Annotated in this window: 40 protein-coding genes (1 of these 40 running past the window's edge); 26 read left to right on the forward strand and 14 right to left on the reverse strand. The window is 71.4% G+C overall.

The annotated features are described in order from the left end of the window. Positions 1-319, reverse strand: a 319-nt coding sequence (locus AXK61_RS03840; RefSeq protein WP_156485554.1) for a helix-turn-helix domain-containing protein, incomplete at its 3' end; no start/stop codon positions are given. 471 nt (positions 320-790) lie between these two features. On the opposite strand from AXK61_RS03840, the gene AXK61_RS03845 reads away from it, so the two are divergent. The 9 genes from AXK61_RS03845 (at position 791) to AXK61_RS24785 (ending at position 22,569) form a co-directional block, all read left to right on the forward strand. Further along, the gene (locus AXK61_RS03845) at positions 791-6,283 is read left to right on the forward strand and encodes a type I polyketide synthase (RefSeq protein WP_068743918.1); all 5,493 of its coding nucleotides are present in this window, start codon (positions 791-793) and stop codon (positions 6,281-6,283) included. Next, positions 6,276-10,721 (forward strand): non-ribosomal peptide synthetase family protein, encoded by a 4,446-nt coding sequence (locus tag AXK61_RS03850; RefSeq protein ID WP_068571558.1) that lies wholly within the window; start codon positions 6,276-6,278, stop codon positions 10,719-10,721. The genes AXK61_RS03845 and AXK61_RS03850 overlap by 8 nt, the downstream gene beginning before the upstream one ends. Then, on the forward strand, positions 10,718-12,085 hold the full coding sequence (locus AXK61_RS03855) for an ABC transporter ATP-binding protein (RefSeq protein WP_231855420.1): 1,368 nt from the start codon (positions 10,718-10,720) through the stop codon (positions 12,083-12,085). Before AXK61_RS03850 ends, AXK61_RS03855 begins: the two co-directional genes overlap by 4 nt. Next, positions 12,082-12,954 carry an ABC transporter permease gene (locus tag AXK61_RS03860; RefSeq protein WP_068571560.1) on the forward strand — a complete coding sequence of 291 codons (873 nt, stop codon included), beginning with the start codon at positions 12,082-12,084 and terminating at the stop codon, positions 12,952-12,954. The genes AXK61_RS03855 and AXK61_RS03860 overlap by 4 nt, the downstream gene beginning before the upstream one ends. A gap of 103 nt (positions 12,955-13,057) precedes the next feature. Next, positions 13,058-17,035 (forward strand): bifunctional nitrate reductase/sulfite reductase flavoprotein subunit alpha, encoded by a 3,978-nt coding sequence (locus AXK61_RS03865; protein ID WP_068743920.1) that lies wholly within the window; start codon positions 13,058-13,060, stop codon positions 17,033-17,035. Beyond that, positions 17,022-18,707, forward strand: coding sequence for an NTP transferase domain-containing protein (locus AXK61_RS03870; RefSeq protein WP_068571562.1), 1,686 nt, complete (start codon positions 17,022-17,024; stop codon positions 18,705-18,707). The genes AXK61_RS03865 and AXK61_RS03870 overlap by 14 nt, the downstream gene beginning before the upstream one ends. Before the next feature lie 140 nt (positions 18,708-18,847). Then, positions 18,848-21,382, forward strand: coding sequence for a nitrite reductase large subunit NirB (gene nirB / locus AXK61_RS03875; RefSeq protein ID WP_068571563.1), 2,535 nt, complete (start codon positions 18,848-18,850; stop codon positions 21,380-21,382). Then, positions 21,379-21,786 (forward strand): nitrite reductase small subunit NirD, encoded by a 408-nt coding sequence (nirD, locus tag AXK61_RS03880; protein WP_068571564.1) that lies wholly within the window; start codon positions 21,379-21,381, stop codon positions 21,784-21,786. Before nirB ends, nirD begins: the two co-directional genes overlap by 4 nt. Before the next feature lie 48 nt (positions 21,787-21,834). After that, positions 21,835-22,569 (forward strand): protein kinase family protein, encoded by a 735-nt coding sequence (locus AXK61_RS24785; protein WP_068571565.1) that lies wholly within the window; start codon positions 21,835-21,837, stop codon positions 22,567-22,569. A gap of 36 nt (positions 22,570-22,605) precedes the next feature. On the opposite strand, the gene AXK61_RS03890 is transcribed toward AXK61_RS24785, so the two are convergent. Genes AXK61_RS03890 through AXK61_RS03900 form a run of 3 tightly spaced genes read right to left on the reverse strand, consistent with a single transcriptional unit; the run spans position 22,606 to position 25,896 of the window. After that, on the reverse strand, positions 22,606-23,331 hold the full coding sequence (locus tag AXK61_RS03890) for a sirohydrochlorin chelatase (protein WP_068571566.1): 726 nt from the start codon (positions 23,329-23,331) through the stop codon (positions 22,606-22,608). Between the two features lies 1 nt (position 23,332). Beyond that, a complete protein-coding gene (locus AXK61_RS03895) occupies positions 23,333-24,457 on the reverse strand; it encodes a uroporphyrinogen-III synthase (RefSeq protein WP_139057935.1) in 1,125 nt (374 codons plus the stop codon). Between the two features lie 26 nt (positions 24,458-24,483). Further along, positions 24,484-25,896, reverse strand: coding sequence for a nitrate/nitrite transporter (locus AXK61_RS03900; RefSeq protein WP_068571568.1), 1,413 nt, complete (start codon positions 25,894-25,896; stop codon positions 24,484-24,486). Positions 25,897-26,045: 149 nt separating this feature from the next. Here AXK61_RS03900 and AXK61_RS03905 point away from each other — a divergent pair, with 149 nt between their 5' ends. Then, a complete protein-coding gene (locus AXK61_RS03905; RefSeq protein WP_068743923.1) occupies positions 26,046-27,251 on the forward strand; it encodes a cation:proton antiporter domain-containing protein in 1,206 nt (401 codons plus the stop codon). Positions 27,252-27,323: 72 nt separating this feature from the next. Here AXK61_RS03905 and AXK61_RS03910 read toward each other — a convergent pair whose 3' ends face one another. Both AXK61_RS03910 and car read right to left on the reverse strand, forming a co-directional pair. Beyond that, on the reverse strand, positions 27,324-27,890 hold the full coding sequence (locus AXK61_RS03910; RefSeq protein ID WP_068743926.1) for a single-stranded DNA-binding protein: 567 nt from the start codon (positions 27,888-27,890) through the stop codon (positions 27,324-27,326). 142 nt (positions 27,891-28,032) lie between these two features. After that, positions 28,033-31,356 (reverse strand): carboxylic acid reductase, encoded by a 3,324-nt coding sequence (gene car / locus AXK61_RS03915; RefSeq protein ID WP_068743928.1) that lies wholly within the window; start codon positions 31,354-31,356, stop codon positions 28,033-28,035. 233 nt (positions 31,357-31,589) lie between these two features. Here car and AXK61_RS03920 point away from each other — a divergent pair, with 233 nt between their 5' ends. The 4 genes from AXK61_RS03920 to AXK61_RS03935 are packed head-to-tail and all read left to right on the forward strand — an operon-like array spanning position 31,590 to position 36,109. Further along, positions 31,590-32,708, forward strand: coding sequence for an LLM class flavin-dependent oxidoreductase (locus tag AXK61_RS03920; protein WP_068743998.1), 1,119 nt, complete (start codon positions 31,590-31,592; stop codon positions 32,706-32,708). A gap of 28 nt (positions 32,709-32,736) precedes the next feature. Next, positions 32,737-33,846 carry a dimethylsulfone monooxygenase SfnG gene (gene sfnG / locus AXK61_RS03925; RefSeq protein WP_068571622.1) on the forward strand — a complete coding sequence of 370 codons (1,110 nt, stop codon included), beginning with the start codon at positions 32,737-32,739 and terminating at the stop codon, positions 33,844-33,846. Next, positions 33,843-35,030: an SfnB family sulfur acquisition oxidoreductase gene (locus AXK61_RS03930; RefSeq protein ID WP_068571623.1), complete on the forward strand. Its 1,188-nt coding sequence runs from the start codon at positions 33,843-33,845 to the stop codon at positions 35,028-35,030. Before sfnG ends, AXK61_RS03930 begins: the two co-directional genes overlap by 4 nt. Before the next feature lie 44 nt (positions 35,031-35,074). After that, a complete protein-coding gene (locus AXK61_RS03935) occupies positions 35,075-36,109 on the forward strand; it encodes an Atu2307/SP_0267 family LLM class monooxygenase (protein WP_414929982.1) in 1,035 nt (344 codons plus the stop codon). Between the two features lie 36 nt (positions 36,110-36,145). Here AXK61_RS03935 and AXK61_RS03940 read toward each other — a convergent pair whose 3' ends face one another. The 3 genes from AXK61_RS03940 to AXK61_RS03950 form a co-directional block, all read right to left on the reverse strand. After that, entirely contained in the window at positions 36,146-36,811 is a 666-nt protein-coding gene (locus AXK61_RS03940) for an SPFH domain-containing protein (RefSeq protein WP_068571711.1), read from the reverse strand. 396 nt (positions 36,812-37,207) lie between these two features. Beyond that, a complete protein-coding gene (locus AXK61_RS03945) occupies positions 37,208-38,365 on the reverse strand; it encodes a DUF7373 family lipoprotein (RefSeq protein ID WP_139057947.1) in 1,158 nt (385 codons plus the stop codon). Then, a complete protein-coding gene (locus tag AXK61_RS03950) occupies positions 38,365-39,543 on the reverse strand; it encodes a DUF7373 family lipoprotein (RefSeq protein WP_139057948.1) in 1,179 nt (392 codons plus the stop codon). The genes AXK61_RS03945 and AXK61_RS03950 overlap by 1 nt, the downstream gene beginning before the upstream one ends. Positions 39,544-39,689: 146 nt before the next feature. Here AXK61_RS03950 and AXK61_RS03955 point away from each other — a divergent pair, with 146 nt between their 5' ends. The 3 genes from AXK61_RS03955 (at position 39,690) to AXK61_RS03965 (ending at position 44,384) form a co-directional block, all read left to right on the forward strand. Next, positions 39,690-42,146 (forward strand): alpha/beta fold hydrolase, encoded by a 2,457-nt coding sequence (locus AXK61_RS03955; protein ID WP_231855421.1) that lies wholly within the window; start codon positions 39,690-39,692, stop codon positions 42,144-42,146. Next, complete coding sequence (locus AXK61_RS03960) at positions 42,143-43,033, forward strand: ABC transporter permease (RefSeq protein WP_068571627.1); 891 nt, start codon at positions 42,143-42,145, stop codon at positions 43,031-43,033. Before AXK61_RS03955 ends, AXK61_RS03960 begins: the two co-directional genes overlap by 4 nt. 259 nt (positions 43,034-43,292) lie before the next feature. Beyond that, positions 43,293-44,384 carry a Fic family protein gene (locus AXK61_RS03965; protein WP_231855422.1) on the forward strand — a complete coding sequence of 364 codons (1,092 nt, stop codon included), beginning with the start codon at positions 43,293-43,295 and terminating at the stop codon, positions 44,382-44,384. A gap of 52 nt (positions 44,385-44,436) precedes the next feature. On the opposite strand, the gene AXK61_RS03970 is transcribed toward AXK61_RS03965, so the two are convergent. Both AXK61_RS03970 and AXK61_RS03975 read right to left on the reverse strand, forming a co-directional pair. Continuing rightward, positions 44,437-45,858, reverse strand: coding sequence for an aldehyde dehydrogenase family protein (locus tag AXK61_RS03970; RefSeq protein WP_068743932.1), 1,422 nt, complete (start codon positions 45,856-45,858; stop codon positions 44,437-44,439). Between the two features lie 49 nt (positions 45,859-45,907). Then, entirely contained in the window at positions 45,908-47,425 is a 1,518-nt protein-coding gene (locus AXK61_RS03975) for a GMC family oxidoreductase (RefSeq protein WP_068743934.1), read from the reverse strand. A gap of 179 nt (positions 47,426-47,604) precedes the next feature. On the opposite strand from AXK61_RS03975, the gene AXK61_RS03980 reads away from it, so the two are divergent. Next, positions 47,605-48,630 (forward strand): AraC-like ligand-binding domain-containing protein, encoded by a 1,026-nt coding sequence (locus tag AXK61_RS03980; protein WP_068743936.1) that lies wholly within the window; start codon positions 47,605-47,607, stop codon positions 48,628-48,630. Positions 48,631-48,633: 3 nt separating this feature from the next. Here AXK61_RS03980 and paaI read toward each other — a convergent pair whose 3' ends face one another. The 3 genes from paaI to AXK61_RS03995 all read right to left on the reverse strand — a co-directional run bounded on the left by paaI (position 48,634) and on the right by AXK61_RS03995 (position 51,800). After that, positions 48,634-49,050 carry a hydroxyphenylacetyl-CoA thioesterase PaaI gene (paaI, locus tag AXK61_RS03985; protein ID WP_068571632.1) on the reverse strand — a complete coding sequence of 139 codons (417 nt, stop codon included), beginning with the start codon at positions 49,048-49,050 and terminating at the stop codon, positions 48,634-48,636. Next, on the reverse strand, positions 49,047-51,089 hold the full coding sequence (paaZ, locus tag AXK61_RS03990; protein ID WP_231855423.1) for a phenylacetic acid degradation bifunctional protein PaaZ: 2,043 nt from the start codon (positions 51,087-51,089) through the stop codon (positions 49,047-49,049). Before paaZ ends, paaI begins: the two co-directional genes overlap by 4 nt. Before the next feature lie 99 nt (positions 51,090-51,188). Then, positions 51,189-51,800, reverse strand: coding sequence for a TetR/AcrR family transcriptional regulator (locus AXK61_RS03995; protein ID WP_068743940.1), 612 nt, complete (start codon positions 51,798-51,800; stop codon positions 51,189-51,191). A gap of 100 nt (positions 51,801-51,900) precedes the next feature. On the opposite strand from AXK61_RS03995, the gene AXK61_RS04000 reads away from it, so the two are divergent. The 8 genes from AXK61_RS04000 to paaE all read left to right on the forward strand — a co-directional run. Next, positions 51,901-52,659, forward strand: a complete 759-nt coding sequence (locus AXK61_RS04000; RefSeq protein WP_414929983.1) for an enoyl-CoA hydratase/isomerase family protein — start codon at positions 51,901-51,903, stop codon at positions 52,657-52,659. Then, positions 52,656-53,507, forward strand: a complete 852-nt coding sequence (locus AXK61_RS04005) for a 3-hydroxyacyl-CoA dehydrogenase family protein (protein ID WP_068743941.1) — start codon at positions 52,656-52,658, stop codon at positions 53,505-53,507. Before AXK61_RS04000 ends, AXK61_RS04005 begins: the two co-directional genes overlap by 4 nt. A gap of 32 nt (positions 53,508-53,539) precedes the next feature. Beyond that, positions 53,540-54,322, forward strand: a complete 783-nt coding sequence (locus AXK61_RS04010) for an enoyl-CoA hydratase-related protein (RefSeq protein ID WP_068571636.1) — start codon at positions 53,540-53,542, stop codon at positions 54,320-54,322. A 24-nt stretch (positions 54,323-54,346) separates the two neighbouring features. Next, positions 54,347-55,306 carry a 1,2-phenylacetyl-CoA epoxidase subunit PaaA gene (gene paaA, locus AXK61_RS04015; protein ID WP_068571637.1) on the forward strand — a complete coding sequence of 320 codons (960 nt, stop codon included), beginning with the start codon at positions 54,347-54,349 and terminating at the stop codon, positions 55,304-55,306. Between the two features lie 2 nt (positions 55,307-55,308). After that, entirely contained in the window at positions 55,309-55,605 is a 297-nt protein-coding gene (gene paaB / locus AXK61_RS04020) for a 1,2-phenylacetyl-CoA epoxidase subunit PaaB (RefSeq protein ID WP_068571638.1), read from the forward strand. 114 nt (positions 55,606-55,719) lie between these two features. Beyond that, complete coding sequence (gene paaC, locus AXK61_RS04025; RefSeq protein WP_068571639.1) at positions 55,720-56,637, forward strand: 1,2-phenylacetyl-CoA epoxidase subunit PaaC; 918 nt, start codon at positions 55,720-55,722, stop codon at positions 56,635-56,637. A 2-nt stretch (positions 56,638-56,639) separates the two neighbouring features. Further along, a complete protein-coding gene (gene paaD, locus AXK61_RS04030) occupies positions 56,640-57,149 on the forward strand; it encodes a 1,2-phenylacetyl-CoA epoxidase subunit PaaD (RefSeq protein WP_414929985.1) in 510 nt (169 codons plus the stop codon). Then, positions 57,146-57,671: the beginning of a 1,2-phenylacetyl-CoA epoxidase subunit PaaE gene (gene paaE / locus AXK61_RS04035; RefSeq protein ID WP_082789208.1), read on the forward strand. Its footprint extends 566 nt past the window's final position; 526 of the gene's 1,092 nt are visible here — the first part of the coding sequence; its start codon is at positions 57,146-57,148; the stop codon falls past the right edge of the window. Before paaD ends, paaE begins: the two co-directional genes overlap by 4 nt.

Raw genomic sequence — 57,671 nt, forward strand, 5'->3', positions numbered from 1 at the left:
GCGGGCACACCGGGCGCAGGCCACGGTCCCGGATCTGCCGGGTCAGCGACGAATACGACTGCTTGAACCGCATCTCGACGAGTTCGTCGAACAGGGTCTGCGCCCACAGATGCGGGTCCTCGAGCAAGCGGCTGGTGACGTACTCGGCGAACGGCTCGAACGGGTCCTCGTCCCGGTGGCGGACACCCGGCTCGGTGACCCCGTTGAGATAGTTGCGGACGGTCTTACGGTCCCGTCCCAGATGACGGGCGATCGCTGAGATCGTCCACCCCTGCTTGCGCAGAGCATGTGCTTCCACGGTCTCTCCTTGTGTGAGCATGAACGAGCGGGGCCTCCCTCGAAGGGCTGGTGCGTGGTCAGAGACCACCAGCATCACGGGGAGGCCCCGCCCATTACTTGGCGGGTGCACACAAGTGGGGAGATTCAGTTAGCAGAACTGGGGAGAATCAACGAGCGCAGTCACCCACAGAGGAACGATCAACGATGATCCGCGATAGCCGGCGCGTGACACGGAAAAGGTCACCGACGTGCGAGTTTACCGTCCGCCGTAGGCGCGAGCCTGCCGTCTGATCGGATGACGACATGCAGCTGGTGAGTACCGCCGCGCTCTGCGGGACTATGATTTGCCAACGGACCAGCGGTAATCGTTTTGTAGTCGAGCGGAACTCTGAACGGATGTTTCCGCCAAGCGTGAAACAGGCGCAGCTTAAGGACCGACATCCAGGATGAGGATCAGGCTCACGGTGATGAAGCTGCCGGCGCCGACGAGGGGAATGCGAGGAGTGCAGAAGTGACACACGGGGAAGGCCGCAGCAGCGGCGACCAGGGGCAGTGGCGGCGTGAGCCCATCGCGGTCGTCGGCATCGGATGCCGGCTTCCGGGCGGCGTCCGCTCCGCAACCGACTTCTGGAACCTGCTCGACGAGGGCCGAGACGCGATCGTCGACATCCCCGAGGACCGTTGGAGCCGGGAGCGGTACTACGAGCCCGAGCGAACGCCGGGGAAGAGCCGGGTGCAGCGCGGCGGCTTCCTCACCGATCCGATCGACGAGTTCGACGCCGCATTCTTCGGCATCTCCCCCATCGAGGCTAACTCGATGGACCCGCAGCAGCGACTGCTGCTGGAGGTGGCGTGGGAGTCAATCGAGGACGCCGGGCTGCGCGCAGAGGACCTCGAGGGGTCCACGACCAGTGTCTTCACCGGCGGGTTCACTCTCGACTACGGCCAGATGCAGTTCTCACCCAACCCCGCCGAAGCCCCCACTGTCGCCGCACACACCGCGACCGGTGTGGTGATGACGATGCTGTCGAACCGCATCTCGCACGCCTTCGACCTCCTCGGCCCCAGCATGTCAGTCGACACGGCGTGCTCCTCGTCCCTGGTCGCGATCCATCTCGCGTGCCAGTCGATTTGGAACGGCGAGAGCGAGCTGGCGCTCGCGGGCGGCGTGAACCTCATGCTGAGCCCGAACTTCACCGTCGCCGCTTCGACCGGCGGCTTCCTCTCGCCCACCAGCACGTCGCGCGCCTTCGACGCGGCGGCCAATGGCTACGTCCGCGGAGAGGGCGCAGCTCTGGTCGTGCTCAAGCCGCTCGCGCGGGCGCTCGCCGACGGCGACCACGTCTACGCGACCGTGCTCGGCACCGGCGTGAGCCAGGACGGCCGCACCAACGGCATCACGGTGCCCAACGGTGAGAGCCAGCGGCTCGCCATCGAATCAGCCCTGGCCTCGGCGCATGTCTCCCCCGCGAGCATCGACTATGTCGAGGCGCACGGCACCGGCACGCCCGTGGGCGATCCGATCGAGGCGAACGCGCTCGGCGTGGCCTACCGTGGCGAGCGGGCGGCGGACCGCCCCCTGCTCATCGGCTCCGCCAAGACCAACCTCGGCCACCTCGAGGCCGCCGCCGGCGTCGTCGGGTTCATCAAGTCTGTCCTCGCGCTGGCGCATCGGCACGTGCCGCGTCACCTGAACCTGGAGAACCTCAACTCGGAGATCGACCTCGATGATCTCCGGCTGCGGATCACGACGTCGCCCGCCGACCTGCCCGTCGACGGCCCGATCCGCGCCGGAGTGAACTCGTTCGGATTCGGCGGCACCAACGCGCATGTGATCCTGGAGTCGGCGCCCGCGCCCACCGATCCCGAGGCCAGCCCGACCACACCGGACGGCAGCCGGCGCGACGGCATCGCCGCCATCCTCCCCCTCGCCGCCCGCGGCGACGCAGCGCTCGCCGCGCTGGCCGGCCGGTACAGCGACCTCGTGGCCGCGGAGGACGGGACGACCGCCCTGGTGCGCGCCCTCGCCCACCGGCGCAGCGCGCACCGTCAGGCGCGGCTGGCCGTGGTCACGGGCTCCGTCGCCGAGACCGTGGAAGCTCTCGCGGCGGCGGCCGCGGACATGCCGCACGAGCGGGTGCACACCGGTACTGCGCTCGACGATGCCCGGCCCCTCGCCTTCGTCTACACCGGCATGGGGCCACAGTGGTGGGGTATGGCTCGAGGCCTCCTGCAGCACAACAGCGTCTTCCGCGCCGCGGTGCAGGAGTGCAACGCAGCGATCACGCCGCGCATCGGCTTCTCGCTCGTAGCCGAGCTACTCGCAGACCAACAGTCTTCCCGGATGCACGAGTCCGTGGTGGCGCAGATCACCAACTTCGCCGTCCAGTACGGGCTGACTCGGTTGTGGGAGTCGTTCGGCGTGCGTCCCGACCTCATCGTCGGACACAGTGCAGGTGAGGTCGCGGCAGCACTCGCCGCGGGCGCACTGTCGTTCGACGACGCGATCACGGTGATCGTCCACCGCTCGCGGCTCCAGCACCTCGCGAGCGGCGAAGGCCGCCTGCTCGCCGTCGCGCTGAGCGAGGCCGAGGCCGGCAAGATCCCCGAGGTCGCCGACGGCACCGTCGAACTCGCCGCGATCAATAGCCCCGATTCCGTCGCCCTGGTCGGTTCAGTGTCGGCGCTCGAGGCGATCGCTGCCCGGCTCGAGGCCTACGACGTCTTCGCCCGTCTGGTTCCCGGCGACGTCCCGTACCACAGCCGCGGCATGGACCCGCTCGAAGCGGAGGTCCGCTCCTCGCTCGAGTCCCTCGCTCCGGGGTGCCCGCGCACCCCTCTCTACTCGACGGTGACCGGTGCCCGCGTCGCCGAGGACGGCTCGCAGCCGCACGACGCCGAGTACTGGTGGCGCAACATCCGTCGCCCGGTGCTGTTCGGCGCCGCCGCCGACGCCATGCTGGCCGATGGCGCTGTGACCTTCGTCGAGATCGGCCCGACCGCCGTTCTGGGACGGTCTATCGGCGAGACCGCCGCCGCGCGCGCCGCCACCGCGGCGTCCGTGACGTCCCTCCGCCGGGACGGCGACGACGCCCAGTCCTTCGCCGCGGCGCTCGCACAACTCTGGGTCCGCGGCATCGACGTCGACTGGACGCCGCTCGCACCGCGCTCGGCGGCCCGAGCGCTGCCCGGATACCCGTGGCAGCGCGCGCGATACTGGTCAGAGGGCGAATCGGGACGCCGGGACCGCCTCGCGAAGACCGTCGAGCCGTATCTCGGCAACCGCACGGAAGGTGCTCTGCCCGCATGGCGACGCCTCCTCGACGGAACCGCACCGCGCTCCCTCGCCGACCACGTCGTGCACGGCGCCACGCTCTTCCCGGGTGCGGGCTTCATCGAGATCGCCGCCGAGGTCGCGCGCGACGAGTACGACGCGACGTCCTGCACCCTGGTCGATGTGACCTTCGAGGCGGCACTACTGCACCGTGGGGGCACGTACCTCGTGGACACCAGTCTGGACGCCGCTACCGGCCGAATCACGATCCACGGCCGGCTCCCCGAGGCGAGCCGGTGGGTACGGCACGCGAGCGCCACGCTGCAGCCGGCCCCTTCCGTCGGTACCCGGATCGACGTCGGCGTCGACCCCGCACTCGACGCAGTGGACCAGGTCGAGCTGTATCGGGCATTCGATCGCGCCGGCTTCTCGTACGGTCCTTCCTTCCAGCTGCTGCACGACGTCCGGATCGGCGACGGGGCCGCCACCGCCCGGATCCGCGAAGTCGCGGAGGAGCCCGTGGCCGACCGCGCACCGATCCTCGAACCGAGCGTGCTCGACGCCGCCTTCCAGCTGCTCCTTCCACTGGCCTTGCGGCGCGACGAGACCGCGAGGCTGCTCCCTGTGGGCGCCGACCGCGTGGTGATCCACGAGCGGCCGCAGGGCCCGCTGATCGTGCGCGCCACCGCACATCCCGATGCCGGCGACCCCACCCGGATCGCCGGCGACGTCACCATCGCCACCGAGGACGGGCGCGTCGTCGTCGAGGTCGAGGGTTTCACCGTCCTGGTCCAGAGCGACGCGACCGCACCGCAGCGTGTCGGCACCGACTGGGTCTACGAGCAGACCTGGGAACCCCAGCCGGCGGACGACGGGGAGCGCCGGGCCGCGACCGGTACGTGGCTCCTTCTCGCCGACGACACCGGCACGGCAGCACGGCTGGCGGAGCGACTCACCGCCGCCGGCGGAACGCCGGTCCTCGTGCCGGCGGGTTCCGTCTCCGACGGAGCCGTTCCGCCCGGCGATCGGACCGCCCTGTCCGACCTCCTGGATCGCACGGTGCCCGGCGAAGGGCTGCGCGGCATCGTCCACCTGTGGTCGCTCGACCGCGACCACACGAGCCCCGCAGACTCCCTCAGGTGGACCGCGCACGACGCAGTCCTGTCGATCGTGCACCTCGCGGCGGAGCTCGACCAGCGTGAGATCGCGGCGCCTACCTATGTCGTGACGGCAGGCGCTCAGCCCATCGGCGGCGCGATGTCCGACCGCGGGCTGGTGCAGTCCTCGATCCTCGGCGTCGGGCGTGTGCTCCACCACGAGCTCAAGGGCCTCGAGTCGCGCCTGGTCGACCTCGACCCGGAGGACGTCGACGGCAGCATCGCGCTGTTGGCGGACGAGCTCGCCATCTCCGGCTCCGAGGAGGATCAGGTCGCGTTCCGGGGCGGCGAACGCCTCGTCGCGCGGCTGTACCCCTCGACGCGGTCCGGCGGCAGGATCCCGGCTCGTATGCGCGCCGACGGTGCGTACCTCGTCACGGGCGGCCTCGGCGCGCTCGGACGCCTCGTACTCGTCTCGCTCGCCGAGCGCGGCGCCGGCCACGTCGTAGTCACGAGCCGCTCCGGACTCCCGCCCCGCGAGGAGTGGGACTCCCTGACCGACCCCACGCAGCGGGACGCCGTGCGTACCGTCCGCGCGGCCGAGGCCGCGGGGGCCAGCGTGCACGTCGTCGCCGTGGACGTGACCGACGCGACAGCCCTGGGCGCAGTCCTCGACCTGCTGCTCGAGTCCGGGGTTCCGCCCCTGCGGGGTGTCATCCACTCCGCCGGCGCCGTCGAGGATCAGATCCTCGTGCGCATGACGGAAGAGCAGGTCGATCGGGTGGTCCGGCCCAAGGTTCTCGGGGCGTGGGCGCTGCATGAGGCCACAGCCGGGGCACCGCTCGACTTCTTCGCGCTGTTCTCCTCGATCTCTGCGGTGATCCCGTCGCCCGGGCAGGGAAACTACGCCGCCGGCAATGCCTTCCTGGACTCGCTCGCGCACTACCGGCGTGCTCGGAACCTCCCCGGCCTATCCATCAACTGGGGCCCCTGGGATGCCGGGATGATCGCCAGCCTCGGACTGAGGGAGTTGTACGGCCAGCGCGGAATCGACCTCATCGAGCCCGAGACGGGTATGACGCTCCTGGGCGAGTTGCTCGGCTCGAGCGAGGTGCAGCAGGGCGTCGTCTCCGCCCACTGGCCCACTGTCGTGACCAACTACGCGCTCACACCCGTCCTGGTTGCACACCTCGGCCGCGGCGACGACGACGGCGGCGGCGACGACGGGTCGGTGTTAGACCGCCTGCACGCAGCCACGCCCGCGGAGCGCCCCTCGATCGCAGCCGATGGGGTGCGGCACACCGTCTCCCAGGTGTTGCGCATGGCCGAGGAGCACATCCCGGACGAGGAGCCGCTGGGCCGCCTCGGCGTGGACTCGATGCTCGCCACCGAACTTCGCATCCGCCTGGAGCAGCACTTCGGGACCGCACCGACGATCGCCTTCCTGCTCGACGGTGCCACCACCGTGGCGGGGATCGGCGCCGAGCTGTTGCACGCCCTCGACATGACCTCGCACGACGCCGAGGTCGACGACCTCGCGGCGCTGCTCGCCGACCTGAACGACGACGCCGTCGCGGCCCTCCTTACGGGCGCCGAGACCACTGACCCCACTGCGGAGGCCCCCGTTGACTGACATCGAAACCCGGCTCGCGGCACTGAGCCCCGCCCAGCGCCGCGCCCTCCTCACGAAGCTGGGCAAAGCCCCGTCGGCCGGTGCCGGCCGTTCGATCACGGCCCGGGTGCGCGAAGGCGACGCGACCCCGCTCTCCGCCGTGCAGCAGGACATGTGGTTCCTGGAGCAACTCCACCCGGGAACCACCATGCACGTGATGTCCGGCGTGGCGAGACTGCCGATCGACGTCCCCGTCGACGTCTTCACCGACTGTCTGGCTGAAGTGATCGAACGGCATCCTGTACTGCGCACCCGGTTCGAGGACTCTGGCGGCGAGCCGATCGCCCGGATCATGCCGGCAGAACGGCCCGTCGTGGCCTTCCTCGACGGCGTGGTCGAGGAGCGGATGCACCTCGCCTTCGAAGAAGACGCGCGTCGTCCCTTCGACATCGCGACTGGCCCGCTGCTACGGGCCACCCTCGCTCGCACCGACACGGGCGACACCTGGGTCCAGATAACACTGCACCACATGGTGGGTGACGGGTACTCCACCGGCATACTGTTCGCCGAGCTCGGGCGGCTCGCGACGGGCAGGCTCGTCGGACAGCTGCAGACGCTGCCCGCTGTGCCCTTCCACTACGCGGACGCCGCGCTGTGGGAGGAGGAGCGGATCGCCGCAGGTGCGGATACCGACGACATCGCCTACTGGACCGCTCGTCTCGCGGGCGCTCCCACTGCACTCAACCTGCCGACCGACCGACCGCGGCCCGCCCGCCAGGGTTACCGCGGCCTGCGGACCGGCTTCGAGCTCACCGCTGAGCAGGCCGCGACGGTCCGCACATTCAGCGCCGAGCATGGCGTCACACCCTTCGTCACCGTGCTCACCGCGTACGCGATCGTCCTCGGCCGCTGTGCCGCGCAGGACGGCGTCGTGGTCGGTGTGCCCGTCGCGCAGCGCTCGCAGCCGGGCACGGAGCAGGTCATCGGGCCGTTCCTGAACACGCTCGCGCTGCCCGTCGCCCTCGGCGAGGACGAGACGACCGGTGGGCTCCTCTCGCAGGTCAACGCCACCGTCCGCGAGGGATTCCGGCACCGGGACGCGCGCTTCGACCGCGTGCTGTCCGCACTTGACCTGACGCGCGACCCGTCGCGCCCGCCCCTGTTCCAGGCGATCCTCAACATGCAGGAGGACCGGAGCGACCCACAGATGCAGCTCCGTGATCTCTACAACGGCTGCTCGAAGTTCGATGTGCTGCTGAACATCACGACGACCCCCACCACTATGAGCGGGACACTCGACGTGGCCTCGGATCTGTTCGACCAGGAGTCCGCCGATGCATTGATCGACGGATTCCTCGCCGTGCTCGACGCGCTGGTCGCCGCCGATGCCCGCGCCGACCAGGCGATCTCGACGCTGCCCCTGTCCACCACCCCGCAGGTCATCACAGCACCGCCGGCGCAGGACGTCGGCACCGTCGCCCTCGACGAATTCGTGCTGGCCGCCGGCGCTTCGGCGGATAGGACCGCCATCATCGCCGGAGGCGAGCGGATCACCTACGCCGACCTGACGGCGCGCGTGGATCGCCTCGCCGCCCGGATCCGCGAGCGTGTCGACGCGCCACCGGAGACACCGATCGGGTTACTTCTCCCCCGATCCGCCGAGGTCATCGTCGCCATGCTCGCGACGCTGCGCGCCGGCTACTCGTTCGTTCCACTCGACCCGGCGTACCCGGCGGAGCGGCTCGAGTTCATCTGCGCGGATGCGGGCGTCCCCATGCTCATCACCACCGCCGAGCACCTCGCCGACGTCCCCGGGCTCGATCTACCGTGGTTCGACATCGCCGCTGACCCGGCCGAAGCCCAACCCGCCGCCCCCGCACCGCGCCCCACAGCTGACCCCGCCGAGAGGGTTGCGTACATGCTGTACACGTCCGGCTCGACAGGCCGCCCCAAGGGCGTTCGGGTCTCGCACCGCAACGTCGTCACATTCCTCGCCGCGATGCGTGACGAACCGGGCGCGGCGCCGTCGGACACGCTGCTGGCCGTCACGAGCCCGTCGTTCGACATCGCCGTTCTCGAACTGCTGCTCCCGCTCGTCGCCGGGGCTCGCGTAGTGATCGCCGACACCAGCGAGGCCCGCGACGGCGATCGCCTCGCACGGCTGCTCGACGAACACGGCGTCACGATCATGCAGGCCACGCCCACCACGTGGCACCTCCTACTGGACGCGGGGTGGGCGGGCACGCCCGGTCTCCGCGCGCTCTGCGGCGGCGAGGCCATGCCGGCTGCGCTGGCGGGCAGACTGCTGTCGCGCGTCGGCGAACTGTGGAACATGTACGGCCCTACCGAGACCACCATCTGGTCGACCGTGCATCGGGTCACACCCGAGGACGTCGCTCGGGGCGCCATCCCGATCGGCCAACCGATCGCCGGCACGGGAATCGTCATCACCGATCCCGCGCACGCCGCCGTACCGGCGGGCGTGTTCGGCGAGCTGTGCATCGCGGGCGACGGAGTCACGCTCGGCTATCACGAGCGCCCGGAGCTGACGGCCGACCGCTTCGTCACCCTGCCCGGCACGCCCGGCCTGCGGGCCTACCGGACCGGCGACCTGGTGCGGCGGCTGCGCGACGGACGGATCGAGTTCGGCGGGCGCATCGACACGCAGGTGAAGGTGCGCGGTTTCCGCGTGGAACTGGGCGAGATCGAGAGCGCCCTCGAGACCGCCCTCCCCGGCGTCCGAGCGATCGCCGCAGTTGACACCGACGGGGCCGCGATCACCGCCTACATCGAGGGCACCGCCGACAACCTGGGCGACGTCCACGCATTGTTGGACGGCCTGCGCGAGACGCTCGCGCCGTACATGGTGCCGAGTTCGTTCGTCCTCGTCGATGCCTTCCCGCTCACCCCGAACCGGAAGATCGACCGCAAGGCGCTGGTCTCCGCCGGTGGCGCGCCGCTCGCGCTCACCGCTGCCGGGGGCGCCGAGTTCGTGGCCGCGCGCACCGATCTCGAGCGCGATCTCACCGCGATCTGGACCGATCTGCTGTCGCTCGACACGGCTCCCGGCGTGCGCGACGACTTCTTCCTGCTCGGCGGGCATTCACTGCTGGCGACGAAGCTGGTGTTCCGGGTGCGCGAGAAGCTCGGCATGGTGGTCCCGCTCCCCGTGCTGTTCGCCGGCGAGCTCACCATCGAACGGCTCGCCCTGATCCTGGAGAACGGCGGATCGGTCGCGAACACGCTCGTGCTCGCCGACGAGGTCCGGCTCCCCGACGAGATCCGGCCCACACCGGGGGCCCCGGTGTACAGCGCGGCGGACCCGCGGAACCTGTTCGTCACGGGCGCCACGGGATTCGTCGGCTCGTTCCTGGTCGCGGAACTGCTTGCGACCTCCTCCGCCACCCTGCACTGCCTCGTGCGGGCGGCCACCGCCGAGGAGGGCATCGAGCGGATCCGGGCGGCCATGGAGGGCTACGGCATCTGGGACGAGTCCTTCGCCGGCCGGATCGTCGCCGTCCCAGGCGATCTGACGCGCGAGCGCCTGGGCCTCAGCGACGCGACGTGGGTCTGGCTGGCGGGTACGGTCGATGGCATCATGCACTGCGGAGCAGACGTCAACTTCCTGCGGCCCTACCAGACTCTGAAGTCCGCCAACGTCGACGGGACCGTCCAGGTCCTGGCACTGGCGTGTGACGGCCCGGTCAAGCCCGTGCACTTCGTGTCGACGACCTACGTCTTCTCGCGCTTCTCCTACCCGCAGGACACGGTCTTCTCCGAGGAGGACCGCACCCCGATCCAGAACCCCGAGTTCACCTTCGGCTACACCCAATCGAAGTGGGTCGGCGAGCAGGTGGTCTTCGAGGCGCGCTCACGCGGAATTCCGACCTTCGTCTACCGCACGGGACGCGTCGCCGGGCACAGCGTGACCGGGGCCTGCCAGGACTCCGACTTCCTGTGGCAGACCATCCGTCTCGGCGTCACGATGGGGGCAGCGCCGACGATGGACATGTCCACTGACATCACGCCCGTCGATTACGTGGTGCAGGCGATCGCCCGGCTGTCGCGGCAGCAGTCGCTGTCGGGCCGGACCTTCCACGTGGTCTCGGACGAGACGGTCGCCGTGCCAGATCTCGTGCAGTGGATGGCCGATTACGGCTACGCCGGAGAGGAACTGCCTTTCGCGCAATGGTGCGAGCGGGCCACCGATCTCGCCGAGCGGACCGGCGATGAGACGGCCGCAGCGCTGGCCCCGTTCCTGTCCGCCACACCGCTTGACAAGATGCCCGATGCGACCTTCGACATGTCGAACGTCCACGAGGGACTGGTTGGTACGGACATCGTGTGTCCGCCGATCGACAGCACCCTCCTGCGCCGCTACTTCGACTGGTTCATCGACCGCGGCTACTTTCCTGGGCCGGGTTCCGTCGCCGGAGCTGATCAAGGCGTCGCCTCGTGATCGAGCCCAACCGCCGCGGATCGGTCGAGCGAACCACTACCACGCTCCGGCAGCGCTGGCGTCGCGCCATCGCGATGCAGTCCGGCCTCGCCGCACCGCCCCCGGTGCGCACGCGAGCATCGCGGCCCGCGCTGCCCGCGGCGCGCCCGACGCTGCCGTCGTCACGGCTGACGCCCGTCGCTCGGACCGCGGCTCCCGAGACCGAGCCCACATCGCCAGCCACTCCGGCACCGGCACCCACACCGGCACCGGCACCGGTCCGGCCCCCGGCTGCGGCGGCGCCGCAGCGCGTGTACCCGGCCTCGGAGCAGGGCGCTCCCCCGTTCGGAGCAAACCGCGTATCGCCGCCGCCCGCGCATCGGGCGGGTCCGCCCCTCACGGCACCGTTGGCGCCGGGTCCGGCACTCGTACCGCGGCCGGCACTCGTACCGCGGCCGATGGGCCCGAACCCCGTGGGCACGGCGCCCGTCATCAGCGTCCGCAACCTAGTCAAGAGCTACGGCGACCTCCGGGCCGTCGACGGCGTCTCGTTCGACGTCGCCGGCGCGAGCACCTTCGCCTTCCTCGGAACGAACGGGGCGGGCAAGTCCACGACGATCAGCTGCATCACGACGCTGAAATCCCCGACGTCCGGGGAGATCCGCGTGGCAGGAATGCTGGTGGGCCAGCAGGACATCGAGATCCGACGCGCGATCGGCGTGGTCTTCCAGGAGTCCCTCCTCGACCCGATCCTGACCGTCCGCGAGAACCTCGCCCTGCGCGCCAGGTTCTACGGTGTGGACGGGAAGGCCGCGAAGGACCGGATCACCTCGCTGTCCGCCCTGCTCGACCTGGAGGAGTTCCTGAACCGGCCGTACAAGTCACTCTCGGGCGGACAGAAGCGGCGGGCCGACATCGCCCGCGCACTGATTCACGAACCACGGATCCTGTTCCTCGACGAACCGACAACGGGCCTCGATCCGGACTCCCGCGACCGCGTCTGGTCAACGATCATGGACCTACAGAAGCGCCTGCACCTCACCGTCTTCCTCACCACGCACTACATGGAAGAAGCCGAGCGAGCCGACCGGATCGCGATCATCGATCACGGCCGGATCGTCACCGTGGGTACGCCGACGGAACTGCGCGCCGTGCACGCCAAGGACGAGCTTCGGGTCACTCTGCGGGATCCCCGGCGGTTCGACGAACTGTTCGGCCGGCGCGCCGCACGCAACGGCAACGAACGCCGGATGGCCGTGGAATCGAGCCAGGAGGCCAAGCAGGTGCTACGCCACTTCGACGCCGAGGTCACCGACTTCGAGTTCCGGCACGGAACCATGGACGACGTCTTCTTGAACATCACGCGGAACGGCGGTCGACGATGATCCATCACCTGACCCGCCGCAACGTCGTCGTCTTCTTCCGCGACCCTGCGGCCGTCTTCTTCTCGCTGCTCTCCCCGATCATCCTGTTCGTGCTGTTCTCCGCCTTCCTCGGCGGTGTGCAGACAAGTGCTCTGCAGAAGTCCCTGCCGACCGCCTCGAAGGACGACGTCGACGCCTTCGTGTACTCCTGGGTGATCGCCAACCTGGTCATGATCACCACTGCGACCACGAGCCTGTCGGCGCTCGTGGTGTTCGTCAACGACAGGGTAGGCAACGTCTTCCGCGATTTCCTCGTCTCGCCGATCAGCAGATTCCAGATGATCCTGGGCTACCTCATGGGCGCCTTCCTCGTCTCGACGCTGCTGAGCTCACTGGTGCTGGTCCTCGCCGAGGTCTATCTCGGAGTCGTCTACTCGGCCGCGTTGTCAGCGGGCGCCTTCGCCCAGGCCCTGGCCCAGTTGGTCGGGTTCTGCCTGCTGTTCTCGGCGATCTGGAGCCTCGTCGTCACCTTCATCGGGTCCAATGCCGTGTTCACCTCGGTCGCGACGATCGTCGGTACGGCGGGCGGCTTCCTCGCCGGCGCGTACATCACTGTCGGCGCCCTCCCTGGTGGCGTGGTCACGTTCATGAACCTGCTGCCGCTCAACCAGGCGGCATCGGTGATGCGCGGACCGTTCACCCGCGGACCGCTGGGCGCCGTGGCGAACGGATCCGAGCAGGCGAGGACGACGGTGCAGAACGAGTACGGACTGCTCCCCCACATCGCGAACGTGCAGGTCTCCGAATGGGTGATCTGGCTAGTCTTCGCGGGCCTGTTCGTAGTCTTCGTGGCGCTCGGCGCATGGCGGATCGGCCGCAAGATCGGCTGAACAACCGGCGCGTCGGCTCGCCCCGCACCGCCGCACGGTTCGGGTGACCTCGCTGTAACACGGTCGCCCGCTGCCGGAAACATCCGACCGGCACCGTGGTGACATGGACGTCGAGACTGTGTGCGGGTACTGCGGAGTGGGCTGCGGCCTGACGCTGCAGGTGCGCGACGGTGCGGTGGCGAAGTCCGTCGGCACCCGGCACCATCCGGCGAACCGGGGGCGGCTCTGCACGAAGGGCAGCACGACCGTCGACCTGCTCACGGCGGGCGGGCGGCAGACCCGAGCCGAACTTCGCGAGCATCGCGACGACGAGCGGCGGCCGGTCGCTCTCGACGAGGCGATCGCGGCCACCGGGCGGCGGCTGCGCGAGATCCGGGACGAGCACGGGCCGGACGCCATCGCGCTGTACGTGAGCGGGCAGATGACACTGGAGGCGCAGTACCTGGCGACCAAGCTCGCCAAGGGCTACCTGCGCACCCGGTGGATCGAGTCGAACTCGCGGCTGTGCATGGCCAGCGCGGGAACCGGCTACAAGCAATCGCTCGGCGCGGACGGCCCACCCGGCAGCTACGACGACCTCGACCACGCGGACGTGTTCCTGGTGATGGGCGCCAACATGGCCGACTGTCACCCGATCCTGTTCCTGCGGCTCATGGACCGGGTCAAGGCCGGCGCGAAGCTGATCGTGGTCGATCCGAGGCGGACCGCCACGGCGGCGAAGGCCGACCTGCACCTGCCGATCCGCCCGGGGACGGACCTGGCGCTGCTCAACGGTCTCCTCGCACTGCTGGTCGAACAGGGCCGGATCGACCGGGGCTTCATCGATGCGCACACCGAGGGCTGGGAGGCGATGCCCTCGTTCCTCGAGGACTACCCCCTCGACCGCGTCGCCGAGGTCACCGGTCTCGACCCGGCCGACATCGCCCGGGTCGCCGAGCTGATCGGCGGGGCCGAGAACTGGACCAGCCTGTGGACCATGGGCCTGAACCAGTCGATCCACGGTACCTGGAACACCATCGCTCTCTGCAACCTGCACCTCGCCACCGGCGCGATCTGCCGCACCGGCTCCGGCCCGTTCTCGCTCACGGGGCAGCCGAACGCCATGGGCGGCCGCGAGATGGGATACATGGGCCCCGGCCTGCCCGGCCAGCGGAGCGTCCTCGCCGAGGGCGACCGGGTCTTCGCCGAGCAGACCTGGGGGCTGCCCGCCGGATCGATCCGCACCGAGGTCGGGCAGGGCACCGTCGACATGTACCGGCAGCTGGCCGACGGTTCCGTCAAGGCCGCATGGGTGATCTGCACCAATCCCGTGGCGTCGATGGCCAACCGTTCCACCGTGATCGACGCGTTCAAGACCGCGGAGCTGGTGATCGTGCAGGAGGCGTTCACCGGGAACGACAGCGCGGAGTACGCCGATATCGTTCTGCCCGCGGCACACTGGGCGGAGACCTCGGGCGTGATGATCAACTCGGAGCGCAACCTCACCCGCACGGCGGAGGTGACGGCGCCGCCCGGCGACGCGCTCCCGGACTGGAAGCTCATCTGCCTCGTCGCCGCCGAACTCGGCTACGGGGACGCCTTCGACTTCCCCAACGCGGCAGCCGTGTTCGAGGAGCTCAAGCAGTTCCACAATCCCCGCACGGGGTGGGACCTGCGCGGGGTCGACCACGCGCGGCTCGAGCGCGGCCCGGTGCAGTGGCCCGCCGCGCCCGGCTGCGACGACCGCAACCCGATCCGCTACCTGGACCCCGATCGGGGGCTACGGTTCGCCACCCCGTCGGGCCGGGCACAGTTCCTCCCCCGGCCCTACATGCCCCCGGCCGAGCTGCCGGACGACGAGTACCCGCTGATCCTCACCACCGGTCGCCTGGCGCACCAATGGCACACGATGACCAAGACCGGCAAGGTCGCGAAGCTCAACAAGCTCAACCCCGGCCCGTTTCTGCAGGTGCACCCCTCCGACGCCGAGCGCCTCGGGGTCAGCACCGGTTCGCGGGTGCGGGTGTCGAGTCGCCGCGGCGGCGCGACCCTGCCGGTACAGGTCGAGGACGGCGTCCGCCCGGGCGTCTGCTTCGCTCCCATGCACTACAACGACGCGTTCGGCGAGGAATCGGCCGTGAACGCGATCACCAACGACGCCGTCGACCCGGAGTCCCTGCAACCGGAATTCAAGGTGAGCGCTGTGGCACTGACCCCCGTCCCCTCCGAATCCCCCGGCACCGTGGCCGCCGGGGCCGCCGCCGACTCGTCGGCTTCCCCGATCTCCGCGGCCCTCGGGGCGTACGCGAGCGGGCCCGGCGAGCTCTCCCCGTCCGAGTCCGGCTTCCTCGGCGGCCTGTTGGCGGGCCTGAGCGCCGCACCGCCGAGCGGCGTACCGTCGGTCCCGCCGACCGCACCGCTGGGGCCGATCGCGCGGGCGTGGCTGGAGGGGGTCCTCGCCGGCGTCTACGCGGGGCCCGCGACGTTCCCGGCGCCGCCGTCCGGCGAGGAGGCGACGACCATCGGCGCCTCACGAACGGTCACGCTGGTGTGGGCCTCGCAGACCGGTACCGCCGAGGGGTACGCGGAGGAGTGCGCCGCCGCGCTGACCGCGGCCGGGATGGCGCCCCAGGTCCTCGGGGCGGAGCAGATATCGCCCTCACGACTGACGGGCACGGTCCTGTTCCTGGTGGCCACCACCGGCGACGGCGAGGCGCCCGACAACGGCGTCGCGCTGTGGGATGCGCTGGCGGCGGCCGAACCCGGCGACCTCGGCGACCTCGACTACTCCGTGCTCGGCTTCGGCGATCCCTCGTACGCGGACTTCTGCGGTTTCGCGCGCAAGCTGGACTCGCGACTGCAGCACCTGGGCGCCGATCGGATCGCGCCCAGGGCGTCGTGCGATCCCGACTACGCCGCCGCCGCCGCCGCGTGGCTCGCGACGGTGACCGCCGCGCTCGACCGATCCGCGGACGCCGGCACGACCGAGGCCGCACCCGCGATTCCCGCGGGTTCCGCCTCCGCGCCGTCCTACTCGAGGAACAATCCGCTCCGCACCGTGCTGCGCGAGTCCGCCGCGCTGTCCGGCCGCGGATCGGCGAAGGACGTACGCCGCTTCACCTTCGCGCTGCCGGAGGGAACACTGTCGTACCGTGCGGGTGACGCCCTCGGCGTGTGGCCCGTCAACTCGGGCGCCGTGGTGGAGGAGTTCTGCGCCCGCACGGGTGTCGATCCCGAGACCGACGGCCTCGCCCGGAGGAATCTCACGCAGATCACGCCGGACGTCCTGCGCTTCGTGGCGGACAACTCGCCGCGCGCCGAGGACCTGCGGGCGATCATCGACGAGCCGCGGCACTTCGCGGACTGGGCCTGGGGGCGCCAGCTAGCCGACCTGCTGACGGCGCACCCCGTCGAGGTCGATCCCACGCGCTGGCTGGAGTTGCTACGCCCGTTGACACCTCGCCTGTACTCCATCTCGTCGAGCCCCAGGGAGGATCCCGGGGCGGTGTCTGTGACGGTGTCCGTCGTCGGTTTCGAGCATGCCGGCGTCCGCCGGGCCGGGGTGTGCTCCTCGCATCTGGCGACGCTCGTCCCGGGTGCCGAGGTCGACCTGTTCATCCAGCCGACCCGGGCGTTCCTCCCACCGGAGGATCCCCACGCCGCGGCCGTGATGATCGGGCCCGGCACCGGCATCGCGCCGTTCCGAGGATTCCTCCACGACCGGGCGAAGGCCGGCCACGACGGCGGGAACTGGCTGTTCTTCGGCGAGCAGCACGAGGCCACCGACTTCTACTACCGCGAGGAACTGGCGGACCTGCAGGAGTCCGGCGGCTTGACCCGGCTGGACACCGCGTTCTCCCGCGACTGCGCGGAGAAGGTCTACGTCCAGGACCGCATGCGCGAGCACGCCGCCGAGCTGTGGGACTGGATCCGGCGGGGCGCGTACATCTATGTGTGCGGCGACGCCGCACGGATGGCCCGCGACGTCGACGAGGCACTGCGGGGTATCGTCGCCGAACACGGTCACATGGCGCCGCGCAGTGCGGACGCCTACGTGGCAGCACTCTCGGCCGAACGGAGATACGTGCGTGACGTCTACTGACCACGACGACTCCGCCGCTCGGATCGACGCGGCGATCATCGTGGCCGGCGGCGAGGGACGCCGCCTCGGGCTGGACAAGCCGGAGCAGACGGTCGGCGGACGCCGACTCCTGGACGCCGCTCTCGACGCTGTCGCGGGCGCCGTCGTCGTGGTCGTCGGACCCCCGCGGACCGTCCCACCCGGCGTCGTGGTCACCCGCGAGACCCCTTCCGGCGGCGGCCCGCTCGCGGCCGTGGTCGCCGGGCTCGACGCCCTTCCCGCGGGGGTGCGGACGATCGCGGTGCTCGCCGCGGACCTGCCGGAGGTGGACCGCGGCACCGTCAGTGCGCTGGCCGCGCTCCGGGCACGAACGGATGCCCCGGTCGTCCTCGCCGAGGACCCCACCGGACGCGTCCAGTACCTCCTCGCCGTGTGGGACGCGCAGGCCCTGCGCTCCGCCGTCGCCGGAGTCGGCGACCCCACCGGCCTGCCGCTCCGCGCGATCGTCCGAGCCGACCCGCCACGGTTGCGCTCCGCCGTCACCGATGTCGACACCCCCGAGCACCTGCGCCTCGCGCGCATCTCGCCGACGGCCGTCCGACGGACGCTGCGCCGCACGCTCCCCGTCCTGCCTGCGGTGCCCGGCCCGCTCGTCGACGGCGCGGTCCTCGCGGAGCCCCTCGTGGCCGCCGCCCCGTTCCCGCCCTTCGATCAGTCCGCCATGGACGGTTGGGCCGTCGCGGGCCGGGGGCCCTGGACCGCCGTCGACGGTGCCGTCGTCGCCGGACACGACGCACCCCCGATCCGGCACGGCGACGCGGTCCGCATCGCCACCGGCGCTCGCCTCCCGGCAGGCGCCGAGCGCGTGATCCGCGACGAGCAGGTCATCCGGGACGGTGACGTTCTGGCCTGCGACGCGCCGGCACGCGACGACGTCCGGCGGGCCGGATCCGCCTGGCGGACGGGCGAACTGCTCGCCCCCGCGGGCACCGCGGTCGGCCCGGCGGTGACGGCCCTCGCAACCGCGGGCGGCGTGGCGAGGGCGCTCCTGCGCGGTCCGGTGCGCGTCGCATTGCACACCTCGGGCGACGAGGTCGGCGCTCGTGGCGAGCACGGGCTGCCCGAGACCGCCGCGGGCCCGGTCGCAGCTCTCCTGACCGGCTTCGGCGCGCGAGTGACCCGCGCGCCGCACCTCGCGGACACCCCGGAGGCCTTCGTCGCCGCGCTCCGACAGGGCGGAGCGGACGTCGTGGCGATCATCGGCGCCACGGGCCGCGGCGCGGCCGACCGGCTGCGCGGAGCCCTCGAGGCGGCGGGGGCCGTGCTGCACGTCGATGGCGTCGACGTGCGCCCGGGCGGATCGATCATCGTCGCGACGGTGGCGGGCGGTCCCGTCGTGCTCGGCCTCGGCGGCAACCCCATGGCGGCGCTCCTCGGCGCCGCACTCCTCGGGCGACCGGTGTGCGAGACGCTGACCGGGGCGGCGCCCCGGCCGGAGGACCTCGTCGCGCTCGCCGACCCGAATCCGGATCCGCGATGGCGGATGCTGCCCGCGGAGCCGGACGGCGCCGGCCGCTGGCACGTCCCGGGTTCCGTGGCGACCGGACACCTCGGCGACGCGGTGGACCACCGCGCGATCGTGCTGTTGCCGCCGCTCGCCCGGGTCGGTGACCTGGTCGAACGCCTCGTCTGACACCGCGGGTCCGTCACCTCACCTCCGCGCCGCGCGCGCCGTGAGGATCCCGTGACGGGGCCGCAACGCGCGGGCACCTCGCGGCAACACCGCCTCCCTACCGTTCGTGGCAACGGGTTCCCAATGCAGAGGAGACGGATATGACCGCACCCCGCACCGTCGTCGTCATCGGCCACGGCATGGTCGGCCACAGGTTCGTCGAAGCCCTCCGGGCGCGGGACGACGCGGGCGCCTGGCGCGTGGTCGTGGTCGGCGAGGAGGCGGACGCCGCATACGACCGCGTCGGACTGTCGTCCTACGTGGGGGTGTGGGAGCGCGACCGGCTCGCGCTCGCGGGCAACGACTACGTCGGCGACGACCTGGTCGAGCTCCGCACGGGCGAACGTGTGACCGGCATCGACCGGGCGGCGCGGACGGTCGTCACGGACCGTGGATCGGTGGCCTACGACGCCCTGGTCCTGGCCACGGGGTCCTACGCCTTCGTGCCGCCGGTGCCCGGCCACGACCTCCCCGGTTGCCACGTCTACCGCACCCTGGACGACCTCGACGCGATCCGGGCGGACGCGGACGCCGCGCTCGAGCGCGACCCCGGCGCCGTCGGCGTGGTCGTCGGGGGCGGCCTGCTCGGGCTCGAGGCGGCGAACGCGCTCCTGTCCTTGGGTCTCAAGCCGCATGTCGTGGAAGTCAATCCACGCCTGATGCCGCAGCAGGTCGACACCGGCGGCGGCGAGCACCTGGCACGGATGATCGGAGCCCTCGGCATCGACATCACGCTGAGCTCCGGCACCGTCGACATCAGCCCCGCGGACCACGGCCTGGCGATCACGCTCAAGGACGAGTCGGTCGTCGATGCGGCGGTCGTGGTGTTCGCGGCCGGCGTCCGCCCGCGCGACGAGCTGGCACGCGCCGCGGGTCTCGACCTGGCGGAGCGCGGCGGCGTGCTCACCGACCTCGGCTGCGTCACCTCCGATCCCACGATCCACGCCATCGGTGAGGTGGCCGCGGTCGAGGGGCGCTGCTACGGCCTCGTCGGGCCCGGCTATGCGACCGCCGAGGTGGTCGCCGACCGGCTGCTCGGCGGCGACGCACGGTTCCCGGGTGCCGACATGTCCACCAAGCTCAAGCTGCTCGGGGTCGACGTCGCCTCCTTCGGCGACGCGCACGGCACCACCCCGGGAGCGTTGGACGTGGTGGTCAGCGATCCGATCGGCGGCACCTACGCGAAGCTCGTGCTGTCCGACGACGCCTCGACGCTCCTCGGCGGCGTGCTCGTCGGCGACGCATCACAGTACGGCCTGCTTCGGCCGCTGGTCGGGTCGGCACTGCCCGGCGACCCGGTCTCGCTGATCGCACCCGCGGGTGACGGTGCGCCGGCCATCGGCGTCGGCTCCCTGCCGGACGACGCCCAGATCTGTTCCTGCAACGACGTTTCCAAGGGCGCGCTGTGCGGCGCGATCGCCGCCGGCGCATGCACCGTCGCCGAGCTCAAGGGCTGCACCAATGCCGGCACCTCCTGCGGCTCCTGCGTCCCCCTGCTCTCTCAGCTGCTGGAGTCCGAGGGCGTCACCGTCTCGAAGTCCCTGTGCGAGCACTTCTCCCAGTCGCGCGCCGAGCTGTTCGAGCTGGTCCAGGCGAGTGGGATCCGCACCTTCTCCGGACTCATCGAGCGGTTCGGCACCGGTACCGGCTGCGACCTGTGCAAGCCGACGGTGGCGTCGATCCTCGCCTCCACGAGCTCCGACCACATCCTCGACGGCGAGCAGGCGTCGCTGCAGGACAGCAACGACCACTTCCTCGCCAACATCCAACGCAACGGCACCTACTCGGTGGTGCCCCGCATGCCCGGGGGCGATGTGACCGCCGAGCAGCTCATCGTGATCGGCGAGATCGCCCGCGACTTCGGTCTGTACACCAAGATCACCGGTGGCCAGCGGATCGACATGTTCGGCGCGACGGTCGACCAGCTGCCGTTGATCTGGCGGCGACTCGTCGACGCCGGGATGGAATCGGGCCAGGCGTACGGCAAGTCGCTGCGCACGGTCAAGAGCTGCGTGGGCAGCGACTGGTGCCGGTACGGGCAGCAGGACTCGGTGCAGATGGCCATCGACCTCGAGCTCCGGTACCGCGGGCTGCGGTCCCCGCACAAGATCAAGATGGGCGTCTCGGGCTGCGCCCGCGAGTGCGCCGAGGCACGCGGCAAGGACGTCGGCGTCATCGCCACCGAATCCGGCTGGAACCTCTACGTGGGCGGCAACGGCGGCATGACGCCCAAGCACGCGCAACTGTTGGCCGGCGACCTCGACTCCGAGACACTGATCCGGTACGTCGACCGGTTCCTCATGTACTACATCCGCACCGCCGACCGACTGCAGCGCACCGCTCCGTGGGTCGAGAGCCTCGACGGCGGTATGGACCGCCTGCGAGAGGTCGTGATCGACGACGCGTTGGGCCTGGCCGCGGACTTCGAGGCCACGGTCGCCCGCCACGTCGACGGCTACGGCTGCGAGTGGAAGGGCGTGCTGGACGACCCCGACAAGCTCGCCCGGTTCGTCTCCTTCGTCAACGCCCCCGGCGCCCCCGACCCCACCGTCGACTTCGGCGAGAAGAACGGGCGCAAGGTGCCCGTCCTGCTCGGCGCCAGCCCGTCGATGCCCCTGCGAAAGGACCGCGCATGACCACCACGCCCTTCGACCTGCACCGCTGGACCCGCGACTGGACCGCCGCGTGTGCCGCCGCCCGGCTCGAGCGACTGCGCGGCGTCGCGGTCCTCCTGCCCGACGGCGCCCAGGTCGCCCTGTTCCGCCTGGCCGACGACAGCATCCGCGCGGTCGGGAACGTCGATCCGATCGGGCGGGCCGCGGTGCTCTCGCGCGGCATCGTCGGGGACCGCGGCGGCTTCCCCGTGGTGCAGTCGCCCCTGAAGAAGCAGGCGTTCAGCCTGCTCGACGGCCGCTGCCTGGACGCGCCCGGCGTGTCGATCCCGGTGTACGACACCAGGATCTCGCTGGACGGCACGGTGTTCGTGGCGAACTCCCCCGAGGTGGCGTTCGGCTTCCGCCGCGGCGCCGTCGCGCTGTGATCGCAACACCACTAGTGTCTGCTCCGGACGAGGTGAAGGAGTCAGGCGATGTCGAGTCACGGCGACGCATCGGTTCGGCCGCCCGAACAGGGGCAGCTCACGGCGGGACAGGTCAGGTTCCTGGTCGGCTCGGTCGCGCCTGAGGTGGACGTCCGCGCCGCCGCGGGCCGTCCCTACGGGCGCCTCAGCCCGACGGCACTTCAGGTCGGCACCGACGGGTCGGTGCACCTGGCCGCCTCGCCGAGCGCAGTGGACGCCGACGCCCACGCGGCACCCGAGGTACTCGGCGGCGCGGAGCCCACCGTCCGGTCCGAGGTCTTCTCCCTCGCCAGCACCAGCTACTCCCTCCTCACCGGGCACCCGCCGAACCCGTACGGTTTCGCGACGGTGCGCCGGGCCCGCCCCGATCTCGATCCGCGCGTCGACGGTGTGCTGGCCCAGGCCACGGCACGCGGCCCGGAGTTCCGCTTCCCGACGGTGACCGCCTTCGCGGACGCGCTGGGGGCGGCGCTGGGTGTGCCGGCCGAACCGCTCCGTCCCGTGCCGCCTCCCGGTTCGACGGGTCAGTGGGCGGCGATCCCGGCACCGCTGGCGGCCGGCGGACCTCCGCCGCACCCGGCGTTCGCCGCCCAGTCCGGTCCGATGCCGGCGACCACGCCCCCTTCGCGAACCGGCAGCCGTTTCAGCGGGTTCGAGGTGTCGGAGACGACGCTGTCCATCGCACTGCTGTTCCTCGTCATCCTCGTCGGCGCGGGCTGCCTGTCGCTGTTCCTCATCGTCTAGATCGCACCGATCGACGGCGCGGCACCTCGACCTCGATCAGGGAAGCGTCTCGACTGCGGGCCGAACGGCGGGAATCGCCAGTCCCGCGTGGCTGCGGCGCAGGCACGCGAGCCGGACGACGGACGGGTGCAGGCCCAGCGGCTCCGCGACCACGTCGGCGCCGGAATCCCGCAGCCGCTGCTGGAACAGTCCCTCCGCCAGGAGGTACGACGCGACGGCGACGGACGGCGCACCGTCGGACCGCAGGCGCGAGACGACCTCCTGCACCGCGGGGTAGCCCTCGCTCTGCTGGCTCGGGGCGGCGAAGGCGATGGAGACCCGGGCGCCGACCAGCGCCGAGAGGGCGGCCGCGATGCGCCGGAGTTGCCCCTGCGCGTGCACATCGCGGGTGCCGGCTGCGGCCATCACCACGGCATCTCCTCGCCGCCAACCGGATTCGAGGAGCCTGCCGAGCATCGCGCGCGCCAACTCGGGGGACGGTCCGAGCGCCTCGGTGACGGTGACGGATCGGTGGCCGGACTCGGCGACCTCCCTCGGGAGATCGTGGCGCACGTGGTAGCCGCTCGACAGGAACGCCGGAACCACGACCGTCGGCTCGTCGCCGTGCTGTGCGAGCACCTCGCTCGGCGTCGGCCCCAGGACGTCCACGAAGGCCACCCGGACGGTTTCCCGGAGTCGGTCCGTCATCGCCGCTGCGAGGTCGCCGATCATCGCGACACCGTGCTCGCTGCGGGTGCCGTGCGCCACGAGCAGTGTGCCCATCTCAGCGCTCCTCGACTGCGAGACGGTAGCCGCGCTTGACCACCGTCGCGACGATCTCCTTGTGGCCCAGCCCCGCCCGCAGCCGCGCGACGGCGGCCTCGACGGCGTGCGGGTCGTCGCCACCCAGGGCGGCGAGCAGGTCGTCGCGCGAGACGACCGCGCCGGGCTCCCGGGAGAGCAGCCGCAGCAGCACGATCGACGTGGGCGTGAGCTCGCGGTCGACACCGTCCACGACGGCGCCGCGCGCGCGGATACCGAGCGCATGGCCGGCGACCGCGAGATCCGGCCGGCGTTCGGGGAGGTCCTGCTCCACGAGACGCGCGAGCGCGCCCAGCCGCATCCGCTCCGGCGTGACGGACGCGATGCCGGCACGGTCGAGCGGCGTGGCGGTGACCGGTCCCACGCAGTACGGCACCACGGCGCCGGTCAGCGCTCCGCGCAGGGCCGCGCCGAGACCCAGCTCGGCGGCGCGTTCGAGGACGGAGGCAGCGGCCGGCGCCGAGGTGAAGGTGACGGCGTCGACGGCGCCGGTCGCGATGGCCTCCACCACCCGGTCGAGCCCGGTGAGGTCGTCGGGCTGTTCCCAGCGGTAGACGGGGACCGGAACGATCTCGGCGCCCAGCGCACGCAGGCCCTCGAGCAGGCCCGGGTTCGGGTCCCACTCGTCGGTCGCTCCGTGCAGTTGGACGGCCACGCGCCGGCCGGTGAGGTCCGTGCCGCTGAGGTGACTGAGCACCTCGGCGGAGGATTCCGACGGCGGCGACCACTCCTCGCGCAGCCCGGCCGCCCGGAGGGCGCCCGTGGCCTTGGGACCGCGGGAGATGACCCGCCCTGTTCCGAGGGCCGCGAGCAGCCGCTCCGCGACGCCCCAGCCCTCGGCCGCCTCGAGCCAGCCGCGGAAGCCGATGCCGGTGGTGGCCACGAGCAGGTCCGGGGTGTTCTCGAGCAGCTCCTCGGTCGCGGCGCGGAGCCGCTCGTCGTCGGACAGCGGGACCATGGCGATCGCCGGTGCCGCGATCACGGCTGCGCCGCGCCGCTCGAGCAGGGTTGTCAGCTCGTCGGCGCGGCGCGCGGCCGTCACGGCCACGGTGAATCCGAGGAGGGGGCGTTGCGGCGCCTCTGTCATCGGAGATCCGTCCTTCCACGCTGTGGTCATCTGGTGTCGGCACTGCTGAGAGCGTCGTCGCGATGCGTCTGTGCGATGGTCCCATGCCCGCGCGGCGCGGGCGTACGCACGTACACCGTCCAGGTGACCGCGGCTGCCACCACGTAGAACGCGCCGAACACCCAGAATGCGACGGTGGCCGTGCCGTACGACTGGTACGACGAGCGCAGGACCAGGTTGATGCCCACCCCGCCGAGGCCGCCGATGGCGCCCGCGATGCCGATCACGGCCCCCGACATCGCTCGCGAGTAGTGCGTGCGCGTGGCCTCGTCGCCGTCGATCGAACGCGCCTTCGCTTCGAAGATCGACGGGATCATCTTGTAGACGGACCCGTTGCCCAGGCCGCTGAGCAGGAACAGCGCGATGAAGCCGACGATGTACGCCGCGAGCACCCCACCCGACGGTGCGCCGGAACCCGCCGTGGTCGCCGCGGCGATGAGCACTCCACCCGCGGCGATCATCCCGGCGAAGACGTACAGAGTGACTCGGCCGCCGCCGAGCCGGTCCGCCATCTTGCCGCCGTAGACCCGGGCGATCGACCCGAGCAAGGGCCCCAGGAAGGCGATCTGCGCGGCGTGCAGCGAGGCCTGCGCGGCGGTCTCGCCGCCGGCCTTGAACGTGGCCTGCAGGACCTGCCCGAAGGCGAAGGAGAAGCCGATGAACGAGCCGAAGGTCCCGATGTAGAGCAGCGCGACGATCCACGTGTCGCGATCCCGGGTGGCGGCCCGCATCGCGGCGGTGTCGACGGTCGGGACCTGCAGGTTGTCCATGAACAGCGCCGCCCCGATACCTGCGACGGCCAGCAGCACGAGGTACACCGCACACACCCAGTAGGGCTGGCGGTCGCCGACGGTCGCGATGACCAGCAACCCCACGAGTTGCACGGCCGGCACGCCGATGTTGCCGCCGCCCGCGTTGAGACCGAGCGCCCACCCCTTGAGCCGCTGCGGGAAGAAGGCGTTGATGTTGGTCATCGACGAGGCGAAGTTGCCGCCGCCGAAGCCGGTCAGCGCCGCGCACAGCAGGTAGATCCACAGCGGCTGCCCCGGATTCGCGAGGATCACCATGGTCGCGACCACCGGTACCGCCAGTACGAACGCGCTGAAGATCGTCCAGTTCCGGCCGCCGAAGCGGGCCGTCGCGAGGGTGTACGGAATCCGTAGGCACGATCCGACGAGCGTGGCGGTCGCGCCGATGAGGAACTTGTCGGCGGTGCTCAGGCCGTACACGTCCTGCGGCATGAAGAGGACCATCACGGACCACAGGGACCACACCGAGAACCCCACGTGTTCGGCGATCACCGACCACAGCAGATTCCGCTTGGCGATCCGCTCACCGCCCGACTCCCACTGCTGCCGGTCCTCCGGATCCCACTCGGTGATGGTGCGAGCTCGCGTCATGTCCGACCTCCGGTGCCTCGACGACTTCTGGTCGGATCGACGCTAGGAGGCCCGTGTTGCGGTGCCGATTCGCTCGGTGTCCGCCGGATGAACTCGACCTCACACCGCGCGAGGCGGCGACGTGAGGGACTGGGTGGGATGATCTCGGGGTGATTCCGGCGATCGTGATCGGGGCGGGAGCCTTCGTCGTATGGTGCCTCCTCTCGGGACGCATGGACCGCTGGGGCGTCTCGGCACCGCTGGTGATGGTCCTCGCCGGCGCGGCACTGGGCATCGGCGCCCACGGCGCGATCGCCCAAGCGCTCAACACCGGGGCCGCGCAGCGGGCCGCCGAGATCATCCTGGCCGTGCTGCTGTTCGTGGACGCCACGCATGTTCGGGGTTCCCTGCTCGGCCGCCACCCGCGGCTCGTGGTGCGCTCCCTGCTGATCGGCCTCCCACTGAGCATCCTGCTCGCCGCCGCGGTCGGCTGGCTTCTCCTCCCCCACCTCGGGTGGCCGGTCGTGGTGCTCGTCGCGTGCGTCATCGCGCCGATCGACTTCGCATCGGCACCGTCGTTGCTGCGGGACCGGCACGTGAGCCCGCGCGTACGCGACGTGCTCACGGTGGAGTCCGGCTACACCGACGGCCTGGTGACGCCGGTGTTCCTGTTCGCGCTGTACTGGGCGGGCCCCGCACACGGCGATGACGACCCCGCACCCGCCCTGCTCGCCGCCGCACCGCAGGCGCTGCTCGCGCTGGCCGTGGGCGCCGCGCTGGGAGCGGCGATCTCAGTGGGCGTGACGTACACCGAACGGCGCGGCCTGTCGACGGACAGCGGCCGACGACTCGCGCTCGCGGCGACGCCGCTCGTCACCTACGCCGCCGCCGTCGGCTTGGGCGGGAACGGCTTCGTCGCGGCGTTCGTGTGCGGCATCGTCTACCGCCTGCGGCGCGGGGCCGAGACGGCGGACGACGTGCGTCTCACCGACGACGTGGGCTTCCTGCTCACCGCCGCGATGTGGTTCGTCTTCGGCTCCGTGGCCGTCGTGGGCCTGTTCGACGGGGTGGACCGGCGCGCGATCCTGTTCGTGGTCGCGGCGCTGACCGTGGTGCGCGTGCTGCCCACCGGGGTCGCGATGCTGCGCAGCGGTCTCCCCCGCCGGGAGGTCCTGGCGCTCGGCTGGCTCCGGCCCCGCGGCACCTCCACGATCGTGTTCGCGCTCATCGCGTTCAACACGCTGCCGGACGGACCGGTCGCCGATCTGACGCTGTCGGTCGCGGTGCTCGTGGTGTTGGGCAGCGTCGTGCTGCACACCGTGGGCGCGCCGGTCGCGGTCGCGAACCACGATCGGCGGGTCCGCCTCCGGTCGTGATCGACCGGTCGTGATCGACCCGTCCGTGAACGACCGCGGCCGGCACCGTCGAGCCGGCAGGCACCCGGTCCGTCAGAAGTCCGGCGCGCCGCCCACCGCCGCCGGCTCGCGCTCCCTCTCGACGCGCTCCCCCTCGTCCTGCCCCAGCTCCTCGCCCCCGAAGTCCCCGACCACGACGACCTCACGGTCCGAGCCGTCCCCGCCGATCTCGGCGTCGCGCTCCCCGGCCGCCGCGTCCACGGCCGCCGACGGCGGCGCCATCTCCCGGTACGGTTCGCCCTTGCCGACGTACTGGCTGGCGCACATCCGCAGGTTCAGCCCGATCGCGTCGGCCTTGAGGTCGAGCGAGCTGTGCCGGTTGCCGTCGGTGCCGTTGAAGGTCTCGTGCTTGAGCTCGCCGTGCACGATCACCGGGCGCCCCTTGGCGATCACGGCGCGCGCGTTGCGCGCCAGCGCGCCGAAGGCCTTGACGTTGAGCCACAGCGTCCCGGTCTGCTTCCACTCGCCGTTCTCGTCGAGGTAGCCGTTGTTCGCGGCCATGGTGAAGCTCAGGAAGTCGTGCCGCTGATCACGGACGGACTCCCGGTACGTGAGGTCGTTCGTGACATTGCCTGCTGCGAAAACAAGTACCCCGGGCATGGCGCCCCTCCTCGTCTGCCGTGCGGCCGGCGGTATCCGGCCGTCACCGACGAGTGTCACCCGTGGGCCCCGCCGCGAACGGTGGTCGCGGCGGGGCCTGTGGAGAAAAGAGGTTATGTACGCTTACCTGTGGATAACGCCGTCAGACAGAGCCTTCCGAGGAGAGCCATCCGGCATCCTCGAAGCCGCGAAGGTACCGGTCGACGAGCGCGCGGTCCAGGTGCGGGATGTCGCCCGGGCCCACGTTCTCGGCGTGCACGGCCTCCCGGAACCGGTCTGCCGTGAGCGCGCCGCCGGCGCCCGCCGGGCTGCGGCGCGCGAACGAGTGCAGCAGCGGCAGCACGGAGCGCTGACGGTCCGCGTCGGGCAGCGCCCGCAGGGCGCGCTCGAACCGCTCGAGCCACTCGTCGTAGTCCGCGATCCGCTCGACGGTGCGCTCCTGCGCGATCCAGTCCACGAAGCTGTCAAGACTCACGGCGTCGTCGTTGACGTTGAGCACGTGGAAGGTCCGGAAGCCCTCGCGCGCCGCCGATCCGAGCGTGACGATCGACTCCGCGGTGAAGTCCACGGGTAGGCCGTCGTAGTGCGGGCTGCGCCCGGAACCGTCGGGCTCGTAGAAGGACTGCGGCGCGAGGCCCGTCTCCGCGATGCTCAGCAGCAGGCGGGTGAACTGATCGACGGGGTTGTACTGACCGCGGAACCGGCTGTGCGCCAGGATCATGTCGGACCGGAACACGCGTACCGGTAGCCCCGCGAGGTCGGATGCCTCGCGCAGCAGCACCTCACCCGCCCACTTGCTCACGGCGTAGCCGTTGGCGTAGGCCTCCGCACCGATCCGGCGCTCGGCGCCGAGCACGCGGACATCGTCGTCCTCGACGAGCAGGCGGCCGTCGTCCTGCGGGACCACGGCCACCGTCGAGACGTAGTCCACGGACTTGCGCCGGTCCGTGACGGCGAGGCGGACGATCTCGGCGGTCGCGACCACGTTCGGGCCGAACAACTGGTCGTAGGGCAGCACGTGGTTGACGAGCGCGCCGCAGTGCACGACGTGGTCGACGGTGTGCGTGAGGCGTTCCCACGCGCCGTCGTCGAGGCCCAGCGAGGGGCTGCCGAAGTCGCCCGGCACGACCTCCAAGTGTCCGGCCGCGAGCCGCGCGAACTCCTCGGTCAACGCCGCATCGGCGGTGCCGATCGCGTCGAACACCCGACGGCGGGCGTCGTCGGCGTCGGTGCCCCGCACCAGGGCGACGACGGTGCCGTCGCTGAGCGCCACGCGGCGCAGCCACTCGAGCAGCAGGAACCGTCCGAGGTAGCCGGTCGCGCCGGTGAGCAGGACCGTCTTGGGTTCCCCGTGCGGCCCGGGCTTCGACGGTGCCGCAGCCAGCAGGTCCGCATCGATGAACCGGTCGAGCCGGAGGTCTGCGGCGCGGGCGATCGACGCACCAGTGCCGTGGATCGATGCGGCGGTGGGCGCCTGGACGGCGCCGGCGCGGGCGGCCTCGATGTGCGCGACCACCCCGGCGAGAGTCGCGGTGGGGCCCACGATGGTCTGCACGGGCACGGGCAGGTCGTAGAGCCCCTCGAGCGTGGTGGCGAGCGAGAGCGCCGACAGGGAGTCGCCCCCGAGGTCGACGAAGCGCGTCCCGCCGTCGAGCTCCTCGGGGAGCACGCCGAGGGTGAGAGCTGCGGCCCGCACGACGGTGTCGGCGACCGGGCCGTCGGCGTCGAGTCCGCGTAGTCCGTCCCGGCGACGCTCCTCGGCGGCGGCGTAGAGGTCGGCCAGCCGGTCGCCGTAGCGGGTGGTCAGAGCGGGACGCACCAGTTTGCCGATGCCCGAGCGCAGCCCGTTCTCCGCGGAGAAGGGCTCGCGCTCGATGATCACGTCGCGCGGCAGCTCGTACCCGGCGAGCTCGTTCTCACGAGCGACGGTGGCGAGGGCGTCGAGGACTCGACCTCGGGCCTGCTCGTCGGTCTCGTCGGCGGGACCGGGCGCCGGGACGACGACGGCCAGTAGGTACGAGCGCTCGCTGGTGCCGTGCAGGAAGATCTGGTGCACCGCTGGGTTCGCGGAGTAGGTCGCCTCGAGCTGGGCGATGGGCACGAACTCACCCTGCGCGAGCTTGATCACGTTGCTGCGCCGGTCGACGTACTCGAGCCGGTCGGGTCCGAGTTCGGCCATCACGTCGCCCGTGCGGTAGTACCCGTCCTCATCGAGGACCTGCTTGTCGGAGCGGTAGTAGCCGGGGATCAGCTGGCTGGACTTCACCAGGAGCTCACCCCGCGGATGCGGCAGATCAGTGGTGAGGTAGCCCAACTCGGGCACGTCGATGAGCTTGTAGTCGATCACGGGCGGCCGCGATACGACACCGTCGACGATGACCCCACCGGCCTCGGTGGAGCCGTACCCGATCTGGATGCTCACACCGAGCAGCTGCTCCATGAACGCCTGCAGGTCGGCGGAGAGTGCGGCGCTGCCGCAGACGGCGGCCGCGATGTTTCCGCCGAGCACCTCGTCCCGCAGGTAGGTGCGGGCGGACTCGGCGTCGGTCTCCGCCTCCAGGGCGAGGAACCGTTGGTGCACCAGTTCGCAGACGCGCGGGACGAGGGCGATCGCGGTCGGGCGAGCCTCGGCGAGGTCGTCGAACAGGCTGGACATGTCGGCCGCGGAGGCGAAGTACCCGACGCCGCCGGCCGCGAGGCCCGCGATCAGCCAATTCCGCCCGTACATGTGGCTCATCGGGAGGAAGTGCAGGAGCACGCCGGTGGGGATGTCGTCGTCGATGATGCTCTCGACCTTGAGCCACGCGTGCACCACGAGGTGCTCGGTGTACATCGCCCCCTTCGGCGTGCCGGTGCTCCCGGACGTGTAGATCAGCGTCACGAGCCGGTCGCCGTCGGGCTCAGCGGCGCGGTACGGCTCGGGAACGGGAAGTGCCGCGCCGCGAGAGATCTCGTCGTCGAGAGTCGTCGCGCCGGGGGCGGCACCGTCGAAGACGACGAGGCGCGGGTCCGTGCCGGACTCGGCCACCGCGGCGCGGGCGAGCGGGAGCTGCGCGGCGCTGACGGCGAGGATCTTCGGCGCGGTCTCGTCGAGGATCGCCGCGATGCGCGCTGCGGGGGCGCCCGCCTGCAGGGGTACGTTCGGCGCGCCGAGCAGTGTGGTGGCGAGGTCCACGACCACGAAGTCGGGGCTGGTGAAGCCGAGGACGGCGACGAAGTCCCCCGGCTGCAGTTCCTCGCGCCAGGCCGCGGTCAGGGCGGTGACGCGGTGCCACACCTGGCCGTAGGTGGTACCGCGGTACGGACCGTCGGGACCGCCGTCGCGGGTCGCGAACGCGGGACGGTCCGCGAACCGGGTGAAGGCGGACGTGATGACATCGGCCAGGTGACCGGGCGATCCCCCGGCTCCGGACGCGGCACCTGCGGCCGTGTTCGGTTCGGTCGACTCGACGATCTCGACGGACATGAGCAACACCCCAATTCAATACGGGACTCTAACTAACTTCATCCTCACTGTAGCTACTAACGAGTAGCTACGCACGTTCCGCGCATCACGATCCGAAACCTTCACCGTCCGTTCGCCGAGTGGTGAACTGGCGAACCGTACCCGTCGCGTCCGATCGAGAGGCAGCCGTGAGCTCCGTCAATCCCCTGCACCTGCACTGGTTCCTGCCCACCTACGGCGACTCGCGGAACCTCATGGCCGGCGGACACGGCAGCTCGATGAGCGGCGACCGTCCCGCCGATCTGCACTACCTCAAGCAGCTGGCACTGGCCGCCGAGGCGAACAGGTTCGAAGCCGTCCTCATCCCGACCGGTCTGTGGTGCGAGGACGCGTGGCTGACCGCCGCGCTCCTCACCGAGGCGACCCGGGACCTGAAGTTCCTGGTCGCTCTCCGCCCCGGCCTCGTCAGCCCGTTGCTCTCGGCGCAGATGGCCAGCACCCTGCAGTGGCAGTCCGGCGGGCGGGTCCTGCTCAACGTCGTGACCGGCGGCGAGTCGTCCGAGCAGCGCGCCTTCGGCGACACCCTCAGCAAGGACGAGCGGTACGAGCGCTGCGGCGAGTTCCTCGACATCACGCGGCGCCTCTGGACCTCGGACGGGCCGGTCACCTTCGCCGGGAAGCACCTGAGCACCGCGGGCGCCGTGCTCGCCCGTCGCCCCGATCCGGCGCCGCCGGTGTTCTTCGGCGGCAGCTCCCCCGCGGCCGGCGACGTCGCCGCGAAGTACGCGGACACCTACCTCACCTGGGGTGAGCCGCCGGCGCAGGTGAAGAAGAAGGTGGATTGGATCCGCGCCCTGGCCGCCGCGCAGGGCCGCGAACTCACCTACGGCATCCGCCTGCACGTGATCTCGCGCGACACCAGCGAGGAGGCCTGGGCCGAGGCCAACCGCCTCCTCGGCAACCTCGACCCCGCCACCGTTCGCGCCGCGCAGGCGAGCCTCGCCAGGAGCGAGTCCGAGGGGCAGCGCCTCATGCGTGAACTGCACGGCGGCGGGGCCGCGTTCGACGAGGCCGCCGACGCCCGCTCGCTGCAGGTGTACCCGGGCCTCTGGACCGGCGTCGGCCTGGTCCGCGGCGGCGCGGGCACGGCGCTCGTCGGCTCGCACGACGAGGTGGCCGACCTCATCGCCGAGTACGCCGCCCTCGGCCTCGACCACTTCATCCTCTCCGGGTACCCGCACCTGGAAGAGGCGTACCACTTCGGCGAGGGCGTGCGCCCCCGCCTGGCCGCGCGCGGTCTGCTCGACGACGGACGGGCACCGTCGGAGCCGGTCCGCGGAGCCTTCCTGCCGGACCTGGCCCCCACCTCCTAGCCTCCCCGAATCACGAAGGACGACAACGATGAGCACCGAGAAGATCGCCGACGAGGTCAAGTTCGCCTACTGGGTCCCCAATGTCTCGGGCGGCCTGGTCACCAGCGACATCGAGCAGCGCACCAGCTGGGACTTCGAGTACAACAAGAAGCTGGCGCAGACGGCCGAGCGCGTGGGCTTCGAGTACGCGCTCTCGCAGGTGCGGTACATGGCCAGCTACGGCGCCGAGTACCAGCACGAGTCCACGTCCTTCAGCCTCGCACTGCTCGGCGCGACGGAGAAGCTCAAGGTGATCGCCGCCGTGCACCCGGGGCTGTGGCACCCCGCCGTGCTGGCCAAATTCGGCGCCACCGCCGACCACCTGTCGAACGGGCGCTTCGCGATCAACGTGGTCTCCGGGTGGTTCGCGGGTGAGTTCAAGGCGCTCGGCGAGCCCTGGCTCGAGCACGACGAGCGCTACCGCCGAAGTGCCGAGTTCCTCGAGGTGATCCGGAAGATCTGGACCGAGGACAACGTCGATTTCGGCGGCGACTTCTACCGGATCCGCGACTTCACGCTGAAGCCGAAGCCGCTCAACACGGCGGAGCGCCCCAACCCGGAGCTGTTCCAGGGCGGCAACTCCTCCGCCGCGCGCGTCAACGGCGGCAAGTACGCCGACTGGTACTTCTCCAACGGCAAGGACTTCGACGGCGTCACCGACCAGCTCGACGACCTGCGCCGAATCGCCCGGGAGGCGCAGCGCGAGGTCAAGTTCGGCCTCAACGGCTTCATCATCGCCCGCGACACCGAGAAGGAGGCGCGGGACACCCTGCGCGAGATCGTGGAGAAGGCCAACAAGCCCGCCGTCGAGGGTTTCCGCGACGCCGTGCAGCAGGCCGGCAAGTCCACCTCGGACGGCCGCGGCATGTGGGCGGACTCGTCCTTCGAGGACCTCGTGCAGTACAACGACGGCTTCCGCACGCAGCTGATCGGCACGCCCGAGCAGGTCGCGGAGCGGATCGTCGCCTACAAGCAGCTCGGCGTCGACCTCATCCTCGGCGGCTTCCTGCACTTCCAGGAGGAGATCGAGTACTTCGGCGAGAAGGTCCTGCCCCTGGTCCGCGAGATCGAGGCGAGCCGCTCCGGGGCACTGGTGTGACTCTCGCCGCCGCGATCGACTCCGCCGAGGCGGCGGTCGCCACGGCGCGCGAACTCGCGGCGCGGTTCGCCGACGGTGCCGCGCGCCGCGACCGCGATCGGCACCTGCCGCACCCGGAGGTCGAACTCCTCTCCGAGGCAGGCCTGTTCGCGCTGACTGTGCCCGCCCGGTTCGGCGGGCCCGACCTGCCGCCGTCGGTCGTGGCCGAGGTCTTCCGCATCCTCGCCACCGCGGACGCCTCGCTCGCACAGATCCCGCACAGCCACTACGTGTACCTCACGGCGCTGCGGCTGGCCGGGCCGGAACAGCTGCAGCGCAGGATTTTCGGCCAGGTACTCGACGGTGCGCGGGTCGCCAACGCGCAGTCCGAGCGGGGTGGTCGGAACGTGGCGGACATCGCGACCGTCCTGACTCGAACCCTCGACGGCGCCCGCCTGGACGGCGAGAAGTTCTACTGCACGGGTTCGCCCTACGCGCACCTGCTCGCGGTGCTCGCGCGGGACTCCGGTACCGACGACCAGGTCGTCGCGTTCGTGCCCGCGGACTCACCGGGGGTCGTCGTCGACGACGACTGGAACGGACTGGGGCAGCGTACGACCGGCAGTGGCACCGTCCGGTTCGAGAACGTCGCCGTCCCGCTCGACGCGGTGTTCACCCGGTCGCCCGCGGTGGCCGAGCCCACCGGCTACGGGGCGTTCGCGCAGCTGCTGCACGTCGCGATCGATGCGGGCATCGCCCGCGGGGCCCTGGACGCGGCGGCCGAGTTCGTACGGACGCGGTCGCGCCCGTGGTTCGAGGCGGGGGTCGACCGCGCGCAGGACGATCCGCTAATGATCCAGCGCTTCGGCGAGCTGACCGTCTCCGTCCGGGCCGCGGAGGCCGCACTGACGGTCGCCGGGCGCGCCGTGGACGACGCCTTCGCGACGCCCGGGCCCGACGCGGCGGCGGAGGCCTCGCTCGCCGTCGCCACCGCCAAGGTGCTCGCCGACCGGGCGGCGACCGAGGTGCCCTCGGCGCTGTTCGAGGTCGCCGGCACCCGGAGCGCCGCGGGCGATGCGGGCCTGGACCGGTACTGGCGGGACGCGCGCACGCACACCCTGCACGACCCGGTGCGCTACAAGGTCCACCACCTGGGCAGGTTCACCCTGAACGAAGAGCGGCCTCCCCTGCACGGCGTCGTCTGACGCACCGGAATAGATTCGGACCTTAGTCCGTTTCAGTCGGTACTATGACTACCATGAAGATTCCCGAGTTCGGCGTGGACACGTTCGGCGGAGTGACGAAGGACGCGCAGGGCGAACCCCTGCCCCATCCCCAGGTGATCCGCGATCTCGTCGAGGAGGCCGTGACGGCCGATGCCGTGGGCCTGGACTTCTTCGGCGTCGGCGAGCACCACCGCGCGGACTTCGCCGTCTCGAGCCCGGAGATGGTCCTCTCGGCGATCGCGTCGCGCACCGACTCGATCCGTCTCGGTTCGACGGTGACCGTGCTCAGCTCGGACGATCCGGTGCGGGTGTTCGAGCGGTTCGCGACGCTCGACGCGGTGTCCGACGGCCGCGCCGAGATCGTCGCAGGGCGTGGCTCCTTCACCGAGTCCTTCCCCCTGTTCGGGTACGACCTCCAGGACTACGAGGTTCTCTTCGAGGAGAAGCTCGAGCTGCTCGCGGCGCTGTTGAAGGAGGAGCCGCTCACCTGGTCCGGCACCACCCGCGCGTCGCTGAGCGAGCAGCGTGTCTTCCCGACCACCGCGGACGGCATCCGCGCCTGGGTGGGCGTCGGCGGCAGCCCCGAGTCCGTGGTCCGCACCGCCCGGTACGGCTTCGGCCTCTTCCTGGCGATCATCGGCGGCCCCGCGGACCGGTTCAAGGCCTACGTCGACCTCTTCGAACGGGCCCAGGATGAGTACGGCGTACCCCGCAAGCCGATCGCGGTGCACTCGCCCGGCCTCGTTGCGGAGACGGACGAGCAGGCGCACGCCCTCGTCTTCGACGGCTGGATGAAGATGCGGCAGAGGATGGTCCGCGAGCGCGGCTGGCCGCCGCCCGCCGTCGGCGACTTCGAGCGGGAGATCGAGACGGGCTCGCTGTACATCGGCTCCCCCGAGACGGTGGCGCGGCGGATCGCCGCCACGATCCGCACGCTCGGCGTCGACCGTTTCGACCTCAAGTACGACCAGCCGGTCACGCACGCCGACCTGATGCGCTCGATCGAGCTGTACGGCGAGAAGGTGGTCCCGCTGATCAAGGACATGCTCAGCGACTGACTCGGCGCGTACGCGCCGAGCCGGCCACCTGAACGGTCACCGCTCCCGATCGCCGAAGACGATCTTCGCGCCCGCGGGCGCGGCCTCGATCATGCGGAGCCGGGCCAGCGCCGGCGACGCGTCGAGCATGCGCCCGGCGTTGGCGAGCGCACGCAGCGCGGCGGTCTCGGCACGCGCTTCCTCCAGGCGGGCCGCGCCGCGCGCCTTGGCGGTGATCAGATCGATCGCAGCGCTGCGGATCTCGCTCGGCAGCACGACGTCCTTCACGACGACGCCGAGCACTTGGACACCCACCTCCTCGGCCGCCGCCGACACGCCCCGCCGTACCGTTTCACCGTCGACGGCCCCGGTCCGTCGCAGCAGGTCGTCGACCGCGACACCGGAAAGCGCCTCGCGCAGCGCGATCTGCGCGGCGAGGTAGACGACGGCGTCCGGGTCGACGGCCCGCTCGGTGTACGCGATCGGATCGACGACCTTGACCCGCAGGGTCATCGACACCCGCACCGGTACCGACTCGGCGGTGAGGATCTCCTGCGGGGCCACCGGGATCAGGCGTTCGGCGACGCCGACGAGGACGACGGCCTCCGGACGCCGAACGCGGTATGCGCCCGGCTCGAGGACGCGGGCGAGGGTGCCGTCGCGGTACTCCAAGGCCAGACGGGCCGGACGCACCACGATGCGGCGGCCGCGGACGGCGTTCATGATCGACACGGCGGTTCTCCTTTCGTGTGCGGCCCGGTCGGGCCGTGCGCCCCCGGAGCGTCGCGCTCCGAGGGATGCCAGGTCTGGGTCGTGGCACCGCACCGCCGGGCGAGCGGAGACGGCGGGATGTCCCGGGTAATGGCCGGGGCATCGCAGGGCTGTCACCGCCCGCGGTTCCGGCGGTACGGCGGGCGAGGGACTCGAACCCTCTGGGCCCGAAAGGGGCCGTGCCACTGGAGGGTGACGGGGATTCGAACACGCGGAACCCGATCGCGGTACAACCGCTCGGGCCGCTCCTCCCCGTAGCCGACATCAACACTGACACCGGATCACGGCCGCCGCAACGGGTTTTCCGATCCACTCAGCGACCGTGGTCGCGGTCGGCGCGGTTCCTCACTACTTCGCGGACCGCAGGATGAGGTACTGGGCCGCGGCGCGCTGGATCGCGTCCTCCGCCTGCGAGGAGGTGACGACTGCGACGTAGCGCCCGACGGCCATCGTGCACGCCGCGCGGACCGTCGAGCTGGCGCGTGCGGGAACGGTACTGCACGCCACTCCATCCATGTCTTTGACCTGGATCGGCGTACCTCTGAACCTCACGTACCGCGTAGCCGAGTCCAGCAGTACCCCACTCAGTGCGGGCGCGGACGCGGCGTCCTTCGTCCGGTAGACGGTGGTCCCACCCAGCCCGGCGGCATCGGCTCCCGCCGCAGTGAAGGCCGCGAGAACCGTGTCCGGGGAGTCGGCGCCGAGCGCTATCACCCGCGGTGCGATGTCGCCCTCGTGGTCGAGGTCGCCGCTGTCCGGTGCGAGGGTCAGTGCGGACAGGCCGCTCGGATCGACGGGCAGCTCGCCGCGCTTGTACTCGTCCGTCGGCACGAAGTCCTTCAGCGCCTGGAGCTGCAGGTCGAAGTACTTCCGCACCAGCGCGGCGTTCATCAGTTCGGACGAGACCGCGATCACGACGCTGCCCGAGGCGAGGAACGCCCGAAGCCGCTTCCTCGTCCCGTTCAACTCGTAGGCAACCGCCTTCGGATACCCCTGCATCGAGACGGACTTCTTGGTGTACCCGTACTGCACCAGTTCCGGCTCCAGGAGGCGAGGGTCCGCGACCGCCGCAGCCGCCGCCTCCGGCGAGCTCATCTCCCAGAGGCCGAAATTCACATAGCCGTAGTCCTTGCCGCTGTCCCCGTTCCGCGCGGTGGCGATCACCCCGGCACCGTGGCCCGCCATCACCCTCGACGCGGACGTCCCGAAGGCCGACTCCACCGTGGGTGCGTTCCCGTGGTCCTCGAGCGCGCCGATCGTCATGGGGTTCCCGAATTTCAGAGCCGGGTCGATCGTGCTGTACAGGGGAATCGTCGCCGCGAGCCGCCGCGCTTCCAGGATCTTGCCCATCGTCGCCGACGGCTTCGTGACCACCCGCGGGACGGTGGAGTAACTGCCCGTCGCCAGTGACGCCGTCGACGGCCCCGACGGGGTACCGGGCACCGTCGTCGAGCACGCGGCCAGGACGGTCGCCAGCGCAAGGACCAGCCCAGCCGGAGGCCGCATCAGCCGGCCTTCCGCAGGATCAGGTACTGCGCCGCGGCCTGCTGCTTCGCATCGCCGGTCTGATCCGCCGTGAGCACCGCCGTGTACCGCCCCACGGCGAGGAAGCAGTGCGTCTTGACGTTGGAACCACGCGGCATCGCACTCGACTCGATCCGGCAGATCACGCCGGGCGCACCGGGCACCTCGGTGGCCTGGACGCCGGATTCCATCGGCTGCACGATGTCGGCCAGCTCGTCACGCAGCGTCCGGGCCGTGGCCTCGTCCCTCGCCCGGAGGACCGCATCGCTGCCGAGGCCCACGAGATCCACCCCGGCAGCGTCGAGCGCCTTCCGAGTGTCCTCGACGCGATCGGAGTCCGCGGCGAAGAGCTTCGGTGTGGTCCAGCCGTCCGTGACGAAGTACTCCGTCTTCTCGGGCACGAGGGTGCGCGAGGCGATGCCGTCCTTGTCGACGGGCAGGTCCGCGAGCTTCTCCGTCGGCGTCGGTGTGAAAGTCTTCAGCGCCGCGATCTGGCGGTCGTAGAACCTGCCGATCGCAGCGGCCCCGGCGGGAATCTTGGCGTACGAGGCCAACACGTACCGCCCCGACGCCACGAGACTGTTGATCGCCACGTCTTTGCCCACGGTCTGCGAGTAGGACACCGCCGCGGGGTACCCCGGAATCGTGACCGGCACGCGCGGGATGCCACCATCCGTCGATGCCGACGCGAGGATCTTCGGATCGGCCACTGCGGCCGCGGCTGCGGCCGCGGAATCCATCTCCCAGGCTCCGAAGAACATCGTCTTCAGGTCGGAGGTCGACCGCGACGTATCGACGCGGACGTAGTAGCCCGGCCCGCGCTTGTCCATCGCGTTCGCGACCTGGACGCCGAAGGACGCCTCGAGAGAACCGCCGATGTTGTAGTCCCGCAGGGCGCCGGCGAACAGCTGCCCGCCGAACCGCAGGCTCGGGTCGATGTCGGTGGTGAGCGGCATCGTGTCGGCGAGCCGGCGCCCCTCCATCACTGCGCCGCGCGCCGCGGAGCGCTCCGGCACCGTCCGCACGGTGGTCGCGTAGTTTCCCGTGTCCAGGCGCACGGCGGACGACGGTGCGCTGGCCGTCCCCGGCACCTCGGTCGCGCAGCCCGCGAGTGCCGTGACCATCAGCACCGCTGCCAGTCCGAACGTTCCTCGCCGCATCGTTCTCCCCTCGCACCCTCCCCAGAGCCTTTGCAGTCACGATATCCCGATCGCGGATGATTCCGTCGTCGAATGACCTCAGCACGTTCTCCCTCAGCGGAACACTGGCCCGGCCACAACGCCCGAGCCGCACATATCCTGGTCCGGTGCCCCCACCTCGCGCCCTGCGCGGCGCCCCACGGCGCCCTCTCCTCATCGGTGCCGCCCTCGCCGCCGTCGCCGTCATCCTGGCCGCGTTCGCCGCGTGCGGCCCGATCGGGAGGGACAGCGCACCGTCGGTCCAACGCACCGACCAGCTGCTCGACGGGGCCGGGGTGCGCCTCGACACCTCCTTCTTCCGGCCCGACGGTGCCGAGCCCGCGCCCGCGGTGCTCCTCGCCCACGGCTTCGGCGGGTCCAAGGACGACGTGCGCGACGAGGCCGAGCAACTGGCCCGGCGCGGCTACGCCGTCCTCACGTACACGGCTCGCGGATTCGGGAAGTCGACGGGGCTCGTGGGTCTCGACTCCCCCGACGCCGAGGTCGCCGACGCGCGCAAGCTGCTCGACTGGCTCGCGACCCGCTCCGAGGTGCGCCAGGACGCACCCGGCGACCCGCGCGTGGGCGTCGCGGGCGGCAGCTACGGCGGAGCGCTCGCGCTGTTGCTCGCCGGGCACGACAAGCGGGTCGACGCGATCGCACCGCGGATCACGTACTGGAACCTCGAGCAGGCGCTGTTCCCGGGCGGGGTCTACAAGAAGCAGTGGGCGGGCATCCTTTTCACCATGGGCGGCGGGTGCGCGAGGTTCGAGCCCGCGGTCTGTGAGATGTACACGCGGATCGCGCAGGGCGGCGCACTGACCGACGCCGACCGCGCCCTGCTGGCCGCCCGCAGCCCGGCGTCGGTCGGCGCCGCGATCCGCGTTCCCACCTATCTCGCGCAGGGCGAACTGGATTCGCTCTTCCCGCTGGAGCACGCCGACGAGGCAGCGAAGCAGATCTCCGCCAACGGCGCCCCCGTCGCGGTCGACTGGATCGCGGGCGGGCACGACGCCGGCAGCGCCGAGGACGCGCGGGTGAACGCCCGCACCGCGGAGTGGTTCGACAGGTACCTCAAGGGCACCGACGCTCCCGTCCTCCCCTCCTTCCAGGTGTCCCGCTCCGGCGGCGTCGACAGGGAGACCGGCGAGCGGACGGTGCGCTCGTCGAGCGCCGACTCCTACCCCGGGCTCGCCGGGAGCATCACGCGCACCGTCGGGCTCGACGGTGCGCCGCGGACCGCCGAGAACCCGGCCGGCGGCACGCCACCGTCGATCTCCGGCGTCCCCGGGCTCGGGGCGCTCGCATCCTCCGCCGCGGCGCTCGGGTCGGGCGGGCTGTCGCGCGACCTGCCGACGCAGGCCGCGGTGTTCGACTCCGCGCCACTCGCCGGCCCGGTCACCGTCACGGGCACCCCGACGGTGACGATCAAGGTCGACTCCGCCGCGCCCGACGCCGTGCTCTTCGCCAAGCTCTACGACGTGGGTCCCGAGGGCTCGCAGGTGCTGCCCCAGCAGCTCGCCGCACCGATCCGCATTCCACTCACCGGCGGCACCGCCACGACGACGGTCCGCCTGCCCACCATCGACCACGAGTTCGTGGCCGGGCACCGGATGCGCGTCGCGTTCGCCACCACCGATCTCGCCTACCTCTCCCCCTCAGCCCCTGCGACCTACACGATCGCGGCCACGAGCCCGCTGACGGTGCCCGAGGTACCGGGCCTGAGGACCGCGCCGCGGCCGTTGCCCACGTGGGTCTGGGTGCTGCCGATCATCGCGGTCGTCGTCGCGGCAGCGCTGCTGGCCGTGCGGCGACGGCGCACCGTCGGACCCGCCGATCCGGAACTGGCCGACGTGGCCCTCCAGGTGACGGGCCTGTCCAAGAAGTACGCCGGCGGTGACGGGTACAGCGTGCAGGACGTGACCTTCCGTGTCGAGCGGGGCCAGGTCCTGGGCCTGCTCGGCCCCAACGGCGCCGGCAAGACCACGACGCTGCGGATGCTGATGGGCCTCATCACGCCCGACGAGGGCGGGATCCGCGTGTTCGGGCACCCGATCCGGCCGGGCGCGCCGGTGCTCTCCCGGGTCGGGGCGTTCGTGGAGGGCGCGGGCTTCCTGCCGCACCTGTCGGGTCGGGCGAACCTCGACCTGTACTGGCGTGCCACCGGCCGCCCCGCCGAGGACGCGCACGTCGACGAGGCTCTCGAGATCGCCGACCTCGGCTCGGCCCTCGACCGCTCGGTGCGCACCTACTCCCAGGGCATGCGCCAGCGGCTCGCGATCGCGCAGGCCATGCTCGGCCTGCCCGACGTGCTCGTTCTCGACGAGCCGACCAACGGGCTCGACCCGTCGCAGATCCGGGAGATGCGCGACGCGATCGTCCGGTACGGGGCCACCGGGCGCACCGTGATCGTCTCGAGCCACCTCCTGGCCGAGGTCGAGCAGACCTGCACCCACGTCGTGGTGCTGCGCCGCGGCCGGTTGATCGCGGCCGGCACGGTCGAGGAGATCGTGCAGACCGGTGAAGGCGGGGCCTCCCGCACCCTCGAAGACGCGTTCCTCCAGCTGACGGGCGGCGACGAATGACGACCACGAACGATCCGGCGAACCCACGGGCGCGAGCCGATCACGGGGCGGCCCCGGGGTACTCCCCCGGACGCACGCTGACGGTGCGCGTCGAGCTCGCCCGGCAGCTGCGGCGCCGGCGCACCCTCGTGATGGCCGCGCTCCTCGCGGCGCTGCCGATCATCCTGATCGTCGCGCTCGCCGTGGGCACCGATGACAGCGGCCGCGGCAGCGGGCGTCCTTCGATGTTCGACGTCGCGACGGCGTCGGGGCTCAACCTCATGGCGACGGTGCTCATCGCAGGGACGGGATTCCTGCTCGTGATCCCCGTTGCGCTGTTCTTCGGCGACGCCGTGGCATCCGAGGCGGACTGGTCGTCGCTGCGGTACCTCCTCGCCGCTCCCGTGCCCCGCACGCGGCTGCTGGTCACGAAGGCGATCGTCGCGCTGATCCTGTCCGTCGGTTCCGTCGCCCTCCTGGTGGCCGTGGCGCTCGTCGCGGGCACCGTCGCGTACGGCTGGGGGCCGCTGCAATCCCCGACGGGCCTGTCGCTGCCCGCCGGGGAAGCACTGTGGCGGCTACTGCTGGCCGCGGCCTTCATCATCGGGTCCGAGCTGGCGACCGCCGGTCTCGCGCTGTGGCTCTCGACCCGCACCGACGCGCCGCTGGCCGCGGTGGGCGGCGCCGTCGGACTCACCGTGATCGGCAGCGTGCTCGACCAGGTGACCGCGCTCGGCGGCCTCCGGGCCGCGCTCCCGGCGCACTGGCAGTACGCGTGGACCGACCTGCTGCAGCCGAGCATCGAGTGGTCGGCGATGGTCTCGGGCGTCTCCCTGTCCGTCAGCATCGCCATCGTCTTCTTCGCCCTCGCCGTCCGCGGTTTCCGGACCAAGGACGTCGTGAGCTGACATCAGGACGGCACCCTTCACCATCCTTATTGTCAAAAATAAGGAAAAGTTCAATTTAACTAGCCGCTGAACCGTGCAATACTTGACAAGTAACCCACTTTTGCCACTTATTGGGAGGTGCATCGTGGCCTACCGCACGCTCAGATCGGTCTTTCACCAGCGCGACATCTCCGGAGCGGATGCCGAGGAGGCGTCGCGGAGGGCCTCACCCGCTGCGCTCTCGTGGGAGTTCCGCATCGGCGAACACTCACTGTTCTGCTTGACGACGCCGCGAATCACGGCGCTGACCGAGCGGATCATGGTGCTCGACGCACGCGTGGCGGAGACCTGGGCCGAACTCCTTCCTATCGCCCGGAATCACTACTTCTCGTCGATGATCATCGAGGAGATTCAGGCGACCAACGAGATGGAGAACGTCCACTCGACGCGCCGCGAGATCGCCGACGCCCTGGAGTCGCTGACGGATGAGCCGGCGGGCGATCGCCGCTTCCGGGAGATGGTCCGCTTGTACGCCGCACTGGGCGATCGAAGCGTGTCCGCTCCGGGCACCCTCGATGACGTCCGCGATCTGTACGACGCCGTCACGCGAGGTGAGGTCGACCCGGGCGATGCGCCGGACGGGGCACGGTTCCGTGCCGACATCGTCAGGATCACCTCGGGGCAGAAGGTGGTCCACACGGGTGTGGTGCCCGAGGCCGCTATCGACGCAGGTCTGACCGTCATGCTCGCCCAACGCCGCGACGACGAGGTCCCCCACCTCATCCGTGCGGCCATCGCGCACCTGATCTTCGAGGTCGTTCACCCCTTCTACGACGGCAACGGCAGGACCGGTCGCTTCCTGCTGGCGCTCGACCTCGCCGAGAGGCTCTCGCCGATCTCGTGGTTCGCGTTGTCAGCGACCATCTTCGACAACCGCGACCGGTACTACCAGGCGTTCGCCGATGCCGAACATCCGCTGAACCGCGCCGATGCGACGCCGTTCGTCGAGACGATGCTGGAGATCGTCGCGGAGTCGCTGCACCGCGTCACGACCGACCTCGCCGACCGGAGGGCGGCGCTCGACGCGCTGACCGATGCCGTGGGCGCGATCGCGCCGGCCCGCGTACCCGTCGACGACGACCACCGGGGAATCCTCTCTGCGCTTGGACAAGTGGCACTGTTCGGGTTCACCGGCGCCGTCACGCTCGACGAACTCACAGACGCCGGACCTCGTTCCAAACGCACCGTCAGGACCAAGACCCAGTTCCTCGTCGATGCAGGGCTGATCGAAGTCGTATCGCTGAGACCGTTGCGGTTCCGGCTCAGCACGGCAGGGCGAGAACTGTGCGCGATCGACGGCGCGACGGTGTGACCCCGGCCGGCCCGCTCCGGCCGGATTGTTCTGGCCGGAGCGGGCGTGAGCGTCACGCCGACGGGGCGAAGGATCCAGCGGCGCCCTTGATCGCGACGGGCTGCGCGCACTCGAGCAGGCCGGCGCGGGCGAACTCGACGCCGTAGCCGGACTGCTTGGCGCCGCCGAAGGGCACGCGCGGATCGATGGCGCCGTGCTCGTTGATCCACACCGTCCCCGCGTCCAGGCGGAGCGCCACGTCGCGGGCCCGCTCGGGCGACGGGGTCCACACGGACGCACCGAGACCGACGTCGAGGCCGTTCGCCCATGCGACCGCCTCGTCGAGGCTCGAGTAGCGGATGATCGGCAGCGCCGGCCCGAACTGCTCGCGGGCCACGAGCGGGTTGTCGTTGGGCAGGTCGGCGACGAGCGTCGTCGGGTAGAAGTTGCCGGGCGCCGACGGATCCGGATCACCGCCGATCAGGACGCGGCCGCCGCCCGCCTTCGCCTCGTCGACCAGGCCGGCGACGATGTCGTACTGCTTGCGGTTCTGCAGCGGGCCGAGCACGTTCTGCTCGTCGAGGCCGACGCCCATCGGCATGGCCCCCGCGACCTTGGTGAGCTCCTCGCACACGGCGTCGTAGAGCGCGTCGGGCACGTAGAGCCGCTTGAGCGCGGCGCAGGTCTGGCCGGTGTTGATGAACGCGCCCCAGAACAGTCCCTCGGCGATCGCGGCGGGGTCCGCGTCGTCAAGCACGATCCCGGCGTCGTTGCCGCCGAGCTCGACGGTGACCCGCTTCACCGAGTCGGCGGAGGCGCGGATGATCGCCTTGCCCGTCACAGTGGAGCCGGTGAACATCAGCTTGTCGATGCCCGGGTGGGTGGAGAGCGCCTCGCCGACCTCGCGGCCGCCGGGAACCGCGATGAGCACGTCGGCCGGGAGCACGGTGTTGAGCACGTGCGCCAGCGCGAGCACGGACAGCGGCGTGAACTCGCTGGGCTTGAGCACCACCGTGTTCCCCATCCGCAGCGCGGGCGCCAACTGCCAGATCGAGATCATCATCGGCCAGTTCCACGGTCCGATCGCGCCGACGACGCCCAGCGGGCGGTGGTGGATCTCGGCGTAGGTCTCACCGTCGTCCACCGCGACCTCCGGCTCGAGCGGCACGGCGAGGGTGGCACGCAGCCAGGTGGCGCAGGCCTCCAGCTCGAATCGGGCGTTCGGCCCGTTGAGCGGCTTGCCCTGTTCGCGGGACAGCAGGACGGCGAGCTCCTCCGCGTTCGCCTCGATCGCGTCGGCGGCCGCGCCGAGCACCTCGACGCGGCCGGCGTCGCCGCGCGCGGCCCAGGCGGGCTGCGCGGCGCGGGCGGCGGCGACGGCGGAGTCCAGTTCGGCAACGCCGAGTTCGGCGACGCGGCCCACGGCCTCACCCGTCGCGGGGTCGAGGACGGTGCGTCCGCCGGTGGCGGGGGTGATGGCGTCGAGGATGGTCATGATGTGCTCCGTTCGGGAGTGAAGGTAGAGGGTTCGGGCAGAGCGGAATTCAGGCGCCGAGCAGCAGGTCTGCGGCCTTCTCGCCGACCATGATCGCGGGCGCATTGGTGTTGCCGCGGGGTACGACGGGCATGATCGACGCGTCGGCGACGCGCAGCCCGGTCACTCCGCGCACGCGCAGGGCGGGGTCGACGACGGCATCGTCGCCGATGCCCATCGCGCAGGTGCCGACCTGGTGATGGTAGGTGCCGGCGAGGCGGCGGACCATGTCGCGCAGGGCATCCCGGTCGGCCGGCTCGTGGGCCGGGACGTACTCCGTGGGCCGGAAGTCCGCGAAGGCGTCCTGGGAGCCGATCTCGCGGCACAGGATCACGGCGTCGACCAGCGCCTCCACGTCGTAGTCGTCGGCGAGGATGTTCGGGTCGACGAGCGGCGCGGCGGCCGGATCGGACGAGGCGAGACGCAGCGCGCCGCGCGAGCGCGGGGCCACGAGCCCCGGCGCGATCGTGTAGCCCTCGGCGGGCGCGTCACCGCCGTCGGTGGGGTACGGCAGGTGCAGGAACAGCGGCTGCAGGTCCGGCGCGGCATCGTCCGTCTGCTGTGAGTGCGCGAACAGCTGCGCCTCGAGCAGGTTGTTCCGGCCGGGGACGAGTTCCTCCGCAGTGGCGTAGAGGTTGCCGACCAGGAGGTGGTCGTGCAGGTTCTTGCCCACGCCCGGGAGATCGACGAGGGTGTCGAGGCCGACGGCGGACAGGTCGGCGCGGTCGCCGATACCGGAGAGTTGCAGGATCTTCGGCGATCCGATGGCACCCGCGGACAAGACGATCTCGGCGCTCGCGCGGGCGGTGCGCAGCTCGCCGTCGACGACGTACTCGACCGCGTCCGCGCGGGCACCGTCGAGCACGATCCGCGTGACGAGGGCACCGGTGGTGACCGTCAGCAGCGGGGAGTCGAGAACGGGCGCGACGAAGGCCTGCCAGGCGCTGTGCCGCCGGCCGTCCTTGATCGTCGCGTGGTTGAAGCCGACGCCCTCCATGAGGTCGCCGTTGAAGTCGTCGGTGGGCTTGTGGCCCACGGCGATCGCCGCATCCACGAAGGCCTGCGCCGCGGGGTGCCGGTCGCGGAGCACGGACACGTGCAGCGGGCCGCCCGCGCCGTGCCAGGCCGAAGCGCCGTCCTCGTGATCCTCGCTGCGCTTGAACAGCTCGAGCACCGTGTCCCAGCCCCAGCCCTCGTTTCCGGCGGCCTCCCAGGCGTCGTAGTCGTCCCTGTGGCCGCGGATGTAGATCATGCCGTTCAGCGAGCTCGAACCACCGAGCACCTTCCCCCGCGGCCAGAACAGCTCCCGGCCGGCGGCGTGCCGCTGCTCGGTGGTCATCACCGCCCAGTCGTTGGGGCCGGTCAACAGGGCGGGCCAGCCCTGGGGGCTGTGGATGTTCGGATCGGTGTCCGCGGCGCCCGCCTCGATGACGTGCACGCTGTGACCGGCGTCGACGAGCCGCCGGGCCAGGGCGCTGCCGGCGGACCCGGCGCCGATGATGACGTAATCGCTTTCCCGTGGGGACATTCCCGCTCCTCGCTGTTCCGTCCGACCCGCTCGGCCGCTGGAATCCAGCCTGGCGTCGCCACGGTCGCGGGACATTGGCCTGACCCGCAGGCCGGTGTGCCCCAGGCGCGGAAACGTGATGCGGGTCACGTTCGCGCCCCGATCTGTGGTGACATGGAGGGGTACGAAGGAGGCGCGCGATGGGCACAGGTGCGGTCGAGGTCTTCGACGCCGCGTCCCTCGCGGCGCCGGACCGGTTCGACGCCTGGCAGGAGGCGGTGAACGCGGCGTTCGTGCCGCTCCGCGCCGCCCCGTACGGCGACGGTCCTTCGTCCCCCGCACTGCTCGGGCCGCGCGGTTCCGGGTACGACGGTGCCGCAGGCTTCCGCGGGCTGGTACGCAGCCAGGACCTCGGTGCGGCGGCGGCCACGGAGGTCGCGGGCGGACCGGTCACCGTGTGGCGCGACCGCGCCGCCATCGCGGATGCGGATCCCGGGGTGTACAAGCTCGGGGTCCAGCTGCACGGGTACAGCGTGCTCACCCAGGACGGTCGCGAGGCGGCCCTCACGCCGGGTGACCTGGCCATCTACGACACGACGCGGGCGTACTCACTCGACTTCGCCGACGAGTTCAGCATGTTCGTGTTGTTGATCCCGCGGGATCGGCTGGGGCTCACGCCCCGGCAGGTCGCGGGGCTCACAGCGCAGCGGATCTCGGGCCGGCACGGGCTCGGCGCGCTCGCATCGTCGCTGCTCACCGGCCTCGGCCGGCAACTGCGCACGGGCGGCGTGGACCCCGACCCGCGGGCAGTGCACGCGGTCCTGGAGCTGGTGGACGCGACGTTGATGCGCCGGCTCGAGCCGGCGGAAGCGGTCCCCACCGCCGATGTCGTGTTCGCCGGCGCCACCGCCTACATCGACGCGCACCTCGGCCTGCCGGGGCTGAGCGTGGAGGAGGTGGCCGCCGCCCAGCACGTGTCGGTACGCTACCTGCAGCAGCTGTTCGCGGACCGCGGGTCGACGCCGAGCGCCTGGATCCGCCGGCGCCGGATCGATGAGGTGAGCGCGGCGCTCGCCGACCCGGCGCAGGCCGTGCGGCCGGTCGCCGCGATCGGCGCGCGATGGGGATTCCCCGACGCCTCCGGCTTCGCTCGGACGTTCAAGGCGGCGACGGGCACGAGCCCCGGCGAGTACCGCACCCGGCACCTCGGCACCGCCACGGGCTGAGCCTCAGGCGCCGCCGGGAATGACCCGGCTGTCGCCGCGGAACTCGGCGATCACGTCGTCCCCGCGGCGCACCGTCACGTCGTAGAGACCGTTGCGGCCGAACCGCTCTCGCTCGACCGCCGTGGCGGTGAGCACGTCGCCGAGTCGCGTCGCGCGCAGGAACCGGATATCCGCCCGCGCGGCGACGGCCGCGTCGCCGCGGGAGTTGCAGGCGAGGGCGAAGGTGGTGTCGGCGAGCAGGAAGACGTAGCCGCCGTGGGTGATCCCGTGGCCGTTGACCATCGTCTCCCCCACCGTCACCGTCGTGGTCGCGGCCCCGGGCCGCAGGTCGGCGATCTCGATGCCGAGGGCGCGGGAGGCGCTGTCGGCCAAGAACATCGACTGGGCGGGCTCGCAGTCGCCGCTCACCGCCGCACTCATGCCGGCTCGCCGCCGTCCCGGGTCTTGGCGACCAGGGTCAGCACGTCGTAGGTGGCGACGGGCGAGTCGTCCTGGTTGGTGACCACCGCGTCCCAGCGGACCTCGCCGTAGTCGGCGCCGCTGCGCGGGGTGATCTGCTTCGCGGTGAGGGTCACCGTGAGCGCGTCGTCCGCGCGCACGGGGGTCAGGAAGCGCAGGGAGTCGACGCCGAAGTTGGCCAGCACGGGGCCCGGCGCGGGGTCGACGAACAGGCCGGCCGCCAGGGAGACCACGAGGTAGCCGTGCGCCACGATGCCGCCGAACAGCGGATTCGCGGCGGCCGCCTCGGGATCGGTGTGGGCGTAGAAGGTGTCCCCGGTGAACTCGGCGAAGTGGCCGATGTCCGCCAGGCTGACGGTGCGCGGCCCGCCGACGATCGTGTCGCCGATCTTCAGCTCCGCCAGGGACTTGCGGAACGGGTGCTCGTCACCCTCCGTCCGGGGCGCCCCGGCGACCCATTGCCCGGTGGTCGCGGCGAGCACGGCCGGGGTGCCCTGGATCGCGGTGCGCTGCATGTGGTGCAGGACGCCGCGGATGCCGCCGAGTTCCTCACCGCCACCGGCGCGGCCGGGGCCGCCGTGCACGAGGACGGGCAGGGGCGAGCCGTGGCCCGTCGACTCGCGGGCGTCCTCGGCGTTGAGCACCAGGAGCCGCCCGTGGAAGGGCGCGATGCCCAGGAGCACCTCGCGGGCCAGTTGCGGGTCCGCGGTGACGAGCGAGGCGACGAGGCTGCCGCCGCCGCGGGCGACCAGCTCGATCGCGTGCGCGGTGTCGCGGTAGCCGATGACGGTGGCGACGGGGCCGAAGGCCTCGATCTCGTGAACGTCGGGGGCCTCGGGATCGGTGCTGCGCAGCAACATCGGCGGCAGGTAGGCGCCGGTCGCGGCGTCGCCGCCGACCACGGTGAAATCGTCCGGGTCGCCCGAGACCAGCTCCGCCGCGCCGCGGAGCTTGTCGACGGCGGCGAGCACGTCGGTGCGCTGGGACAGGGAGACGACGGGGCCCATCGTGACGCCCTCGGCGCCGGGCGCGCCGACGACGACGCGCTCGAGCCGGGCGCGGGCCGCCTCGACGACGGCGCCCACCATCGCCTCGGGCACGAGCGCGCGGCGGATCGCGGTGCACTTCTGCCCGGCCTTGACCGTCATCTCGGTGGTGAGCTGCTTGATGTACAAGTCGAATTCGGGGGCGTCGGTGGTGACATCGGCGCCGAGGACGGAAGCGTTGAGCGAGTCCGCCTCGGCGGTGAAGTGCACGCTGCGCTCGACGAGCACGGGGTGCGCACGGAGCTTGGCCGCAGTGTGCGCGGATCCGGTGAAGGCGACGGAGTCCTGCCCGCCGAGACTGTCGAGCAGCGGGGCCGGGTCGCCGCACAGCAGCTGCACGGATCCCTCGGGCAGGAGCCCGGATTCGATGATCCGGCGGAACACCAGCTCGGTGAGATAGGAGGTCTGGGTGGCGGGCTTGACGATGCTCGGCACGCCGGCGAGGAAGGCGGGCGCGAGCTTCTCGAGGAAGCCCCAGACGGGGAAGTTGTAGGCGTTGATCTGGACCGCGACGCCGCGGCGCGCAGTGAACACGTGCCTGGCCAGGAAGGTGCCCTTCTTGCCGAGCTGCTCGACGGGGCCGTCCAGGTACACGGTGTCGTTGGGCAGTTCGCGCTTGGCCTTGCTCGCGTAGCTGAGCAGGGTCCCGAAGCCGCCGTCGATGTCGACGCCGGAGTCGCGCTCCGTGGCGCCGGTGCGCGCGGACTCGGCGTAGAACTCGGCCTTTCCCGCCATCAGCGTGAGACCCAGCGCTTTCAGGGCCGCGGCGCGCTCGTGGAAGGTGAGCGCGGCGAGCGCGGGCCCGCCCGTCTCGCGGGCGTACGCGGCCATCGCGGAGACGTCCAGACCCGTCGACGAGACCCGCGCGACCTCGGCACCGTCGACGGGGCTGAGCACCGCCCGCCCCTCGTCGGTAGCCCGGTGCCACCGGCCCAGCGCGTAGCTCTCCACCATCCTGCTATCCATCAAGCACGCTCCCTATTACCGTATGTTCGGTCGGTAATCAGGGTGGCCCGGGACACCCGTCCGTGTCAAGACCCGACGCCGCGCTGCTCAGCTCCGACGCAGCCCGTCGAAGGCGATCGCGACGAGCGCGTCGGCCACCTCCCCGACCGGGTGATCCGGTTTGGGCCGGTACCACTCGACGAGCGAATTGACCATGCCGAACAACAGGCGGCTGGTCACCGACGGATCGACGTCCGCGCGCACGTCACCCTCGGCGACAGCGCCGGCCACCAGTTCCGCGACGACGGCGTCGAACTCACGACGGCGTGCGAGCGCCCGGCGCTCGACCTCGGAGTTGCCGCGCACGCGGAGGAGCAGCGTGACATAGGGCAGTTCCGCGACCAGCACGTCCACGCTGCGGCGCAGCACGTGTTCGAGGCGGTCGACGGAGCGTCCCGTCGTGGCGCCGGCCTCGGTGGTCACCGCGAACAGGCCGCTGAGGGCGCGGTTCAGGGCGAGCTCGAGCAGCTCCTCCTTGCCGGCGACGTGGTGGTAGATCGACGACTTCGTCAGGCCGAGGTTCTTCGCCAGCACGTCCATGCTGGTCGCGTCGTAGCCGCGCTCGTTGAACACGCGGACGGCGACCGCGAGCAGCGAGTCCAGGTCGTAGCCGGGGCGCCCCGGCGAGCCGGTGCGTCGTCGAACAGGCGTTGCGCTCATGAACAGATTCTCGCACCCCGCGCCCCGATCACAGCAAGACCTTGTTACCGACCGAATGATCGGTTATTATTTCGACACAGCCCAGCCCCGAGGGAGTTGCATGAGCGAGCCCCTTCCGCAGGTCGTCACCGGCCTGCAGACCGTCACCGTCGAGCGCACCGTCGACCGGTACGTCGTGACGCTCGACCGCCCCGCGGCGCGCAACGCCATCAACGCCGCGATGATCGCCGAGTTGCACACTGTCTGCGGCCTCGTCGAGGCGGACCCGGCGCCCGTGCTGCTGACCGGCACCGGGGAGCACTTCGCCGGCGGCGCGGACATCGGCGAGCTCCGCGAACGCGGCCGCGACGAGGCCTTCGCGGGCATCAACCGCAATCTGTTCGACCGGTTCGCCGCGCTCCCGCTGCCCACCGTCGCCGCGATCAGCGGTTACGCGCTCGGCGGCGGCGCCGAGCTGGCCTACGCCTGCGACATCCGGATCGCAGGCGAGACCGCGGTGTTCGGCAACCCCGAGCCCGGGCTCGGCATCCTCGCGGCCGCCGGCGCCACGTACCGGCTCCCGTCCCTGGTCGGGCAGTCGGTGGCCAAGCAGGTGCTGCTCGCGGGCCGCACCCTCGACGCGGAGGCCGCCCTCCGGTACGGGCTCGTCATGGACGTCGTCCCGGCGGGCGAGCACCTGGCCTCCGCCCACCGCACGCTCGACCGCATCGTCGCCTCCGCGCCGCTGGCCCTGCGCCTGACCAAGGCCGTCGTGGACGGGACCGCGCGGATCGAGGACATCGCCCAGGCCGTCCTGTTCGAAACGGCGGACAAACGGGACCGCATGACCGCATTCTTGGAGAAGAGGAACCGCAGATGACCACAGCACCGTCGAAGGTCGGCGTCGTCGGCGGGGGCCGGATGGGCGCGGGCATCGCGCAGGTCTTCGCCGCGCTGGGCGCCCGTGTAACGATCGCCGAGAGCGGCGACCGGGACGCCGCGCTGGGCCGGGTCACCACCGGCCTGCAGCGCGCGGCCGAGCGCGACAAGCTGGGCGGTCGGACGCCGGAGGACGTGGCCGCGCGGGTCACCGTCGTCGCCGGGATCGAGGACCTGCCGGCCGACGCCGACCTCGTGGTAGAGGCCGTCCCCGAGATCATCGACCTCAAGCTCGGCGTGCTGCACCGCGTCGAGTCCGCGGTGGGCCCGGCGTGCGTCATCGCCAGCAACACCAGCTCCCTGTCGATCGCCTCGCTCGCGGCCGCGCTCGACGACCCGACGCGCCTGGTGGGCATGCACTTCTTCAACCCGGTACCCGCGTCGACCCTGGTCGAGATCATCCGCACCGACGCCACCGACGGCGCCGTCGTCGAGCGGGTCCGCGAATGGGTGCGGCTCCTCGGCAAGCAGGAGGTGCTCGTCAACGACTCCCCCGGCTTCGCCACCAGCCGGCTCGGCGTGTGCCTGGGCCTCGAGGCGATCCGCATGCTCGAAGAGGGCGTCGCCGACGCGGAGTCCATCGACCGGGCCATGGAGCTGGGTTACCGCCACCCGATGGGCCCGCTGCGCTCCACCGACCTGGTCGGCCTGGACGTCCGGCTCGCGATCGCGGAGCACCTCGCCGCCACTCTGGGCGAGCGGTTCGCGCCGCCGCAGTTGCTGCGCGACATGGTCGCCCGCGGCGATCTCGGCCGCAAGACCGGCCGCGGCTTCCACACCTGGTCCTGACCCACCGAACACCGACACCCGAAGGAGTAGGCATGGAATCCGCCACCCTCACCGTGACCGACGGCCTCGCCGTGCTCACGCTGAACCGCCCGCAAGCCGCCAACGCACTCGACCTGTCGCTCAAGACCGCACTGCTCGACGGTGTCCGGGCGATCGCCGCCGACGACTCGGTGCGAGCGGTGCTGATCCGCGCCGAGGGGCGCAACTTCTGCGTCGGGCAGGACCTCGGCGAGCACGCCGACGCGCTGAGCACCACGCCCGACCGGGCCATGGACACCGTCGCCGAGCACTACAACCCCCTGATCTCCGGCATCGCCGCGCTCGAGGTCCCCGTCGTCGCAGCCGTGCAGGGCGCGTGCGTCGGAGCGGGCCTGGGCCTCGCGCTCGCCGCCGACGTGGTCGTGGCCGCCGAGAGCGCGAGCTTCGCCACCGCCTTCACGGCGATCGGGCTCGCATCCGACTCCGGCCTCACGCGCACTCTGGTCGACGCGATCGGCGCCGTCCGCACCCGCGCGTTCATCCTGCTGGGCACCAAAATCTCCGCGGCGCAGGCGCAGGATTGGGGCCTCATCGCGCAGGTCGCCTCGGACGACGAGCACGCCGCCACTGCGGAGGCGATCGCCCGCAGGCTGGCGGGCGGCCCGACCGCCGCGTTCGCCGCCGTCAAGGAACTCGTCGCCGCGTCTCTCCCCTCCCTCGAAGACGCCCTCGAGCGCGAGCGCGTGGCCGCCGGGCCGCTCGCCGCCACCGCCGACCACCGCGGCGCGGTCGAGGCCTTCCTCGCCAAGCGCCGCCCCGACTTCACCGGTCGCTGACCCAGCCGCACGGAAGGCACAGCCATGACAGACACCACCACCGAGTTGGAGACAGAGTTCGAGCGGATCGTCCAGTCCGACCAGCGCATCGAGCCGCGGGACTGGATGCCGGACGGGTACCGCAAGACCCTGATCCGGCAGATCGCCCAGCATGCGCACTCCGAGATCATCGGCATGCAGCCCGAGGGCAACTGGCTCACCCGCGCACCGTCGCTGCGCCGCAAGGCGATCCTCATGGCGAAGGTGCAGGACGAGGCCGGCCACGGACTCTACCTGTACTCCGCGACCGAGACCCTCGGCGTGGATCGCGCCGAGCTCACCGAGAACCTCATCGAGGGCCGCCAGAAGTACTCGTCGATCTTCAACTACCCGACCCTCTCCTACGCGGACGTGGGCGTCATCGGCTGGCTGGTCGACGGCGCCGCCATCTGCAACCAGGTGCCGCTGTGCCGCAGCTCCTACGGGCCGTACGGCCGCGCGATGATCCGGGTGTGCAAGGAGGAGTCCTTCCATCAGCGGCAGGGCTTCGAGCTGCTCATGACCATGATGACCGGCACGCACGCGCAGCGGGACATGGTGCAGGAGTCGGTGAACCGCTGGTGGTGGCCCGCGCTGATGATGTTCGGCCCGCCCGACGACCGGTCCCCCAACTCGGCGCAGTCGATGGCCTGGCGGATCAAGCGACACACGAACGACGAACTGCGGCAACGTTTCGTCGACATGTCGGTGCCGCAGGCCGAGATCCTCGGCGTCACCTTCCCGGACCCGGACCTGGCATGGAACGCCGAGCGCGGCGCCTACGACTTCGGCGAGCCGGACTGGGACGAGTTCATGCAGGTCGTCAAGGGCAACGGCGCCACCAGCGTCGAGCGGATCGCGAACCGTCGCGCCGCCCACGAGAACGGCGCCTGGGTGCGGGAGGCCGCTGCGGCCTTCGCCGCCCGCACCGCCGCACCGGATACCACCCCATCGGAGCAGGAGTAGACATGACCGAGCAGACCCGCATCGACTGGCCGCTGTACGAGGTGTTCCTGCGCGGCAAACGCGGACTCAACCACGTGCACGTCGGCTCCCTGCACGCCGCCGACGCCGAGATGGCGTTGCGCAACGCCCGCGACGTGTACACCCGCCGCAACGAGGGCGTGAGCATCTGGGTGGTCCGCTCGAGCGACGTGGTGGCCTCCAGCCCGTCCGAGAAGGACCCGTTCTTCGCCCCGAGCGGCGACAAGGTCTACCGCCACCCGACTTTTTACGAGATCCCGGACTCGGTTCCGCACATGTGACGGGCTGCCGGTCCGGAGCACCGGCCGTTCGACGACATACAGACAACGTCCCCCACATGTGACCTCCGGTCACCGCAGCCCATCTCGCCCAGCCCGCGAACAGGATTCACAGCCATGATCGATCACGACAACGCCTACGAGGGCCTCGTCGACTCGGACTCCCACGGCCAGTGGGCGTTCGGCACCAGCTTCGACGAGCCCCTCGCCGGAGTCGATACGACGGTGCCCGACGACGTCGACCCCCACACCCTCGCGGTGTACTGCCTCATGCTCGGCGACGACGCGCTGATCTCCGCCCAGCGGCTCGCCGAATGGAGCACCCGTGCACCCGAGTTGGAGGAGGAGGTCGCGCTCGCCAACGTCGGCCTCGACCTGCTCGGCCAGGCACGGCTCCTCCTGGCCCGCGCCGCGGCCGCCGATCCCGCGGTGGTGCCGGTCATCTCGGACGCCTCGCCGGTGCCCGCCGAGGACGCGCTCGCCTTCTTCCGTGACGACTCCGCGTTCCGCAACGTCCGGCTCGTCGAGCTCGACAACGGCGACTTCGCGGTCTCGACGGTGCGCCTGCTGGTCTTCGCGACGGCCCGTCTGGCCCTGTTCGACCGGCTCCGCGGCTCCCGCGACCCCGTCCTAGCCGCCGTGGCGGCCAAGGGCGTCAAGGAGATCACCTACCACCGCGACTACGCCGCGCGGTGGGTGGTCACCCTCGCGCAGGGCACCGACGAGTCCCGCCGCCGCACCGAGGCGGCCATCGCCCGCGTCTGGCCCTACGTCCCCGAGCTGTTCGAGCCGTCCACCGAGGAGCTGGCCCTCGCCGCGTCCGGGATCGGTGTGGACCCGCGCGAGCTGCGCGGCGAGTTCGACGCCGTCATGGAGTTGACCTTCGGCGCCGCCGGGCTACCGATCCCCGACGCCCCGGGCGTCGCCCGGGTGGGCGGCCGCGCCGGCCGACAGGGTCTGCACACCGAGGAGCTCAGCCGCATCCTCGCCGAGATGCAGTCCGTCGCCCGCGCCCATCCCGACGGGACGTGGTGACCGTGCAGGCCACCGAGTTCCGCACGCCGCTCGCCGTGGTGGGCGATGTACTCGACCCCGAGATGCCGCAGGTCACCCTGGCGGACCTGGGCATCGTCCGCGAGGTCGCCCAGGCTCCCGACGGTGCCGTGCGCGTGACCATCACACCCACCTACTCCGGCTGCCCCGCGATGGGAACCATCCGCGCCGACATCGAGCACGCGCTGCACGCCGCCGGCTACGGGGAGGTCGTCATCGACACCGCGCTGTCCCCCGCGTGGACCACCGACTGGATCACCGAGGCGGGCCGCGCGAAGCTCCGTGCCGCCGGATACTCGACGCCCGGCCCCGCGCCGCGCCGCGCCGACGGCCCCGTCCCCCTGACCCTGCAGGCGATGCCCCGTCGGATCGCCTGCCCCGCCTGCGGATCCGACGCCACCCGCCTCGACTCCGAGTTCAGCGCGACGCCGTGCAAGGCGCTCTACCGCTGCCTGGACTGCCGCGAGCCCTTCGACCACGTCAAGGAGATCTGATGACCGCCGTCGCCCCCATCCCCACCCGGGGTCGCGCGTTCCACGCGCTCACCGTCGCCGACGTCGAGTCGCTGTGCGACGACGCGGTGGCCGTCACCTTCGACGTGCCGGACGATCTGGCCGACGAATTCGCCTTCGCCGCCGGACAATCGCTCACGTTGCGCCGGATGATCGACGGCGTCGAGCACCGCCGGTCGTACTCGATCTGTGCGCCCGTCGGCGAGCGGCCCCGGGTCGGCGTCCGTGAGGTCACCGACGGGCTGTTCTCGTCCTGGCTGGTGCGGCGGGTCCGCGCCGGCGACACCATCGAGGTGCAGGGCCCCACCGGCAGCTTCGCCGCCGACCCCGACGAGGGCGGCGTGCACGTCCTCATCGCGGCGGGCTCCGGCATCACGCCGATGCTGTCCATCGCGGGTACGGTCCTCGCCAATCCCGCTGCGCGCGTGATCCTCATCTACGGCAACCGTCGCACGCGGTCGGTGATGTTCGCCGACGAGATCGCCGACCTCAAGGACCGCTACC

Source organism: Tsukamurella pseudospumae (genome assembly GCF_001575205.1).
Taxonomy (GTDB): domain Bacteria; phylum Actinomycetota; class Actinomycetes; order Mycobacteriales; family Mycobacteriaceae; genus Tsukamurella; species Tsukamurella pseudospumae.

What these genes read in the sequence shown, in the direction of transcription:
- AXK61_RS03860 (WP_068571560.1), top strand. Translation starts at nt 12,082, where the DNA reads ATGATCCATCACCTGACCCGCCGCAACGTCGTCGTCTTCTTCCGCGAC.
- AXK61_RS03865 (WP_068743920.1), top strand. Translation starts at nt 13,058, where the DNA reads ATGGACGTCGAGACTGTGTGCGGGTACTGCGGAGTGGGCTGCGGCCTG.
- nirB (WP_068571563.1), top strand. Translation starts at nt 18,848, where the DNA reads ATGACCGCACCCCGCACCGTCGTCGTCATCGGCCACGGCATGGTCGGC.
- nirD (WP_068571564.1), top strand. Translation starts at nt 21,379, where the DNA reads ATGACCACCACGCCCTTCGACCTGCACCGCTGGACCCGCGACTGGACC.
- AXK61_RS24785 (WP_068571565.1), top strand. Translation starts at nt 21,835, where the DNA reads ATGTCGAGTCACGGCGACGCATCGGTTCGGCCGCCCGAACAGGGGCAG.
- AXK61_RS03890 (WP_068571566.1), bottom strand. Translation starts at nt 23,331, where the DNA reads ATGGGCACACTGCTCGTGGCGCACGGCACCCGCAGCGAGCACGGTGTC.
- AXK61_RS03895 (WP_139057935.1), bottom strand. Translation starts at nt 24,457, where the DNA reads ATGACAGAGGCGCCGCAACGCCCCCTCCTCGGATTCACCGTGGCCGTG.
- AXK61_RS03900 (WP_068571568.1), bottom strand. Translation starts at nt 25,896, where the DNA reads ATGACGCGAGCTCGCACCATCACCGAGTGGGATCCGGAGGACCGGCAG.
- AXK61_RS03910 (WP_068743926.1), bottom strand. Translation starts at nt 27,890, where the DNA reads ATGCCCGGGGTACTTGTTTTCGCAGCAGGCAATGTCACGAACGACCTC.
- car (WP_068743928.1), bottom strand. Translation starts at nt 31,356, where the DNA reads ATGTCCGTCGAGATCGTCGAGTCGACCGAACCGAACACGGCCGCAGGT.
- AXK61_RS03920 (WP_068743998.1), top strand. Translation starts at nt 31,590, where the DNA reads ATGGCCGGCGGACACGGCAGCTCGATGAGCGGCGACCGTCCCGCCGAT.
- sfnG (WP_068571622.1), top strand. Translation starts at nt 32,737, where the DNA reads ATGAGCACCGAGAAGATCGCCGACGAGGTCAAGTTCGCCTACTGGGTC.
- AXK61_RS03935 (WP_414929982.1), top strand. Translation starts at nt 35,075, where the DNA reads ATGACTACCATGAAGATTCCCGAGTTCGGCGTGGACACGTTCGGCGGA.
- AXK61_RS03940 (WP_068571711.1), bottom strand. Translation starts at nt 36,811, where the DNA reads ATGAACGCCGTCCGCGGCCGCCGCATCGTGGTGCGTCCGGCCCGTCTG.
- AXK61_RS03945 (WP_139057947.1), bottom strand. Translation starts at nt 38,365, where the DNA reads ATGCGGCCTCCGGCTGGGCTGGTCCTTGCGCTGGCGACCGTCCTGGCC.
- AXK61_RS03950 (WP_139057948.1), bottom strand. Translation starts at nt 39,543, where the DNA reads ATGCGGCGAGGAACGTTCGGACTGGCAGCGGTGCTGATGGTCACGGCA.
- AXK61_RS03960 (WP_068571627.1), top strand. Translation starts at nt 42,143, where the DNA reads ATGACGACCACGAACGATCCGGCGAACCCACGGGCGCGAGCCGATCAC.
- AXK61_RS03970 (WP_068743932.1), bottom strand. Translation starts at nt 45,858, where the DNA reads ATGACCATCCTCGACGCCATCACCCCCGCCACCGGCGGACGCACCGTC.
- AXK61_RS03975 (WP_068743934.1), bottom strand. Translation starts at nt 47,425, where the DNA reads ATGTCCCCACGGGAAAGCGATTACGTCATCATCGGCGCCGGGTCCGCC.
- AXK61_RS03980 (WP_068743936.1), top strand. Translation starts at nt 47,605, where the DNA reads ATGGGCACAGGTGCGGTCGAGGTCTTCGACGCCGCGTCCCTCGCGGCG.
- paaI (WP_068571632.1), bottom strand. Translation starts at nt 49,050, where the DNA reads ATGAGTGCGGCGGTGAGCGGCGACTGCGAGCCCGCCCAGTCGATGTTC.
- paaZ (WP_231855423.1), bottom strand. Translation starts at nt 51,089, where the DNA reads ATGGTGGAGAGCTACGCGCTGGGCCGGTGGCACCGGGCTACCGACGAG.
- AXK61_RS03995 (WP_068743940.1), bottom strand. Translation starts at nt 51,800, where the DNA reads ATGAGCGCAACGCCTGTTCGACGACGCACCGGCTCGCCGGGGCGCCCC.
- AXK61_RS04000 (WP_414929983.1), top strand. Translation starts at nt 51,901, where the DNA reads ATGAGCGAGCCCCTTCCGCAGGTCGTCACCGGCCTGCAGACCGTCACC.
- AXK61_RS04005 (WP_068743941.1), top strand. Translation starts at nt 52,656, where the DNA reads ATGACCACAGCACCGTCGAAGGTCGGCGTCGTCGGCGGGGGCCGGATG.
- AXK61_RS04010 (WP_068571636.1), top strand. Translation starts at nt 53,540, where the DNA reads ATGGAATCCGCCACCCTCACCGTGACCGACGGCCTCGCCGTGCTCACG.
- paaA (WP_068571637.1), top strand. Translation starts at nt 54,347, where the DNA reads ATGACAGACACCACCACCGAGTTGGAGACAGAGTTCGAGCGGATCGTC.
- paaB (WP_068571638.1), top strand. Translation starts at nt 55,309, where the DNA reads ATGACCGAGCAGACCCGCATCGACTGGCCGCTGTACGAGGTGTTCCTG.
- paaC (WP_068571639.1), top strand. Translation starts at nt 55,720, where the DNA reads ATGATCGATCACGACAACGCCTACGAGGGCCTCGTCGACTCGGACTCC.